A 57,671-nucleotide genomic window follows, 5' to 3' on the forward strand; every position below is an offset into this window, starting at 1 on the left:
GAATTCAGGACTAAAATTTCTTCTTTTCATTGGTGCACCCGTGTTGTTCTGAGGTGCGCATATCACCTCTGTTCAGGTGGCCAAATTCAGTGTGCCACTACAACCACTACATTCTTAGCCTAAGTGATGATCTGAACATAAAAATCTTACAGCTTCCTCCTGAAGAAAAAGAGCGTCTAATGCGGCTCTATGACCAAATCAAAAAGGGAGCTAGTGGGGTTGGTGAAGTAGCATCAGAAAATAGCCTAGCAAGCGAACGCAAAAGGGCCGTTTAAAAAACTATAAATTTCTTGTTTATTTTTAGTAAAACAATTGTTAATGAGAGAATTTTTAAACGGCTTTCAAACTTACCCAAATTACAATCAATTCAGTCCAAAATATAGTGCAAAAAAATCATTTTTCGCTCATTTTTTTGCGACGAGTCCAGAAATGCTTGCCACCCAACAGGAAATCGTCAATAACAAAAGCCCCGCGAGCAATAACAGCACCGGGCGAGAATAGGCGGACATGGTATGGGAAACGCAGCCTCAGAGAAGAGATTGCGCGCATCATGCCACCACAGCGTAAAAAGTCAATCGGCCGCGTCTGGCCGCCGCATTTTTTGCGCCACCGTAGGTAAGCCAGCTTGATCGTGCGCAAAAAAACGCGCCACATTGGGCGCGTAGAACGTGCTTGCGGCCGCTTAGCCGATATGGGTCAGGCCCTTCATATAGGGCTGTAGTACCGCCGGTATGGCAATGCGCCCGTCGGCAAGCTGATGGTTTTCTAGCACCGCCACCAGCGCACGGCCCACCGCCAGACCGGAACCGTTCAGCGTATGTACCAGCAGTGGTTTTTTGTCCGCCCGGCTGCGGTAACGCGTCTGCATCCGCCGCGCCTGGAAATTGCCGATGTTGGAGCATGAAGAAATTTCGCGATAGGTATTTTGCGCCGGCAGCCATACTTCCAAATCGTAGGTTTTACAGGAGGCAAAACCCATATCACCGGTACACAGCAGTACTTTGCGGTACGGCAGTTGCAGCAATTGCAGCACCTTTTCGGCATGGCCGGTCATCTCTTCCAGCGCCTGCATCGACTGTGCCGGTTTCACCACCTGCACCATTTCCACTTTGTCGAACTGGTGCATGCGAATAAGCCCGCGGGTATCGCGCCCGTGAGAGCCGGTCTCGGATCGGAAACACGGGGTGGAGGCGGTCATCTTCAGCGGCAGCGCGTCTTCCTTGATGATTTCATCGCGCATCAGGTTGGTCAGCGGCACTTCCGCGGTCGGGATCAGCGCATAAGCGCTGGTGTCCGCTTCTTCGCTCAGGGGCTGAGTATGGAACAGATCTTCGGCAAATTTTGGTAACTGTCCGGTGCCGTACAGCGAAGCATGGTTAACCAGGTAAGGCAGATAATGTTCCACATAGCCGTGCTGTTCGGTATGCAGATCTAGCATGAACTGGGTCAGCGCGCGGTGCAGGCGGGCTATCTGGCCACGCATCACCACAAAGCGCGCACCAGTCAGCTTGACCGCCACGGCAAAATCGAGCCCGCCCGCGATTTCACCGAGTTCCACATGGTCGCGGATGGGAAAATCGTATTGCCGCGGTTCGCCCCAGCGCGACACTTCCCGATTGTCCTTTTCGTCTCGCCCGTCGGGCACGTCGTCATCGTCGGGAATATTGGGCAGCGAGAGCGCGTAGTCGCGTATCTCGCTCTGCAGGGCGTCCAGCTCGGTTTTGGCGGCGCTTAAGCGCTCACCTAACTGGTTGACTTCCTGGCGCAGTGGCTCAATGTCTTCCCCGCGGGATTTCGCGGCACCGATCGCTTTGGAGCGGGCATTGCGTTCAGCCTGCAGATTCTCGGTTTCCACCTGGAGCACTTTGCGGCGCTCCTCCTGCTGGCGCAACGTCGCCACATCCAGTTTAAATTTTCTGCGAGCCAATTTTTCGGCGACTGCGTCGAGCTCGTTACGCAGTAGATTGGGATCGAGCATGCTAATCCTGTGCTTATGATTATCTGATGTACGTTTACGGCCCCGCGGCGCCCCCGGGCGAGTGCCGCGTCATGAATTTAGCACTGCTAACCTTACCGCAACGGCCTGGTTATCGGTAGCGTTTTGTCGGGCTATTTTGATCCAGTGCGTCAAGCCAGGCAAGCTTTTCGCTGATTTTACCCTCCAGGCCGCGCGAGCTGGGATGATAGTAGCGGGTGTGCGCCATTTCCGGCGGGAAATAGTTCTCACCGGCGGGGTAGGCGTTGGGTTCATCATGGGCATAGCGGCGGTACTCGGCCCCCAATCCCATGTCTTTCATCAGCCTGGTCGGGGCGTTACGCAAATGCGCCGGCACATCATAATCCGCCTTTTCGCGCGCATCGCGCATCGCCGCTTTAAAGGCGGTGTACACCGCATTACTTTTCGGCGCGCAGGCCAGATAGACAATCGCCTGGGCGATGGCCCGCTCGCTTTCAGCGGGCCCCACGCGGGTAAAACAATCCCAGGCGGCGATGGCCACCTGCATGGCGCGCGGATCGGCGTTGCCCACATCTTCCGACGCGATAGCCAGCAATCAACGCGCGACGTACAGCGGATCGCCGCCGGCGGTAATAATCCGCGCATACCAGTACAGCGCCCCATCGGGCGACGATCCGCGCACCGATTTATGCAGCGCCGAAATCAAGTCGTAATAACGATCGCCCTTATTATCAAAGCGCGCGGTGCGCTCGCCGGCGATTTCGTTTAGCAGCGCGGGGGTCAGTACCCGTTGTCCTTCGGCATCGGTCTCGGCCATGTCCGCCATCATTTCCAGACTGTTGAGCGCCCGCCGCGCGTCGCCGTTCACCCACGCCGCCAGAAGCTGACGGGTTTCCGACTGCAACACGATATTTTGCCTGCCGTAGCCGCGCTGGCTGTCCTGCATCGCCTGGTCGAGCACCAGGCCGATATCCTCTGCCGTCAACTCTTTCAGCAAGTAGACCCTGGCGCGGGAAAGCAACGCCGAATTCAATTCAAAGGAGGGATTCTCGGTCGTGGCACCGATAAAAGGTGACGGTGCCTTCTTCAATATGCGGCAAAAAGGCGTCCTGCTGGCCTTTGTTAAAGCGGTGGACTTCATCGACAAACAGAATGGTGCGCCACCCAGCATCGCGATTTAGGCGCGCCCGTTCGATGGCCTCGCGGATTTCCTTGATGCCGGACGTGTCCCCGCCGATAGGCGCTCCACGTCCGCCTGACCGTGGCGGGCAATCAGTTCCGCCAGGGTAGTCTTGCCGGTCCCCGGCGGTCCCCACAAAATCATTGAATGGAGCTGGCCGTTTTTGATTGCCCGCGGCAGCGGTTTATCCGCCGCCAGCAGGTGGCTTTGACCGATATACTCCTCAAGCGTTGACGGACGCATACGCGCCGCCAGCGGTTGGAATACGTTCTGGGAAAAGTCTAGGGACAGGTTACCCATAGTTACCTCACTGGCGCTGGTCGTCCAGCGTCACGCCCTTCGGTAGTGTAAAGTGGAATTTGGCGTCGTCCACCGGGCCGTTCTTCTGGCTTTTCAGCTGATAAACGCTGCGCTGGCCATCTTGCTCCACGGCGGTAAATCCGGTAATGGTGCCATTAGCAGCGACGTTAATCGTAAACTGCTTCAGGTTGCCGTTATTCGCTTTCGGTACCAGCGAAAAACTGTCGCCCTGTTGCTTCACATTATACTGACCCCAGTCGGCGGCGCGGTTGCGGGTGATTAACATGAACGGCGTGTTGCCGGTTGCGTTTTTTAGCCAGTTGGCGGTCGCCTGTTCAACAAATGGATTGTAAAACCACAGGGTTTTGCCATCGGACACCAGCACGCTTTCATCCGGCGCGGTCATATGCCAGTTGAACAGATTCGGCCGTTTTATCCACAATTCGCCCTCGCCCTCCTGCACCGCGCCGCCTTCGGCGCCGGTCACCCGCTGGGTGAAGCTGGCATGGAAACTGTTGACCTGATTCAAACGGCTTTGCAGCACGTTGGCATCGGCGGCAAACGCTGGGGCCGCCAGCACGGCGGCAAACAGATAAGCGGTCATCAACCGTTTTTTCATTCTTGGCATTCCTTGAGAAAGTGAGCCCGCGCGCTCCCGTCCGAGGCGCGGCAATAGAATTAACTTTATCGGAAGATGAGCGGGACGCCATAGGAATATCCTCTGAAACGTCCCGGTTTACGCATCTTTGTACGGTTGCGCCCGGCGAGAGGCGCTTACTCCTGTGACGGCGGGGACAGCACCTCGCGGTTGCCGTTGTGGCCTGGCGGACTGACAATGCCCTGCAATTTTATTTGCTCGACGATCCTAGCGGCGCGCTTGTAACCGATGCGGAACTGGCGTTGCACGCCGGAGATCGACGCGCGGCGCTTGTCGATGACGAACGCCACCGCCTGATCGAACAGCGGATCCAGCTCCTCGTCGCCGTCTAGGCCGGCAGCGCCGCCCTCACTTTCATCACCGGCGCTGGTGATGCTGTCGATATATTGCGGCCGGCCCGTGGGCTTTCCAGTCGCTGACCACCGCATGCACCTCTTCATCGTGCACAAACGCGCCATGAACGCGCACCGGCAGCGAGGAATTGGGCGCCAGATAGAGCATATCCCTCATACCGAGCAGCAATTCGGCGCCGGTCTGATCGAGAATAGTACGGGAATCGATTTTGCTAGAAACGGTAAAGGCGATTCGCGTCGGGATGTTGGCCTTGATAAGACCGGTGATAACGTCCACCGACGGCCGCTGCGTCGCCAGCACCAGATGAATACCGGCGGCGCGCGCTTTTTGCGGCAGGCGGGCAATCAGCTCTTCCACCTTCTTGCCAACCGCCATCATCAGGTCGGCAAATTCGTCCACTATCACCACGATATAGGGCAGTTTTTCCAGCACCGGCGGCGCCTCCGCCATGCCGTCGCCGGGTTTCCAGAACGGGTCCGGCACCGGCCGTCCCATGCCTTCCGCCTGCTCGATACGTTTGTTATAGCCCGCGAGATTGCGCACGCCGAGCGCCGACATCAGCTTATAGCGCCGCTCCATTTCGCCCACGCACCAGCGCAGCGCGTTGGCGGCGTCCTTCATGTCGGTGACCACTTCGGTCAGCAGATGGGGAATGCCTTCATATACCGACAATTCCAGCATTTTCGGGTCAATCATGATAAAGCGCACCTCTTTCGGCGTCGCCTTAATACAGGATACTGAGGATCATGGCATTGACCCACACAGATTTCCCGGAGCCGGTCGTTCCCGCCACCAGCAAATGCGGCATTTTGCCCAGATTGGCAATCACCGGCTGGCCGCCGATATTCTTGCCGAGCACCAGCGCCAAAGGCGAGCTGGTTTCACGGAATTTATCGCAATCGAGCACTTCGCGCAGATGAACCGTCTGGCGCCGCTTATTGGGCAACTCCAAACCGACGTATGGATTACCGGGAATCACTTCCACCACCCGCATCGCCATCGCCGATAGCGAGCCCGCCAGATCGCGGGACAGATTGAAAATTCGCGCCGCTTTCACGCCGGGCGCCAGATCCAGCTTGAAGCGGGCAATGACCGGCCCCGGCGAAATGCCGACAACTTCCGCCTTGACGCGATAGTCTGCCAGCAGGGCTTTCACTAGACGCGCCGTTTGCTCCAGGGCGAACATGCCCACCGGCTCCTCTTCCCGCGGCGGCGGGGTCAGGAGATCCATGGTCGGCAACGGCGTGGACGGTTTTTGCAGCGGCTGTTCCTGACGCACCAGGAACGGATGGATCAGACTGTCCATTGCCGGCGTCTGCGGCGCGCGCGGCGGCGCCATAACCCTGCGACACGCCGTCGTCGTCAAGCGCCATCACTGTCGTGCCAGCGGTCGTCCTCGCTTGCGTAGGCGGCGGAGGGCGGATCGCCCGCGGGGCGCGCGCGGGGGCAAACTGCGCTTTCTGCGCCGCAAAATCAGCGTCCCGACGGCTGCCCATGCCTGCCACGGGCGCGCTACCCGCCCCGGGGCGGGCGTCGATATCGGGCGGCGGCGACAGCGGCGAGAGGCGCCGCCGTGGGAATACCCGCCATGCGCCGCCGGAGTGTCACCAGGGTAGCGCTGCAGCTGCTGACGGGCAAAATCCTCCGCCAGACGCTGCTGCTCATCCCACGCCGCTTCCTCTTCCGGTGACGCGAACGCCGGTCTGAGCGTGGTTTCAACCGGGGACGCATCAGTGTCCCGCGCCGTCAGCGGACGCTCGTCAAAGCTGTCAGCCGGCGCCAGCGTATCAGCCTGCAGACCCTCCTGAGGGGAGCGCTGCTGCGAGGGGATCTTGATCCCGTACGAGGAGGCCAGTTCCCGCCGCGTCGGGATACGCACCGGTTTCGGGCGCGGCAGTTCCGGTCCGATACCTTGTTTTACCGGCGGGTTGTAGTCATTGCCGCTGGCGGAAAACGCCGGCATGAAGGTCAGCGGCGTGCCCCCTTGCCCCGCGGGGGCGGCGCCTGCCGCCAGCGCGCCGCTGTTTTGCTGCGCGACGGTGAAGTCGTAGGGGGTATGCGGGGCGGCGGGATCCCGTTGCCAGTCACCCAAGCGCGGCCCCTCCTCCACTGCCAGGGCTTGCGGACTGGCCGGCGCAACGGGTAATTCAAACCGGTAATGGGGCACCTCGCCGGCCTGCGCCGGCGAGGGGGAAGCGGACGACGCAGGCTCGACCCAGGCGCCTTCGGGCGGATAATTCACGCCCGCGCCGGCGGCAAGTGGATCGCCGGCAACGCCCTGACCCGGCACGGTAACAGAGAGAACGCCAGCGCTCAGGGGGACCGCCGCGCCCGAAGGCGCGCCGGCCGGCGCCGGATTTTGCGCATGACTGTCAGGCCACTCGCCCGCTGGGTAAGTGGTTGCTCCCTGACCGGCGAGCGGGCTCGCCTCAGGCCCTTGGCCGGCCTGCGCCAGCTCGCTGTGGCGTGCGGCAACCGCTGCGGCCGAGGGCCGCAGCAGCGGATCAGGATTTGCTTCCTGCGTCAGTATGCGACTCAGCAGCGGACCGTCGTCCCCCTCCCCCTCCCCGGCGCGCCAGGCGATATCGCCCGCCGTCTCGTGATCCGCCCGGCGGTAACCCTCATCCGCTTCGTCGTCGCGCCGGCTGCGGTTGGAGACAAACGTCGCACAACCAAGCACTACCGCGCCGATTTTCTCCGCGATAGTCAACCACGACCAGCCGGTAAAGAGCGTCAGTCCCGACGCCCAGACGCACAGCAGCGCCAGGGTGGCGCTAATGCCGTTGAACCACGGCAAAATGGCATTGCTCAGCAGACTGCCGATAACCCCGCCGGAAGCGAAATAGTACAGATCGTCAACATTCAGCGCGGCCAGGCCGCAGGAAGTGAGCAGCAGCGCCAGACTCCCGATAAGCCGCAGCGAGAGACCAAACAAATCCACATACTCGCGCCTGTCGCGCTGGGCAAAGGCGCTCCAGCAAAAGAACAGCATGATGGGCGGCAGCGCATACGCCAGCACGCCGAAGGTGAAAAACAGGGTATCGGCAAACCATGCCCCTACCCCGCCGCCCAGATTATGAATAGGGCCATGCCAGGCGGTCTGTGACCAGCTTGGATCGGAGGGGCTGAAGCTGACCAGCGTCACCATCAAATAAAACGCAAAAATACCCACTACAACTAGCACAGCCTCCAGTAGCCGGCGGCCGCTGCTGAGTTTTTTGAGGGCGATATCTTTATCTTCTGTATATTCCTGGCTCAAGAAAGGCTCTCCAGGTTCCTGTTAACCGATATAATAACAGCGCCGAGATACAGTCCGGTGCTGGGACTGTATAAATTCACAGAAGTATAACCAAAACAAACCGTATTTGCACCTGGAATGCTCCTTAACGCGTCTTTATAATCAGACGATTACTCTGTTTCACTTCTTCCATGACGACATAGGTCCGAGTGTCGTTCACGCCGGGCAGACGCAGCAGCGTCTCGCCGAGCAGTTTACGATAGGCGGACATATCTGGCACGCGCGTTTTCAACAAATAGTCGAAATCGCCTGAAACCAGATGGCACTCCTGGATTTCCTCCAGCTTTTGCACCGCGGCGTTGAACTGCTCGAACACATCCGGCGCACCGCGGTTGAGGGTAATCTCAACAAACACCAGTAACGACGCATCCAGATAATGCGGGTTCAACAGCGCCGTATAGCCCCGGATGAACCCCTGGCGCTCAAGACGGCGTACGCGTTCAAGACAGGGCGTTGGCGATAGCCCTACCCGCTTTGATAACTCGACATTGGAAACCCGTCCGTCCTTTTGCAGTTCATTCAGGATATTGCGGTCGATACGATCAAGATCTTTCCCCAGGCGCTTTTTATTGTCTACCATCATTAGTGTCTCTCTCAATTCCGTCCCTGTACTTGCCATACCCTCACTAATTTCATTGTGTCAGGGGTTGTCTAAGGACCTGTTATCAGTTTTTTTAAGGTCAACCTTTTGCTGGAACCATTTAGAACCTGTCTGTCAACATATTAAACGGCATCAGGGAGCGCAGGACACACCGCTTAGGTCTGCTCCGCATACGGCTTCGCAAACCCCCACCGGTGCCCGCCACGGGCGCCAGCCACGGGCGCCAGCCACGGGCGCCAGCCACGGCCTGTTTAAATATACCCGCCTAGATGTTTTCGCAAAAGCGCAGCCGATTGTCAAAGTAAAACGATAAAAATCAGAACAACATACCGGCTGTGAGCGACATCCTTTGCCGCGTGGCGGGTTTAGCGGGGTTTTTACCCGATTATGCCCTGCAGGCAACCTTAATATAACCGCGATTAATTGGAAAAATCGTTAACTACTTTTTCATCCTTTTTTAACTCTGGTAATTTTCTTACAATGCCCAGGTTAATGAGGCGACGACAACGAGGAAAACATGTCTACGGTGAAACACAGTAAATTGCTCATATTGGGTTCGGGGCCGGCGGGCTATACCGCCGCGGTCTATGGCGCGCGCGCCAATCTGAACCCGGTTTTGATCACCGGTATGGAGCAAGGCGGACAGCTGACGATTACCACCGAGGTGGAAAACTGGCCGGGCGACCCGGAAGGACTGACCGGCCCGCTGCTGATGGAGCGCATGTACGCCCACGCCACAAAATTCAACACGGAAATCATTTTCGACCACATTACCCAGTTCAATCTGCAAACCCGCCCGTTCCGCCTCGTCGGCGATAGCGGCGAATATACCTGCGATGCGCTTATCATAGCCACCGGCGCCTCGGCGCGCTATCTTGGTCTGCCGTCCGAAGAGGCCTATAAAGGGAAGGGGGTTTCCGCCTGCGCCACCTGCGATGGCTTCTTTTACCGTAACCAGAAAGTGGCGGTGGTCGGCGGCGGTAACACCGCCGTGGAGGAAGCCCTGTACCTGGCCAATATCGCCGAGGAAGTGCATTTAATTCACCGCCGCGACACCTTCCGTTCGGAAAAGATCCTTATCCACCGCCTGATGGATAAGGTTAATAACGGCAATATCGTGCTACATACCAATCGTACCCTGGAAGAGGTGCTGGGCGACGAGATGGGCGTCACCGGCGTACGTCTGAAAGAGGTAGCCGGCAGCGCCCATGAAGATCTGGCGGTCGCCGGGGTATTTATCGCTATCGGTCACAGTCCCAACACCGCGATTTTCGGCGACCAATTGGCGCTGCAAAACGGCTATCTGCGCGTGCAGTCTGGTATCAATGGCAACGCGACCGCTACCTCGATTCCGGGCGTATTCGCGGCCGGCGACGTCATGGACCACAACTACCGCCAGGCGATCACCTCCGCCGGGACCGGCTGTATGGCGGCGCTGGACGCCGAACGTTATCTCGACGGCCTGGCCCAGGCCGGATCCCTTTGAGATAGCGCTATCGCTGCGCGGCAGGGCCGGTGTGTCGCCCCGTTGCCGCCAGGATTGCTCAGGGCAGCCAACAGCCGCCTTTTCTTTGCCCTGCCCCCGTGCATATTTGCGCGCGCGTCCGCTTCATGCCGGCGTGGCGGACGCGCGCTAATTCACCGGCAATGATTTCCACCTCGCCCGCAACAGGGTAAGATGTCGGCGTGCCGGCGCTGCAGAGCATTCCGGTCTCGCTTCCCGGCATGGGATTTCCAACGTTAATCGCCTGCCGTTCCGGCTGGAAACAGACTTTCAATAAATAAGAATCGACAGCAAATCCTGGCACGCTGGCTCCGATCGCAAAGTAAGCGGGTAAACCGCTGGCTGCACCTTTCCCTGCTGCTCGGCCTGATAAGCGCCGTTATCATCGTCGCACAGGCCTGGGCGCTGGCCGGGTTTGCTACAGGCGTTGATCATGGATAACACTCCGCGCGCCACTCTGACCGGTGGCTTTGTCGCCCTGGCGTCGTTATTTACGCTGCGCTCGGCGGTCAACTACGCTCGTGAACGGGTGGGCTTTATCGCCGGTAGTTTGCTGCGCCGCCAAATCTGTGCCCAGGTGCTGGATCGTCTCGCGCGTTTGGGGCCGGCCTGGATCCGCGGCAAGCCCGTCGGAAGCTGGAGCAGCATGCTGCTTGAGCAAATCGAGGATATGCACGATTTCTACGCCCGCTATTTGCCGCAAATGGCGGTACTGGTGCTGGTGCTGGTGCTGGTGCTGGTGCTGGTGCTGGTGCTGGTGCTGGTGCCGCTGATGATCCTTATCGTGGTGTTTCCCATCAATTGGGCCGCGGGGCTGATTCTGTTTTTAACCGCGGAGCTGATTTCGCTGTTCATGGCGCTGGTCAGCATGGGTGCCGCTGACGCCAATCGACGCAATTTTCTGGCGCTGGCGCACCTGTCGGGCTACTTTCTCGACCGGTTACGCGGGCTGGAGACCCTGCGGCTGTTTTTTCGCGCCGAAGCGGAAACGGAAGAGCTCCGCCGCGCGACCGAGTCATTCCGTCAGCGCACCATGGAAGTGTTACGACTGGCGTTTCTTTCCTCTGGCGTATTGGAGTTCTTTGCCTCGATTTCCATTGCCGTGGCGGCAGTGTATTTCGGCTTCTCCTACCTGGGAGAGCTGCATTTCGGCAGCTATGGAACCGGCGTCACGCTTTTGCCGGCTTTCTGGTGCTGATCCTGGCGCCGAAATTCTTTCAGCCGTTGCGCGATCTGGGGACGTTCTACCACACCAAAGCCCAGGCGGTGGGCGCCGCGGTATCGCTGGTCTCCTTTTTGGAACATGACGATGAAGCCCAGGGCGCCGGCAGCGAACTCGCCGGACCGCTGAACTTTTCCCTCCCGGCGGGCCAGCGGGTGGCCATCGTCGCCGCTTGCGGCGTGGGCAAGAGAGCTCCCTGCTTAGCGTACTGATGGGGTTTCTGCCCTATCGCGGTGCGCTGCTGGTCAACGGCCGCGAGCTGTGCGCGTTCGCGCCGAGTCTGTGGCGTGAACGATTAAGATGGGTCAGTCAGAATCCGGCGCTGCCGGCGGTAACGCTGCGCGACAATATCCTGCTGGGCGGTGCTGGCCGCAGACGACGCGCAATTGATGCAGGCGTGAAGGATGCCTATGTGGCAGAGTTCCTCGCTGCGTTGCCCGACGGACTGGATAATGCCGTCGGCGAAGACGCCGGCCTCCTCTCCGTGGGTCAGGCGCAGCGTGTTGCCCTGGCGCGCGCGCTGATCCGCACACCTGACCTTGCTGCTGCTTGACGAGCCCACCGCCAGCCTTGATGTCCACAGCGAGCGGCTGGTGATGCGTGCGCTGGAACGCGCCACGCGCCGTCAGACCACATTACTGGTAACAACATCAGCTACAGGCCATCGCGGATTTCGACGTGGTCTGGGTGATGCACGAGGGCATCATTGCTCAAAAAGGCCCCTATGCCGACCTTGCCGTTAGCGACGGTGATAGCTTCCTGAGCACCGGAGCTGTACCCATGCGCGCATTCCGGCCCTATTGGGGCCCTCGCCCGCCCCCCCGGCGGACAACGACCCCTTGGCGTCTTGGCTCGCTATCCACCCGCTGCGGGCCAGCATCGGCCTGCTGACGCTCTCCGGCTGGTTCCTCGCCGGTGCGGCGACCGCGGTCGCCGCCGGTCTGTACAGCTTTAACTATATGCTGCCCGTCGCCGGCGGGCGCGGCGCGGCAATTACCCGCACCGCCGGGCGCTGGGCGGTGCGGGTAGTCAACCACGATGCCACCTTCCTCGTACTACAGCATCTGTGGCTTTACACTTTCAGCCGTATTCCTCCTCTTTCGCCCGGCGCCACCGCCCGCCTGCGCCGGGGGGAACTGCTCAATCGCCTGGTAGCGGATGTGGACACGCTGGACCATCTTTACCTGCGGGTTATCTCCCCGTTGGCGGGGGCATTGGTCGTCACGCTGACGGTGAGCGCTGGCCTCTGTCTGCTGGACCCGCGAGCGGGTTTGACCCTTGGCGCGATAATGCTGGCCATTCTGGCGCTGTTCCCACCGCTGTTTTACCCGTGCCGGCAAACCGGTGGGCGAGGCGCTGACCACCCTGCGTGCCGGTTACCGTTTGCAACTTACCGCCTGGCTTTCCGGCAATGCCGAACTCACCCTGTACGGCGGCGCCGAACGCTACCGCCGCCGGCTGGAGGCTACCGAACAGCGCCGCCAAAGCGGGCTGGGCGCCCGGCGCTCAAAGCCTGCTGCTGCTGGTGACCGGCCTGACATTGACCTGGGTGCTGTGGCTGGTGGCCGGCGACGGGGACGGCGATGGCCCGTCCGGCCCGCTGGTGGCCCTGTTTGCTTTTGCAATGCTTGCGGCGTTCGAGGCGTTGGGTCCGGTGGCTGACGCGTTTCAACATCTTGGACAGGTCATCGCCTGCTCCGTGCGCCTGAACAGCCTTGTCCAACAGACGCCGGAGGTGATTTTTCCCGCGGCCGGCCCTGCGCCGGCCGCGGGCGTCTCCCTCAGCGTCAACCGGGTACGGCTTCATTATTCCCAACAGGCAGCGGCCGCCCGCCATCGATGACCTGAGCCTGACGGTCGCCGCCGGCGAGCATATCGCTCTCCTCGGCCATACCGGCAGCGACAAATTTACCCTGCTGCAATTGTTGACCCGCGTCTGGGATCCCCAGCAGGGGGAGATCCTGCTTAATGACGTGCCGCTGCGCGAGTGGAGCGAAAGCGCGAAGCGCGCGATGACCACCGTGGTGGAGCAGCGCGTCCATGTTTTCAGGGCCACGCTGCGCGATAATCTCCGCCTGGCGGCGCCGAACGCCGACGATGAGCAGCTAAGGACCATAGTGCGGCAAGTGGGTCTTGACAAACTGCTGACGGGCAAAGGGCTCAATGCCTGGCTCGGCGAGGGGGCGGGCCCTTTCCGGCCGCGAACAGCGCCGCATGGGCATCGCCCGCGCACTGCTGCACGACGCCCCGCTGTGGCTGCTCGACGAGCCCAGCGAGGGGCTGGATGCCGTTACCGAACAGCAAATACGGCACTTGCTCGGCACGCTCGGCTAAGGGCGGACGGTAGTCATTGTTACCCATCGGTTGCGGGGACTGGAACGTTTGGACCGCATTTGTATTCTGGATCGCGGCACCCTCATTGAGCAGGGAAGCCATCAGGCGCTGATGGCGCTGCGCGGACGCTATTATCACTACACCGTCCGGTAGAGGTATACCAGTCAGCGATAAACCCCTGCCGGCCGGTGTTTGCCTGCCGGCCTTGTTCAGATGGATTGGAGTAGTCATCGGCAGCATGCGACTTTACCGGCTTTCACCCGACTCTCTGCATCTCCCACCGCCGCACGCCGCGCTCAGCGAGCCTAACGGCCTGCTGGCCTTCGGCGGTAATTTGTCGCCGCAGCGGCTGCGGCGCGCCTATCAGCTGAGGATTTTCCCCTGGTATTCCCCCGGCGACGCCATTTTGTGGTGGTCGCCGGATCCCCGTGCGGTGCTGTTTCCGCACGCGTTCCATCACAGCCGCAGTTTTAGCCGCTTCTCTCGCCGTTGCCGCTGGCGCGTCACCTTGAATCAGGCGTTCGCCGATGTGGTTGCCGCCCGCGCCGAGCGCGGCACGGAAGGCAGCTGGATCGGTCCGGAAGTCGAAATCGCCTATGGCCATTTGCATCAGCTCGGCCATGCCCATTCGATCGAAGTCTGGGACGACGAGACGCTGGTCGGCGGCATGTATGGCATGGCGCTGGGGGCGGTATTTTTTGGCGAGTCGATGTTTAGCTGCCGGCCGAACGCATCGAAATTGACGCTGGGGCGTTTTTGTCGGTATTTTATGCATCAGGGCGGAAAAATGGTAGACTGCCAAGTATTGAATACGCATACCGCATCGCTTGGCGCGCATAATATTGCGCGCGGCGATTTTCTGGCTATGGTTACGCAATTACTGCCTGAACCGCTGGCGGCCAGCTGGCTGCTGGCAACCGCAAACCCTTTTTAGCGTCCTTCCTGATTCTGAAGGGGGCAGATGATGCGGCTTTCTTCATCATTTCTTTACATAATGAGAATTTTTCGGCATTATCTTGCGGGTTAAAAACTATGGTATTCACACCTAGAGGATTCGATGGCCAAAGAAGACAATATTGAAATGCAAGGCACCGTACTGGACACGCTGCCTAACACCATGTTCCGCGTGGAATTGGAAAACGGGCATGTGGTGACCGCGCATATCTCCGGTAAAATGCGCAAGAACTACATCCGTATCTTGACGGGCGACAAAGTCACCGTTGAGCTGACCCCGTACGATCTGAGCAAAGGCCGCATTGTCTTCCGCAGCCGCTGAGATTATCTGAGCGCGTTGCCCCGGGCGGGTTCCGGCGATGATTTTATCGGCATAATGCGCGATAATTCTCCCTGCCGCGACCCCGGAGAGTATTTCTCCTCGCCATAACGGCTGAAGAAGGCGATGACCCCGGTACCAGCTATTCGGCTGCGCAATCCGGGCTATCGCCCCTCTCATGCCGCTTCGCGTCCTGCCGCATCGGTTCCTACCCCGCTCATCGCGACGCGCGACGCCGTCTCCTGCGCGATCATTTCCTATGTGCTTCTCACCTGCGCCGCTCTGCAAGCGTCTGTGTCCCGCCTGTTTTCCAGCGGCCTGTGCAGCACTCGGCCTTGCCGCCCCGCTTTCGCCTACGCCCGTCAAGACCGCAGCTGGGGCGCAAAAAAAGGGCGATACCTTCGGGTATCGCCCTGCTCAGGCCACACGGCCAGGGGCTAGTGCACCGCCCCTTCGGCCTTGCGTTTCTGCGCGCTAAGAAACTGGTATTTGAGCGTTTGCCTCTCTTTGTCCAGTTCCACCCGCACCGAGCCGCCATCCACCAATGAACCAAACAGCAGCTCGTTGGCCAGTGGTTTTTTCAGATTCTCCTGCATCACGCGGGCCATCGGCCGGGCGCCCATCGCTTTGTCGTAACCTTTGTCGCTGAGCCAATTGCGCGCATCGTCTCTGACCTCCAGCGACACGCCTTTGGCGTCCAACTGCGCCTGCAGTTCGACAATAAACTTGTCGACCACCTGCTGGATAACGTCGGTGGAGAGATGATTGAACCAGATGACGTTATCGAGACGGTTACGAAATTCCGGCGTAAACACCTTCTTGATCTCCGACATGGCGTCCGTGCTGTTATCCTGCTGAATCAGCCCTATCGACTGGCGCTGGGTTTCCTGTACGCCGGCATTGGTCGTCATCACCAGTATCACATTACGGAAATCCGCTTTGCGGCCGTTGTTATTGGTCAGCATACCGTTATCCATGACCTGCAACAGCAGATTAAACACGTCCGGATGGGCTTTCTCGATCTCGTCAAGCAACAGCACGGAATGCGGATGCTTCAGCGCGGCGTCGGTCAGCAACCCGCCCTGATCGTAGCCCACATATCCGGGAGGCGCCCCGATCAGGCGGCTGACGGTATGCCGCTCCATGTATTCCGACATATCAAAACGCAGCAGCTCGATATCCAGCGCTTTGGCCAGTTGCACCGTGACCTCGGTTTTACCGACGCCCGTCGGACCGGCAAACAGAAAAGATCCCACCGGCTTATGTTCCTGACTCAGCCCGGCGCGGCTCATTTTGATAGCCTCGGTCAGTACCTCGATCGCCTTATCCTGACCGAAGACCAGCATCTTCAGACGGTCGCCCAGATTTTTCAGCACATCGCGATCGTTCGCCGACACCGTTTTCTCGGGGATACGGGCGATACGCGCCACCACCGACTCGATATCCGCTACGTTGACGGTCTTTTTACGCTTGCTGACAGGCATCAGCTGGCTGCGGGCGCCCGCTTCATCAATAACATCAATGGCTTTGTCCGGCAGATGGCGATCATTGATGTATTTGACCGCCAGCTCCACCGCCGCCCGTACCGCTTTGGCGGTATAGCGCACATCGTGGTGGGCTTCGTATTTGGTTTTCAGCCCGGTCAGGATTTGCACCGTTTCTTCCACGGTCGGTTCCGTAATGTCTATCTTCTGGAAACGACGCGTCAGGGCGCGGTCCTTCTCAAAGATATTGCTGAATTCCTGATACGTCGTTGAGCCCATCACGCGGATTTTGCCGCTGGAGAGCAATGGCTTAATCAGATTGGCGGCATCCACCTGCCCGCCCGACGCCGCACCAGCGCCGATGATGGTATGGATTTCGTCGATAAACAGAATGCTGTTCTGATCCTGTTCAAGCTGCTTGAGCAACGCCTTGAACCGTTTCTCGAAATCACCGCGGTATTTGGTACCGGCAAGCAATGACCCGATGTCCAGGGAGTAAATGGCGCAGTCAGCGATGACTTCAGGCACTTCGCCGCGCACGATTCGCCAGGCAAGCCCCTCCGCGATGGCGGTTTTACCTACCCCGGATTCCCCCAGCAGCAGCGGGTTGTTTTTCCGGCGACGGCACAGAACCTGAATGGCCCGCTCCAGCTCGCGGTCGCGGCCAATCAGCGGGTCAATGCCGCCAACGCGCGCCAACTGATTAAGGTTGGTGGTGAAGTTTTCCATACGCTCCTCCCCGCCTGACTGCTCTTCGCTGACCGGCGTTTCAGGCCCGGGTGCCTGCGTCTCGTCTTTACGCGTACCGTGGGAGATAAAATTCACCACGTCCAGCCGGTTGACATCATGCTTGCGCAGCAAATAGACCGCCTGAGATTCCTGCTCGCTGAAAATCGCCACCAGCACGTTAGCGCCGGACACTTCGCTGCGTCCGGACGACTGGACGTGGAAGACCGCCCGCTGCAGCACGCGCTGAAAACTGAGCGTGGGTTGCGTTTCACGCTCTTCATCACTTGCGGATAAGGTCGGTGTGGTTTGTTCGATAAAGGCTTCCAGTTCCTGGCGCAGGGCCACCAGATCGACCGTGCACGCCTCCAGCGCTTCGCGCGCCGCAGGGTTGCTGAGCAGGGCAAGCAGCAGATGTTCCACGGTCATAAATTCATGCCGGTGCTCACGCGCTCTGGCGAAAGCCATGTTTAAACTGAGTTCCAGTTCTTGATTGAGCATTGGCACCTCCCCAAATAGATTGCCTTTTTAGGCTTTTTCCAGCGTACAAAGCAACGGATGCTTGTTTTCCCGGGCGTAGCGGTTGACGTGAACCGCCTTGGTTTCCGCGACCTCCGCGGTATAGATTCCGCAGACGGCCTTTCCCTGATAATGGACCCTAAGCATCAGTTGCGTTGCACGTTCAACATCATAAGAAAAGAACTTTTGCAATACGTCAATAACAAATTTCATTGGAGTATAGTCGTCATTAATAAGTATGACTTTATACATAGATGGGGGTCGTACCGCATCTTTCACCTGTTCTTTAGCCAGATGCTGCTCATCCAGCTTGTCGCTTGTCTTACCCATCGTGTTGTTCCAACGCTAAATCATCACCGCTGCGCTAGAGCAGCCCCTTTCTTTCATCTTACCATTGGATAATCAAAATAGCCGCCGGCAGCGTCAGGATTTTGTCCGGGTGTGCCGGCATCCGTCCGGAAAAAACGGGTTAAAGCGTTAACTGCTTCAAAGTTTGATAATGTCGTCAGCCAACTCTATAGCCATCGCTTGATCTCTTATCGCTATCCTCTAGAGTGTAGAGGCATAAGCGGATGCGGGTAATCAGCCGCTTACGACGTCAACTATCCTCATCACATAAAAGCTTCGGTTGCGAGGGATGTAGAAACATGGAGACGGGTAAAGTTAAATGGTTCAATAACGCCAAAGGTTTTGGTTTTATCTGCCCGGAAAACGGCGGCGAGGATATCTTTGCGCACTATTCAACGATCCAGATGGACGGTTACCGGACGCTGAAGGCTGGACAAGTCGTCAGATTCGAGGTTCATCAGGGGCCCAAAGGGAACCATGCAAGCCTAATTGTGCCTGTTGAAACCGAGACTGTTGCCTAAATAACGCGCCTCGCAATTTAAAGGTGTCACCGCATGAAATGCCAGCCTGCCCCTGGCATTTTTTTCTGCCGCTGACACCTGCATACTCTCAAGTTATAACACTTTTCTTTTACGGCGCAAGTTTAATTATGCGATAAATCACCCGTCGCGCCACACACCGGTGGGCGAGGTGTTTTTACACAACGCTGGCCTTTACAGCGCCGGCGCTTTTCGCTAGCGTGTGGCGGTCAATCGCCTCGCTGCGCCATTGGGCCATAAGGAAGTGGTCCGTTCATGTATGCCAGTATATTGCTCATTCCTTGTTCCGCTCATTGTCGGCTATCTGCTGCCGCGCCCGCCCATCAGGTGGCTTCGGGGGGTTAACCGCGCCTTGAGCGCCATGGTGTATGTCATTTTATTCCTGATGGGCATCAGCCTGGCCTTTTTGCCCAACCTCGCCAGCAATCTGCTGCGCATCGGCGTTTATACCGCCGTCAGCGCCCTTTGTATCCTGGCGATGAATGTACTGGCGTTAGGGCTGCTGGAAAAAGCTCTGCCGTGGCGGGGCGCCGTCGCGATCGTACAAGGTTTTTTGCTCAGTCTGCTGGCGCCGGTGCTTATCGCTCTGTTTTCGGTGCACGCCAACGGCTGAGCAGGCTGACGCCCTAGGTCACTCCGGCCGCCGTACTCGCGCGGCCATAATTCCTTACCCCCCCCCGCCGCCGATAAGGTCTACCCTATAACCAGACGGCCGCCCGGCGCGGCGCTGCCGAGACATTCTCTACAGAGGTAGCCATGAAATACACTGTAGCGGCGATGATTGCCCATACACCCTGGAACAGGCCGGCGTAAAGCGGATATGGGGAGTCACAGGCGACTTGCTGAATGGCCTGAGCGATAGCCTTAACCGGATGGGCACCATCGCGTGGCACGGCACGCGCCATGAGGAGGTCGCCGCGTTTGCGGCCCGCGCTGAAGCCCATGTCACCGGCCAGCTCGCGGTATGCGCCTGATCCTGCGGGCCGGGTAACCTGCATCTGATAAACGGGCTGTTCGATTGTCACCGCAACCAGGTGCCGGTTCTGGCTATCGCTGCTCATATCTCCTCCAGTGAAATCGGCAACGGTTATTTCCAGGAAACCCATCCCGAGTCGCTATTTAGCGAATGCAGCCACTACTGTGAACTGGTGTCCAATCCCGAACAACTGCCGCAAGTATTGGCCATTGCTATGCGCAAAGCCATCATCTATCGGGGCGTATCAGTGATTGTCCTGCCCGGCGATGTCGCCCTTAAGCCGGCGGCGGAAGGGGAACGGCCGGACTGATATCACCCTTGCGCGCCGCCGCCGGTGCCGCCCGTAGGCGAGCTGGAGAAACCCGCCGCCCTTGCTTAATGATGCCCGCAACGTGACGCTCCTGTGCGGCAGCGGCTGCGCTGGCGCCCACAACGAGGTTGTCGCGCTGGCCCGCCAGCTGCAAGCGCCGCTGGTGCATGCCCTGCGCGGCAAAGAACATCTGGAATGGGATAACCCCTATGATGTCGGCATGACCAGCCTTATCGGCTTCTCCTCCGGCTATCAGGCGATGATGAACGCCGATACGCTGGTTTTGCTGGGCACTCGTTTTCCGTACGGCGCGTTTTACCCGCAAGAGGCGCGCATCATCCAGATCGATATCGCCCCGGGCAGCCTGGGAGCCCACTGTGCGCTGGATATGGCGCTCGTGGGGGATATCAAATCTACCCTGGCGGTACTGCTGCCGCGGCTGCACGCAAAAACGGACCGCGCATTCCTCGATAAGGCACTGGCACATTACCGCGACACCCGTCGCAACCTGGACGCGCTGGCACAGCCGAGCGGCGATAAAGCGATTCATCCGCAATATGTAGCCCATGAAATTAGCCGTCTGGCGGCACAGGACGCGATTTTTACCTGCGACGTTGGGACACCCACGGTTTGGGCGGCCCGCTATCTGACCATGAACGGCCGGCGTCGGCTGCTCGGTTCGTTTAATCACGGCTCGATGGCCAACGCCATGCTGATGGGGGACTTTTTGTCGCTGGCGCAGATGAAATTGCCGGTGAAAATCATTATCCTCAATAATAGTGTGCTAAGTTTTGTCGCGATGGAAATGAAAGCCGGCGGCTATCTTACCGACGGCACCGATCTGCAAAATCCCGATTTTTGCCGCCATCGCCCGCGCCGCGGGCATCAAAGGTCTGCGGGTGGAAAAATCCGCCGCGGTGCTCGGCAGTATGCAGCCGCAGCCGCGGGATTTTGCCGATGACGCCACGCTGCCGCTTGATAAGGTGGCTACCGCCATTAAACCGGACGATTTCCGTTTCGCCCGCACGCGGTTGCTCAGTCTGGAAAACCCCCATAACGGCAAGGTCGTTCCACAGGATTATCTGCGTCAGGCATGGGAATTGACCCGCGAACGGCAGCTATCGCTGCATATCGACGGCGCGCGGGTCTTTAACGCCGCGGTGGCGCAGGGCATTCCGCTGAGCGAAATCAGCCAATACTGCGATACGCTGACCACTTGCCTTTCCAAAGCAAAGGATTGGGCGCCCCGGTAGGATCCCTCTTGTGCGGTAGCACAGCCTATATCGCCGGCGCCCGCTACACGCTGGCGCATCATGTTACCTGCTTGCAAGAGGATCACGATAATGTTCGCTGGCTGGCGCAGCAGTTAGCGGAATTAGTCGCGGATGTCGTCGCGCCGGGGGCACAAACCAATACGCTGTTTATCCGCCAGTCCGCCAACTTGGCGGCTAAACTGGCGCCCTGGATGCGCGACCACGGTATTATTATCGCCTTGGGCACCCTCACCCGGCTGGTCACGTATCTTAACGTCAGCCGGCAGGATCTGAAACAGGTCGTCGACTGCTGGCGGACGTTTCTCGCCCACCACGACTCGCTAGTCGCCGCCCCGTCTACCAGTGTTTATTTCCAATAACGCCCGCAGCACCGCGTCTGTTTCAGCATCGGGCAGGCCGCGGTAATCGCGCGGCCGATAGTGCATCTGAAACGCCCGCAACGCACGGCGCTGTAGCGCTTGGGGCATATCGGGCGAGACATCATAGCCCATTTGCGCCATGCCGCACAGTATCGGCGGCGCCGCCGTCGGCGCCTGGGGGTCGCGTCCGGCCAGAAAATACTGTACCTGCGCCGCCTGCGGCCAGACGCCTACCCCGGCGGCCGCCAGCTGCTGCCAGGGAAACAGCGGGCCGGGATCCTGTTTACGCCGCCAGGCGATGTCGCTATGTCCCACCACATTGAACGGCGTGATGGCATTGTAGTGGCACACTAAATTTGGCCACCCGAACAGAGGTGATATGCTCACCTCAGAACAACACGGGTGCACCAATGAAAAGAAGAAACTTTAGTCCTGAATTCAAACGCGAATCCGCTCAACTGGTTGTCGACCAAAATTACACCGCCGCACCAGCAGCAAAAGCCATGGACGGCGGCCTTTCTACGATGACGAAATAGGTAAAACAACTGCGTGATGAGCGACAGGGGAAAACGCCAAAAGCCTCTCCCATAACCCCGGAACAAATCGAAATACGTGAGCTCAAGAAGAAGGTACAACGCATTGAAATGGAAAACGAAACATTAAAAAAGGCTACAGCGCTTTTGATGTCAGACTCCCTGAACAGTTCTCGTTAATCAGGAAACTCAGAGCGCATTATCCTGTGGCCACACTCTGCCACGTGTTCAGGGTTCATCGCAGCAGTTACAAATACTGGAAAAGTCGTCCTGATAGGCCAGACGGCAGGCGAACGGTATCGCGCAGTCAGGTTCATGAACTGCACAGTATTAGCCATGGTGCAGTTGGCGCGAGAAGTATCGCCACCATGGCAACCCAGAGAGGCTTCCGGATGGGGCGCTGGCTCGCAGGCAGGCTCATGAAAGAGCTGGGGCTGGTCAGTTGTCAGCAGCCGACGCACAGGTATAAGCGTGGCGGTCAGGAGCATGTTGCGATCCCGAATTATCTTGAGCGCCAGTTCGCTGTAACGGAGCCAAACCAGCTATGGTGCGGCGATGTGACGTATATCTGGACCGGGAAACGCTGGGCATACCTTGCGGTTGTTCTTGAATCTGTTCGCGAAGAAACCGGGGGGCTGGGCTATGTCGTTCTCCCCGGACAGCAGACTGCCCATCAAAGCACTGGAAATGGCATGGGAAACGCGTAGTAAACCAGCCGGAGTGATGTTCCACAGCGATCAGGGTAGCCACTATACGAGCAGGCAGTTCCAACAGTTGCTGTGGCGTTACCGGATCAAACAAAGCATAAGTCGGCGGGGTAACTGTTGGGATAACAGTCCGATGGAGTGCTTCTTCAGAAGTCTGAAAAACGAGTGGATACCGGTAACAAGCTACATAAGCTTCAGCGAAGCAGCTCATAAAATTACCGACTATATCGTGGGATATTACAGCGCACTCAGGCCGCATGAATATAACGGCGGGTTGCCACCAAACGAATCAGAAAATAGATACTGGAAAAACGCTAACGCGGTGGCCAGTTTTAGTTGACCACTACAATCTACAGGTCTTCCCAACGTTGGACTATGTCAAAAGCCATAGTACCCGCGGAGACTCGGTAATTTCTCCCGAGCGGTTGAATACTCTGTTCCTGGATCTGCGCTACCCCTTGCGCCTGACGGACGTCAATGCGGCGCGGGGGCGTGCGTTCCCGAAGTGACTGTACAATCAGGCTTTCCACCGCCCGCAGGCGCGCGGCGCCCCTTGCCTGTACGGCATCTTCCGCCTGCCCCGGCCGGTTAGTGATAGAAGAAATGTCCCCCGCGCAGCGTATCCAAGGTGTCGTGTTGTTTCATGGTCTCAGCGATAGGGTGCGCATTTATGACAGCGAACGCGGGTTGCCCTCGGTGTTGGCGACGCGCGCGGAAGCGGCGTTAGGGATAAAAGGCCCGCGAGGCGCGTAGCTCACCGTCGATGCCGGCGCATGGATGCCGCCGGTGTTCTGGCTTGCCGCTGCCAGCGGCTTGACGCTTGCGCAATTGGACGCCGCCGGCGCCATCGCCAGCGACGACGCATCGGTGTGCACCGGTCAGGTGTTTAATGACGAAGGCGGCCTTAAGGGCAACAGCGGCCAATTTTTCTATCTCGGTAATCTGTCCAGCACGTTGGAGAGCACCACCGGCGCAATACAACGCCCTGCTGCGCAAATATCAGCACGGCAGCAAGCCATGCTTAACGCTCAAGCATGGCGCGGGAACACTTTCTTCAGAAAGTGACTTTATACCAGCCGTTACTCGGAAAAGAAAACGATAAATTGTTAATACGCCGGTTTCGCCCAGGGGGTGGAGGCGGAGCCCTATGAATTTAGCGAGGCGCGCAAATATACCGGGTTATATCTGGAGGGAATCAAAGCCAGCTTGCGATATTTACAACGGCGCATCGCGGCCGACAACGCCGAGTTTACGGCCTTTATCCGTCTTTTCCACGCCACGGTGAAAAACACCGCACTAGCCCAAACCGTGGCATCATTTAACGCCGTGTTGCTACGCGCCTACGACTTCATTGATAACATAGCGCGGTTGAACTATACCAATACTGCCATGGTGGGCACCGACGACGGCAATCGCACGGCGGTCTCCTCACAGCTATCGCCGACGACGTTAAAAAAAACGCCGCTATTCTATGCGGCGCAGGATGCTTATGTTAAAGGTTTCGTGGTCATCACGGATTCGCTGCTCAAACTTCTGAGTTGCCGCGATTGTGCCGATACGAAAAATCGAGGGGATTTGGCAAACAACGAATTGTTAAGCAAATTATTCTGCTTTCGTCCTCCGTTAACCGATTTATCAGTCTACAGCACGATGTGTGGGGGCCGGTGCCGAAAATCTGCTCAATTGAACCCGGAAGAGGTGCTTACCCCGCTTCAGGTGCACTACAGGAACGGCTTGATGACCGCGTTAACACAGTACGCCGAAAAACATCAGCTGACATCCACCTAAGAAGGAGGATGTAAGCGATTTTATCACCTGCATGCCGAGCTAAAAAGCGCGCTTATGATGAATAGCGCGGACTGGCTGATGCTTATCATACGCGATTATGCCGCCAGTCAACGCGCGTGCAGAGATATGGCATTTTGTGCCATATTGCCGAGTAAACACCCACCGGTTAACGGCCCTTTTTTTCCCTGGCGTCGGCGTTAGGCGTCATCAGGCAGCGCTAAGCGTCGCGATACGTAAGGTAGCTATTAGCTATTGCCGGTCCGCAAGGGCTGGCACATTGCCTCATTGTAATTGTATGATAAACGCATCATCGTTAGGATGGCTATTATAGCCGCAAGATTTTGACTGACGCCTGGACCAAGGCCCAGGCGTTTATACTCATCTACCTCTGTTTATATGCCGGCATCTTTTTTTCTGCTCTGCTGTCCATCGCTATCCCCGGCAGTATCATCGGTATGCTGCTGCTTTTTGTGTTGCTCTCTTTTCAGTTGGTACCGCCGTTACGGCTGAAACCTGGCTGTTATGTGTTAATCCGCCATATGGCGCTGTTATTCGTTCCTATCGGCGTCGGGGTAATGAACTATTATCAGCAACTGGCCGCTCAGTTGGGGCCTATCGTGGTCTCCTGCGCCGCCAGTACCGTTTTGGTGATGGTCGTGGTGGGACTCAGTTTTCATTATGTGCACTGTGAGCGGTCGATCGCCGGCCAACCACAGGACGCCGGAGACCGATAATGCTGCCCTCGCTTATCTGGTCGCTGCCGCTAACGCTCGGCGTCTTTTTTGCCTCCTGCCGCCTTGCCGGTTGGGGCACACATGCCGCTATTAAATCCGTTGCTGGTTTCCATGGTGGTGATTATTGCGCTGCTGCTGGTAACCAGCATACCCTATGAGCGCTATTTCGCCGGCAGTAAGATACTCAATGATTTACTCCAGCCGGCGGTGGTGGCGCTGGCGTATCCGTTGTATGAACAGCTGCATCAGATTCGCGCACGCTGGAAATCCATCATCAGTATTTGCTTTGCCGGAAGTCTTACCGCCATGGTGAGCGGCGCCGCTATTGCGTTGTGGCTGGGCGTTTCGCCGGAGATGGCCGCTTCGATAATGCCGAAATCGGTAAGACTACCCCCATCGCCATGGCAGTTTCACAATCCATCGGCGGCATTCCCGTGGTGACGGCGGTGTTCGCCATCTTCGTCGGTATTTTGGGCGCGGTGTTCGGCCATAGCCTGTTCAAGCTGCTGCGGATATCCACCCGGGCGGCACGCGGTCGGTCTGGCGATGGGTACCGCGTCTCACGCGCTGGGTACCGCCCGCTGCTCTGAGATGGATTTTCAAGAGGGGGCGTTCAGTTCGCTGGCGCTGGTCATCTGCGACATTATCACTTCCCTTATTGCACTTTTTTTGTTTTCCTTATTGCTTAAATTATTCGGTTAATTGTTAACGATAAGATATCGATCATAGTTAATTACGTTATCCCTGCTTACAATGATTGCCTGCCCAATGTACAGAGACCCCTTATGATTGCTCGTTTTGCACCGGCACTGGCCGCGCCTGGCCCTGCGTTACGCGCTGCCCTGGCGCCGCTGCTCAATCATCACGCCTTCGCCGGCTGACTGAGCGCTCCACAAGTTAAGGAACTCATGCAGGCCTGCGGCCTGGACGAAGACGCGTTATGCTTCACGCCACCGCCGATCACCGCCGCTAATGCCGTCACACCGCTTTCCCATTTTAACGTGGGCGCTATCGCGCGCGGCATCAGCGACAATTTCTATTTCGGCGCCAATATGGAATTCCTCGCCGCGCCGCTGCAGCAAACGGTGCATGCGGAACAAAGCGCGCCTGGCGGCAGTACCAGGATTTTCGCACTAACATCGACCGCCACATTTATCTGCGCAATATCCAGGATACCAACGAAACGCTGTTTTATCGCTTACTCGCGGCTCATTTGGCTGAGATGTTGCCAATTATCTATACTCCGACCGTCGGCGACGCCTGCGAGCGGTTTTCCGACATTTATCGCCGCGCGCTCGGCGTATTTATTTTCTATAATAACCGCGATAAAATTGAGGATATGCTGCAAAATGTTACTAAGCAGAATGTCAAAGTGATTGTGGTTACCGACGGCGAGCGCATTTTGGGCCTGGGCGATCAGGGGACTGGCGGCATGGGCATTCCCATCGGTAAACTGTCGCTGTATACCGCCTGCGGCGGCATCAGCCCCGCCTACACTCTGCCGGTGGTGCTGGATGGCGGCACGAATAACCAGCAATTGCTTACGACCCGCTGTATATGGGCTGGCGCCATCCTCGCATCACCGGCGAGCAGTACGATGAGTTTGTCGATGCGTTTATTCAGGCGGTGAAACGCCGTTGGCCGAACGTCCGGCTGCAATTTGAAGATTTCGCCCAGAAAAACGCGACCCCTCTGCTTAACCGCTATCGCAGTGAACTGTGCTGCTTTAATGATGATATTCAAGGCAGCGTCGCCGTGACGCTGGGCTGTCTGCTGGCCGACAAACTGGTGAACCTACTGGATTTCCAAAGTCATCTGGTGCAACCCAGCGATAGCATCAGCGATTGGCAGTTGGCCAGTAACACCATTTCGCTGCAGGATGTGGTGCGCAACGCCAGACCGCCGGTGTTGATCAGCGTCTCCGGCCAGCCGGGGCTGTTTACTGAAGAGATTATCCGGGATATGCATCAGCACTGTGAGCGGCCCATCGTGATGCCGCTGTCCAATCCTACCTCGCGCGTGGAGGCGACGCCGGAAGATATTTTACGCTGGACCCGATGGCGCGGCCCTGGTGGCGACCGGCAGTCCGTTTGCGCCGGTGCAGCTTGAGGGCAAAACGTACCCGATTCCACAGTGCAATAATGCCTATATTTTCCCCGGTATCGGTCTGGGCGTTTTGGCCTCGGGGGCGCCGGCCAGATAACCGACGCCATGCTGATCGCCGCCAGTCAGGCGCTGGCGGATTGCTCGCCGTTGGCCAACGGCAACGGTGGCGCGCTGCTGCCGGACATTAACGATATTCAGTCGGTGTCGCGGGTGATCGCCTTGGCGGTGGCCAAGGCGGCGCAGGTTCACGGGGTGGCGCTGGTCACGTCTGAGGAAAAGCTGCCTCTGGCCATCAAGCATAACTTCTGGTAGCCGCAGTACCGCGATTATCGCCGCACCTCTTTTTAAACCCTCCATCAACCGGCCGGGAAAACCCGGCCGGTTCAGGGGCAAATTTGCGGCATTAGCCTGACTTGCCCCTTGCACACCTTGCTTCAGCCCGACAGGTAAAGTAGCCTTGGAGCCATGACATTTTCGCGGGAAACCGGCAAAGGCTATAGTATGTTGAAACGCCTGATCTTTACCATGTTAATTATTGCAGGCGTTCTCGTACTGACGGCGACGGGCCTTGACCGCTGGATCAGCTGGAAAACCGCGCCATTCATCTATGATGATCTGGCGGCCCTGCCGCACCGTCAGGTAGGGGTGGCGCTGGGCACCGCCAAATATTACCGTACCGGCGTCATCAATCAGTATTACCTTTATCGCATTCAGGGCGCGCTTAACGCTTATAACAGCGGTAAGGTGAATTACCTCCTGCTGAGCGGCGATAACGCGCTGCAAAGCTATAATGAACCGGTAACCATGCGTCGTGACCTGATTGCGCAGGGCATGCCCGACGGCGATATCGTGCTGGACTTTGCCGGCTTTCGGACGTTGGATTCCATCATCCGTACCCGCAAAGTCTTTGACACCAACGATTTCACCATCATTACCCAGCGTTTCCACTGTGAACGCGCGCTGTTTATCGCCTTAAACATGGGCATACAGGCTCAATGCTATGCGGTGCCTTCGCCGAAAAACATGCTGTCCGTCCGGTTACGGGAAATTGGCGCTCGCCTGGGGGCGCTGTCGGATCTGTATCTTATGAAACGGGAGCCGCGTTTTCTCGGCCCGCTGATACCTATACCCGCGCACCACGAGGTTTCACAGAGGACGCAAGGCTACCCTGCCGTCTCGCCGGAACAACTGCTGGAAATCCAGCAAAAATAGCCGCATCAAGATTAAACCGGCGCCGCCGGGTTTCGCCCAATCCCATGACACAGATGCGCCGGGGGCAAACCGGCCGTAACAGAAAAACAGGTCTGACGCGAGCCAGAGAGAGCGGCCTTGCCGCAACAAGGCAGTTGGGGGTTTGGCTGCCACCGCCAGAACCGGCTGCTCTGAAGCTAAGTCCCGATTATGGCAAAGACTGGGGCATCGGCGGCAAACTATTGCTGCACCGTAAGGCTATTGCAAGGGGTAGCGAGGGGGGAGCAAAGCAGCGGGAGATGAACGCAGGCGCATTACCGCGTAGCCCCGTAGCCGCAGCGGCGCCTGGCACCGGCCCGCCCGCCCGCCCGCCCGCCCGCCCGCCCGCCCGCCCGCCCGCGACGCGGATTATTTTTTCTTAGCGTATTTCAGCAAATCAAGCGCAACCGTAAAGATAATGATGGCGCCTTTGAATAATATATTGCCAATAAGGGTTAACGCCTATATAGGTCAGACCGCAGTTGATGACGGTAAAGATGGTGACCCCGGTAACCACCCCCAGCACCGTGCCGACCCCACCGGCAAACGAAACGCCCCTACGACACAGGCAGTAATGGCATCCAGTTCATACATGAAACCGAGGTTGTCGGTGGCGCTACCGATACGCCCCGCTTCCAGCATACCGCCAAAGGCGTAAAAGACGCCCAACAAAGCATAAATCATAATCAGGTTTAACGGCACATTGACGCCGGAGACTTTTGCCGCCTCCGGGTTGCCGCCAATAGCGAAGATGTTTTTACCAAAACGAGTTTTAGTTTATAATACCCAGACAAAGATAATGGCGATCAACGCGTAAAAGGTAATGTGCGACAGTTTGAAATCGCCGAGTCGAATGAATCCTTGCGCAAAACTTGAGAAGTTCGACTCAAAACCGGCAATCGGCGAGGCGCCTACGAGACATCGTAATAAAGGGAGTTAATCCCATAGACGATAATCATGGTGCCCAAGGTGGTAATAAACGGCGTGACGTTTAGATACGCAATGATTAAACTGTTAACCAGCCCGATTACCGCGCCAATGGCGCAAACAATCAAGATCACCAGCGGAATGGGCAGGCTGTGCATATCGGGGAAGACTTTATTGACGTTATCCATGGATTGCAGTAGCGTCGCCGCCACGACAGGCGCCAGACTCACCTGCCGCCCCCCGACAGGTCAGTACCCTGTGTCACAATTAATCCGGCCACCCCAAGGGCAATAATAATCCGCACTGAGGATTGAGTCAGGATATTGCCCAGGTTCATCAGGCTCAAAAATGTTGGATCCTGAAAAATAATAATAACCAACAGCACCAGCAATACCACATAAATGCCGCCCTCTTTCAGATAAGTGAGCATGCTTTTCTTTTTCAACGCATTTATCGTTAAACCCTTAAAAAATTAAAGATACAGGGAAGCAAGACGCAAAATTTCATTCTGCGAGGTTCCTTTGGTATTGAGAATCCCCGCCATTTGACAGTTGCTCATGACCAGAATGCGATCGGTAATACCGAGAAGCTCCGGCATCTCGGATGAGATGATGATAATGCCTTTACCCCTCTTCGCCAGCTCGGTCATCAGCTGATAAATCTTGAACTCGGCGCCGACGTCGATACCGCGAGTGGGCTCGTCCAGCATCAATATTTCCGGCTGGGTGAGCAGCCAGCGGTTGATGATAACTTTTTGCTGATTGCCCCCCGAAAGCGATCCGATATAAGTGTTATGTCCCGGCGTTTTAACCCGCATCGCGGCGATGACCCACTGAATATCGCTTTTCATACGGGTATTGTTGAGCAGGGCCATCTTGTTCTTATAGCTGCGAATATTGAAAATCAGCGAATTAAAGCCGACATTCAGGAAAACATAAATCCTGGTGGCGCGGCGCTCTTTGGTCACCAGCGCGAAACCGTGGCTGATGACTTCGTTGGCGCTGCTATTTTTAATGTTTTTGCCGTGCAGACGGATAGTCCCGGCGGATTTTTCACGGATACCGAATAAGGTTTCCACGATATCGGTACGCCGCGCGCCGACCAGGCCGGCGATCCCGAGGATTTCGCCCTGATGCGAATCAAATGAGATGTCGCGAATAGCGGGCTGGCGCAACGAGGTGAAGTTACGGACTTCCAGCATTAGCTCTCCCGGCTCGCTAATACGATCGGAAAAGCGCTGACTCAGCAAACGGCCCACCATCATAGCAATAATCTGGTCCATACTCAGCCCCTCAACCGGCTGAGTGGCAATCCATTGCCCATCACGCAAAATAGTGATTTCGTCGCACAGCTAAAATATTTCTCCCATTTTATGGGAGAGGTAAACGATGCCGCAGCCGCGCGCCTTCAGTTTACGTATGATACTAAAGAGATGGTCGACTTCTTTTTCGGTGAGCGACGAAGTCGGTTCGTTCATGATGACAATTTTGTCATTATAGGAAAACGCCTTGGCTATCTCGATCATTTGCATCTGGGACACAGAGAGAGTGGCGACTTTATCCCGCAGATCGATATCGATATCCAGTTCGTCAAAAATCGTCTTGGTGTCCTGATACATTTTTTTATGGTCGACAAACATCCATTTTCGGGGGTAACGGCCGAGCCACATATTATCCATCACGGTACGCTGCAGCACCAGGTTAAGCTCCTGATGCACTATGGAAACCCCTTGTTCCAGCGCTTCTTTGGAATTCTTGAAGTTAACTTCCTGTCCCTGAAAAATGATGCTTTCTGCATCTTTACTGTAAATACCGAAAAGGCATTTTAATAACATGGATTTGCCCGCACCGTTCTCTACCATCAAGGCGTGAATGGAATGGGGACGGACATTGAGATTAACGTTATCCAACGCTTTCACGCCAGGAAATGATTTACTGATATTTTTCATTTCCAGCAGTTATTCGCCCTGCTGTTCGGTCGTAATGTCGGCCATAGTTACACCAGCTCAGAAATAGACAGGTTTCATTCTCCCGCCGGGGTCGGCGGTGGTATTAAATTTTATTTTTTGAATTGCGCTAAGTTGTCTTTATCGATGCCAACATAAGGAATACGGACGACTTTATTCTCAATCTTCCATTGTGTGCCATCTGCGGCGTTTTTGCCTTCCGCCAGATTTTTGGCCAGATCAAACGTGGCTTTGGCCTGATTGTCGACGTCGCTAAGCACGGTACCGGCCATCGCGCCCGATTTAACCAGTACCAGGGCTTCCGGCAACCCGTCCACCCCAAATACCGGGATGCTGGTTTTATTATAGGCTTTGAGGGCTTCTACCGCGCCCATAGCCATGGCGTCATTATTGGCGATCACCACTTTAATCTTGTTGGCGTTAGGCCCGGAAAGCCACGCGTCTACTTTGTCTTTCGCCTGGGGGTGTCCCACATGGCGGTATCAAGCTGCAACTGCTGGGTCTTTAATTTTTCCTGATCGTTTGGCGTCTTGATAACGTAGCTGGTGCGCGCCTCGGCATCCGGATGCCCCGGTTCCCCTTTCAGCATGACATATTGAATCACGCCATCTTTATTTAAATCCCAGTCAGGATGGGCTTTCCAATGTTTTGCAATCAGCTCGCCTTGAATAATGTCGAATTCTTTGGAATCGGTACCAACATAATAGGCTTTGTCGTAGCTATCCAGATCTTTGCGGCTCGGCTCTTTGTTGTAGAACACGACAGGAATGTTGTTGCCGCGGGCTTTCTGAATCACGACAGGCGCAGCCGCAGGATTAACCAGGTTAATCGCCAGCGCTTTGACCCCTTTGGCGATAAGGAGGTCAATTTGGTCATTTTGTTTAGACTGATCGTTCTGGGAGTCATTCATTAGCAGCGTCACGCCGGAACTGTCTTTAGCATTTTTTTCCAGGGCTTTGCGTACCACCGACATGAAATTGTCGTCATATTTATAAATCATGACGCCGATACGCACGTTCGCGGCCTGCGCAGCCATGGAAAACATCAGGCCGGATAGCCCCCCGCCAGACGGCATCACGGACCGTTGCAGTTGCGCCATTCGAGAATGTTTCGAACGACGCATTTATCCATGTCTGACGGGAGAACGGCTACAGCATGTCGGGAGGGATGCTAATATAATGTGAATGTTCTCACACTTTAAAATCGGTTACATTTCATCTTGTGGCGAAGCAGCGATCGCCGTCACAGTTTGGCGCGGCGCGACAGAATGGCGACGGACCAGCGTCGGCATATAAAGATGGTTCTGGCTAGGATCAAGTTGACCGGCCGTCCCTTTTAACGCTAATTCTGTCGCTGCTACCGCCATCATCCAGACAGGATAGCGCACCGTCGTCAGATGCGGACTGGTGTAGCGCGACATGGGAAGATCGTCAAAACCGATAACGGAAAAATGCGCTGGCACGGTGATACCGTTTTCTTTCAGGGTTGCCAACCCCCCGACCGCCATGCTGTCGTTATAGACAAACACGGCGCTCAACTGCTGATTGCGACCGAGCAGCTCCACCATCGCCTGTTCACCGCCGTGCAGATAAGGGTCCGCCCTCACCTGCCAGCTTTGCTGTGGCGTAATACCCGCCTCATTCATGGCCAGCAGGTACCCCTGGTGCCGCTGGTATTGGTCCTCAATATCATGGTTGGAGCCGATATAGCCGATATTGCGGTGCCCTTGCTTGAGCAGCATCCGCGTAGCCATCAGCGCGCCAGCCACGTTGTCCAGGGCAACGCAGCGGTGTTCGTATCTGGCCACGATACGGTTGATCAGCACCATACCCGGTTCGCTTTGCATAAAACCGATGAGTTCCTCATCGCTGAGCATTTTGGCATGTACTACCAGGGCGCTACAACGCTGGCGTATCAGTACCTCAATGGCGTGACGTTCTTTATCCGCCTGATGATAGCTGTTGCTAATCAGGACATTCTTCCGATGCCGCTGCGCCACGTCATCCACAGCTTTTACCAACGCGCCAAAGAAGGGGTCGGCGACGTCCATGACGACCACCCCGATGGTATCGCTGCTCTGGTTAGCCAGCGCCTGCGCATTAGCGTTAGGACGATAACCCAATTGGGATACCGCTGAGAGTACGCGCTCCCTCGCCTGCTTACTGGCAGACGCGCTGTCGTTCAACACCCGAGAAACGGTTGCCACTGACACACCCGCCAGGCGGGCTACATCACGAATCGTTGTCATACAATCAGCTCTTCCCTCATGTTTCTCACTCCTTGTGATAATAATTACGAAACATTTGCGCTTATCCTAACGGGTTTAAATTAAACGCAGCGTGAATCAGGTCACAGAACCGAAAGCGCTTACATCATAAAATCCCGGTGATATGCGGCAGAAAAAAGTAAAAAGGCTATCAAAATAAAACGTTACAGTACGTTGTAACTATATTTATCCCCGCCCTGCACGGCCGGGCGACATCCTGTTTCGTACTGCAGGGAAATCGGTTTATGAAGACCCCGGCTATGGAAACGTAACGTTAGGCAGCCGTGGCCTTATAAAGGCGCAGAACAGGAGAAACATCAATAGTCCAACAGCGCGGCCGTTGCAGTGACGGATGCTGTACAGCGACATCGGCGGCTGTAGTTTTAGAGCCTGGCTTGACGGCTAAGCCCTAGAAAAATCTGATTTTACCGGCTGTGTCTGTTGCGCTGGAGCGCAAAAAGTTATACTCGAAAAATGAAGATTTTCAATGAACATCATGCATATTAAGCCGTAACACAGTATTAAGCATGATGCTCAGTGCCTGGATTGGACCAACAATAATAAAGTGAAATAACCATGCTTATTTACAATGGATGTCATGACTGCAACTCATTGATTTTAATTTTGAAACGGACTAGTTCTGATAAATTTACTTAGTGGTCCGGCCCACGGGTGTAGATAAAAATGAAAATATTCGCTATTTGCATGGTGAAGGATAAAATCGACGTATTGGAAAAAGCGCTGGAAGCGGCTTTACCCTGGGTCGATAAGATTTTTTTGATTAATCATGCCAGCACGGATGGAACGTGGGAACTTATCAATCAGAAATTTCGCCATTGGGATAAAGTGGAAGTTTACGGCCAGATTACAGATGAATTTACCGACGGACTTCGCTCGCGAGCCTACAATAAATTCCGTCAGCAGGCACAGGAAGGCGACTGGTGGTGTCGGTTAGACTCTGATGAACTTTATATTGATAATCCGCGTGAATTTTTAGCCAAGGTCGGCAAGCATTACAATATTGTGCAATGTGCGAGCTTTCAATATTACTTTACCGAGAAGGATGCAGAAGAATACCAGCGTCACCCGGAGCGTTATCGCGACAGGACTCGGGTGAAGTCTTACCGATGAAAGCGGCGTATAACGGCCAAGCGGGAACCCCGCTTGGCAATGAATCTCCGTGCCGGCCAGGCTTATCACGAGCCGAACAGGCCGTCAGTTCGGTTTGCCACCATGGGTGCGTCGCGCAGACCCAGCGTTAGCCGGGCCTTCGCTCTCGCCAACGCTTCGGGCGCGGCCGACACGGGTTCCCCGTCGCCATGCCATAGGCAGTCAACGCCGTCAGCTGTCCAGCTCCAGCCGTGCCAAGGTCCCTCCCCTGTCTTTACGGTTACTCAGGGTAAAGCAGCCATGATGTAATTGCGCAATACGGGTGACGATACTCAGCCCCAGACCAATACCGTTATATCGCTGATCTATTCTGACAAATTGCCGGGTCAATTCCACCGCCCGCGCTCCGTCGATACCAGGCTCTTCATCCATGACCTGCAAAATACATTGGCGCCCCGACGGGGTTTCATCTTGCTGCAGAGTAACCGTAATGGTGCTTCCGTCCGGACAATAACGGTGGGCATTTTCACCAGATTGCGCAGTAACAAACGCAACAACACCGCGTTACCCTGGATCACCGGATCGGCAGCCAGTAATTGCCAATCTAGCCGCTGCCCGCGCAAAGCCGCCATCTCAGCCAGCTCCTCTTGTTGCGCCACCACGACATCATGCACCAACCGCACCACTTGATACTATCCGGATGAAAAGTTATTGCGGATCCGGGCCAGCATCAGCTGTTGTTCAACGGTAAACGCCATATTGTCCACCAGCTCAATGAGCAGCTGACAATCAATCTGGTGCTGCTTCTCATGCAATTCTAGATGCAAACGGATCCCCGCCAGCGGCGTACGTAATTCATGCGCCACGTCGGCGGTAAATTGTCTGTCCTGCTGCAACGTGGTATTCAGGCGCGCCAGCAGCTGATTCAAACTGCGGGTAACGGCAAGCACCTCGTTGATATCACCCGTCTCCGGTAGCGGGTCAACACTTTCCGCACTGCGGGTTTGCAGCACCGACAGCAGCCGGGTAATCCATTTCACCGCCTGAAAGCAAAAAAACAGCGTTACCAGGATCATCAGCAACGAGGGCACGCTCAAAGAGGCAATAGTCTCATCTATTTCGGTATTGACGTGCTTATTGCGCCCCGCTTCTGCGAGCGTTTTGTTGACCAGCAGGTCGATCTGCTCTTTACTTTCATGCCATAATTAAAACACGCTTATCAGCTAGCACACCAGCATGATTGCGCCAAGCACAATAATAAGCCGCCAACGCATGCTGTAAAAGCGGCCAGCGCGTATTCGCAGACCGCTCATGATTTCTCCGCGGTGGTGAGAAGATAACCGAAGTTGCTTAGCGTCTGGATACGGTCACGGCCTATTTTCTGGCGCAGATGATGAATATGCACTTCGAGCGAGTTGGAGGAGGGATCATCATCCCAACTATAAAGATCCTGATGCAGGATTTCACGATGAATGCGATGCCCCGCCCGCAACATCAGCCGGGAGAGGATCGCAAACTCTTTCGGGGTCAGTATGACCGCTTTACCGTCCACGGTGACATCATGGTGAGTCAAATCCAGAGAAATATCATCGACCCACAGCAGGTTATTACTGACGCCATGATGACTGCGAATAATGGCCCGGGCGCGGGCCAATAATTCGCTCAGCGCAAAGGGTTTAATCAGATAATCGTCTGCTCCGAAATCCAGGCCGCGTACCCGCTCGTCAATTGCGTCACGCGCGGTCAGAATTAATACCGGCACGCCGTTGCCCTGTCCGAAGTTTTTCCAGCAGCGTCATCCCATCGCCGTCCGGCAAACCTAAATCAAGAATAATCAGGCTATACGGCGTGGAGGTCAACAACGTCCAGCTTTGACGCAGATTAGCGGCGCATTTACAGGCAAAAGTTTCCTGCTCCAGCGCCTGCTGCTTGCCTTCGCGCAAGAGTTTATCGTCCTCAATGACCAAAATTTTTATTACCCGCAATCCCAGTAACAAAACGCTCATCTATCGGGCGCCACGGAGCGCGGCAGCCCGTTTTATTGACCGGAGAGCGGTCGCCGTACCACAGAGCGAAACGGCCTTAAGGCCCGCGCTGCAGCCGTCAACGGGCGGTCAATGATGGTAATAGACCTCATTTTATCCGCCATGTTCAACCGGACCGGCACTCTCGCGGCGCAGACTGGCGCAAAACGCCTTGTGACATCGTGTGGCGTTAAGGATAGCCCAGTCGGGTGGTGCAGGAACAAGCGGCGAGTGCAAAGGCCAGAGGCGGGTACAGGAACATGCGGTTAATGCAGAGGCAAGCGGCGGGCGCAGAGGGCTAGCGGTGGCTGCAGGTTGCAGCGGCCAGCGGCGCGAGCCGGGGAAAATCACCGCCGGGCACCGGCGGCGTCAAAAACACGGGGGATGGGATCCTAAGAGGCATCCGCCGGCGTCAGACCGCCGGTCAAACGCGTTAAACGTCGCCAGACCGCTTCCAGCGGCCCCTGACGAAAATACCTGAGCCACAGGGCAGATACGGCAATATTGAAAAACCAGACCGCCGGCACAAACGCCATCAGTTATAGCCGGTCGTAGGCCATAAATAATCCCAGCTGATTAAAGAGTAAGGTATAGATGAGGGTTTGCAGCAGGTAATTAGTCAGGGCCATTCTTCTGACATTGCCGAGGAGGCGGATAACCGTCTTGTCGGCCAGCTGCGGCCAGAACCCATACAGCAAGGCGACATAGCCCAGCGCCTGCAGCGGCGCGCTGATTTCCCGCGGCATCTGCAGTAAAAAATCGCACCAGCGATAATCTCAGCCCAGTTGCCACTGGGCCACCACCGCCGGCAGGTTGATTATCAACCCCGCAGGCATCAGCCACAGCGCCACCCGGCGATAATGCGCCGGTTCACGGCGACCCGCCAGCCAACCGTTGCGCATCAGCCTTGCGCCTATCAACATCGCGCCGGCCAATTGCCAGCCGTATCGCGACGCTATCGCCAGCAGGCTACCGTGCAGTAAATTAAACCGCTCCCGCCAGGCTTCCGGGCCGCCCTCGGTTTGCCAATAATGTTCATACACCCGATTAGCAATATCCGGCAGCCAGAAACGGCCGGGAGGCTGGTCGCCGAGCAACAGTTGAAACACCAGCAGAAGTCCTACCTCTAAGGCATAGAGCACAATACCGGTACCGATAAGGCGGCGCTCGCTCGGCGCCTGGCGAACCAGCCCCAGGCCCACCAGGCCGCAATCCAGTAGAATATCGCCATCCCAGAAGAAGATGCCATGAATAGCCAGAGAAGCCGCGAGTGAGTCTAGCGCGTTCCTCGGGGCAACAGCAACACCAGCCCTCCGCCAAACAATAACGCAAATAGCGTCAGAAATTTGACTTGCGCCACCATATCCAGCACGGCCCAGGTCTAAGCTTCGCCGTTGGAAATACTGCCGGTATAAGCAGGATACCCAGAATGGCTATCCCGCGCGCGCAATCCAACATCGCAATGCGCTGCCGCGTGGGTGTTCTCTTCTGTCAGACGGCGCCGGCAGTGCCGTAAATAACGGTTAACAACAGATTAACCGTTATGATGCGTGATAGCACGCAAAAATTCCTGGCGGGCATTTCGGCTGGATTTAAACAGTCCACCCAGCGAGGTGGTGGTCGTGGTGCTGGTGGCATCGCGGATCCCACGCGCCTTGACGCAATAATGCACCGCGTCGATAGAGACCGCCACGTTAGTGGTGCCGAGCAGCGTCTGCAGCGCCAGCAGGATCTGCTGCGTCAACCGTTCTTGTACCTGCGGCCGCTGGACAAAAAACTGCACGATGCGATTGATTTTCGACAAGCCGATAACGCAATGTTTGGGGACATAGGACACGGTCGCCTTGCCGTCGATAATAACGAAATGGTGTTCACAGGTGCTGGTCAACGTAATATCGCGCACCGTGACCATCTCATCCACCGTCATCTTGTTCTCGATGACGGTGATTTTGGGGAAATTGGCGTAATCCAGACCGGCGAAAATCTCTTCCACGTACATCTTGGCGATACGATGCGGCGTTTCCGCCAGACTGTCATCGGTCAAATCGAGATCAAGCAACGTCATAATTTCCGTCATATGCTCAGCGATAAGACGTTTGCGCACTTCGTTATCCAGTACCTCGCCCCGCATCGGAGTTTCCAGACCACGGGCCAGTAAAGCGTCGCGTACCTGCGAGGCCTCTTTTGTCAGCGTTACCATATTTATTATTCTCCAGCAGGCGATTCGCTCCCGCGGGGTTAGCCGCAGAATGGGCAACACTCTAGTGGAGTGCGCGGGGATAATCCAGTGAATGTGTTTCATGATAGCTGAATCGCGCGCACATATCTTGCTATGGCTGACTCCAGGCCAGCCAACAGGCCGGCCACCGCCAGCGCCAGCAGAGAGGCCAGCAGCGCCGGTTCAAGTTGCCCGATCCACCAGGAGGAGAGCGCCGAGAGCATGGGACACGCCAGTTGCCCCAAGGCATAGCCGCAGGTCAGCAGACCCGCCATGTAGCGCAGATGATCGGGCGCCTGTCGGCGGCTACATTCCCAGCGTTAACTGTACAACGCTGAGAAAACCGCCGCCGGTCAGCAGCGCACCGACAATCAGGCTGCCGATACCGGGCAAACTTATCATCAGCAAGACCCCTACCCCCTCCTCCCACAGCGTCAGCGCCAGACGACAACCGGCGGATAACCGGTGACGGGTGAGGATGCCGAGCACGATACCGCCGACGATGGCGGCGCCGAATACCGGCCATACCCACTGGCCGAAAGCGCTGGCAGGAAAGTGCTGCGCCGCCATTTGCGACAGGAAAGTCGCGGGCAGAATATAGCCAAAGCCCGCCAGGGAATAGCTCCATACCAGCTTTTTCAATGGCAGGCGTAGCGCCGGTAAACTGGCGGTCTGGGCAGGGTGCACCAGCGTGCCGCTGCGCGGCAGATTGCGGCTGATAAAGACGATAAGCACCGCGGCGACGGCGCCGTAAACCAGCCAGGCGGTGGGCGCGTCAACCCGACAATAATGCAGCAACATCACCAGCATGCCGCTGACGAAAATGCCGGTGCCGGGACTGGCAAAGACCGCGGCGCTCAATGCCGGACGGCGTAGCCGCAACAGTTGATCGTTGGTCCAGGCCGCCACCAATACCATCGCCGAGCCGCTGGACCAGCCGATGAAAAACCGCAGCGCGGCATGGCTTCAGGGCTGATGCAGCAGCGCTGACAACAAGGTCAGCGCCACCGCGCCCCAAACCCCGAGCCACAGCCGTTTTTCCAGACCGCGGCGAGCGCGCATCGCGTCATAGGCCCCCAGTAAATAACCCAAATAATTGAATACCGCCACCAGCGCCGCGCTGGTCAGGGTGAGCTGTCCGTCCGCTATCATTAGCGGCACCGGCGGCGTAAAAGCAAAACGCCCTATCCCCATGGCCAGCAGCAATGCCAGAAACCCGCTTAATGCCACCTTTATGGCCATATTAACTCCACGACGACGCATTGTAGTTGCTAAAAGAATGCCCTATCGCTAGAATCATGAAAAATGAACAATTAAGACCAAGTTGATGACAAAATGAGAATGTATAAATCTGACCCAACTTAAAATGTTTTGCTGTGTGGCTGAAACCGGCTCTCTGGCCCGTGCCGCCGAGCAGCTTCATCGGGTGCCGTCCAACCTGACCACCCGGCTGCGTCAGTTAGAGCACGAACTGGGCGCCGGTCTGTTTATCCGCGAAAAACAACGGATGCGGCTGTCGCGCATGGGACATAATTTCCTGTGCTATGCTATCCGTGTTCTGGCGCTGAGCGAGGAGGCCCTCGCGATGAACCGGGCGGGCGTTTCCCGCTGGGGTCGATGGAAAGCACCGCCGCCGCCCGTCTGCCGCGGTCTGCTGGGCGCCTACCATCAACATTTTTCTCAGGTGCCCTCATCGCTTATCACCGGCACCTCCAGCGAGATCATCAACGGCGCTCGCGCCGGTACGCTGGCGGCAGCGTCTGGTAGACGGGGCGGTGGAGTATAACAATATTCACGGCTGCGTCAGCTTCCGCGAAACGCTGGGGTTAATCTCAAGCCCGGATCAGGCGGCTATCACATCAGCCAAAGATATTGCCGGCCAGGCGGTATTTGCCTTTCGCCACAGCTGTTCGTACCGGCAAAAATTAGAACGCTGGGTTTACGCCGATGGCGTCAACCCCGGTACGATAATGAAAATTTAATCCTATCATGCCATGCAGGCCTGCGTAGCCAGCGGTGCCGCCGCTGGTGTGCTGCTGTCCTTGTCGGTGCTGGCGGCAGTTGCCCTGCCGTGAGCGGGTCAAGGTGCATCCGCTGCCGCGTCATATTGCCAACGCCGCGACCTGTCGCAAATGGGCGGCGCGATGCGCTTCGAGCTCAACGCCGAAGCCTTGAAACAGCTTATCATCGATACTCACGATGCCACCACCGACGAGGATGCCGTTGCGCCGTCGCCGTCTTTTTCCCGAGGCGCCGCCGGTCCCCGGATGCGGCACGGACATTGATGAGGGGGCGTGCGTCGCCGACGCGCCCGCCTTTCACTCTGCTTTAGGAGCTTCACCATGCAAATGATTAAAACCCGCGCCGCCGTTGCGTGGGGACCGAACCAGCCGTTGTCGGTGACCGAGGTGGACCTGATGCCGCCGCAAAAAGGCGAAGTGCTGGTCCGCATCGTCGCCAGCGGCGTTTGCCACCCCGATGCCTACACCTTGTCAGGCAAAGTCCGGAGGGGGTGTTTCCGGCTATTCTGGGTCATGAAGGCGGTGGCGTAGTTGAGGCGCTGAGCGAAGGGGTCACCAGCGTGGCGGTGGGCGATCACGTCATCCCGTTGTATACTCGGAGTGCGGCGAGTGCAAATTTTGCCGCTTCGGCAAACCCAATTTATGTCAGCCTATCCGCGCCACCCAGGGTAAGGGGCTGATGCCGGACGGCAAACCCATTTCCCATTACATGGGAACCTCGACCTTATGCGGAATATACCGTGATACCGGAAATTTCGCTGGCGAAAATCAATAAGGCCGCGCCGTTGGAAGAAGTCTGCCTGCTGGGCTACGGCGTGACCACCGGCATGGGCGCGGTTATGAATAGCGCCAAAGTCCAGCACGGGAATTCGGTCGCGATCTTTGGCCTTGGCGGCAGCGGCCTGTCGGCGATCATCGGCGCCCAGATGGCCGGTGCAGGCAAAATCATCGGCATTGATCTCAACACCAGTAAATTCGAGCTGACCCGCAAGCTTGGCGCCACCGACCTGATCAATCCGCGGGATTACGACCATCCCATTCAGGAGGTGATTGTCGAGCTGACCGACGGCGGCGTCGATTTTTCCTTTGAATGCATCGGCAACGTCAATGTCATGCGTTCGGCGCTGGAATGTTGCCATAGAGGCTGGGGCGAATCGGTCATTATCGGGGTCGCCGCCGCCGGCGAAAAAATCGCCACCCGACCGTTCCAGCTAGTCACCGGCCGCGTGTGGCGCGGTTCCGCCTTCGGCGGCGTAAAAGGCCGCTCGCAGTTGCCCGGTATCGTTAAACGTTATTTGAATGGCTAATTTCAACTCAACGATCTCATTATCCACACAATGGGACCTGAGGCGATAAATGAGCCGTTCAGCCTGATGCATGAAGGCAAATCGATCCGTTCCGTTATCCTTTTTGGCCAGTGATAAAAGGAGACAGCGATGACCGTCAACGTTGAGCGCATTGCGGCCCACCGCCTGTACGGCGGCTGGCAGTACCGCTACCGGCATCAGTCCCAGGCGACCCGGCGTGCCGATGACCTATAGCGTCTATGTGCCGCCGGAAGCTGCGGATAAACGGCCGCCGCAGGTGATCTTTTGGTTGTCGGGCCTGACCTGCACCGATAAAAACTTTAGCACCAAGTCGGGCGTGCAGCGCCTGGCCGCCGAGCTTAATTTGCTGTTGGTGATGCCCGATACCAGCCCGCGCGGCGAGGCGGTGGCCGACGATGAGGCCTACTATGAGGCTTACGATCTGGGCCAGGGGGCGAGCTTTTATCTCAACGCCACGGTCGCGCCCTAGTTATCCCATTATCGGATGTTCGATTACCTCAGCGACGAACTGCCGGCGCTTATCCGCCAACAGTTCAGCACGGGGGATCGCCAGCCCATCATGGGCCATTCGATGGGCGGCCACGGCGCGCTATTAATGGCGCTGCGTCATCCGGGTCATTCTGGTACTCGGCGTCGGCTTTTGCGCCGATCGTCAATCCCAGCGAGGTGCCCTAGGGCCCGTAAAGCCTTCGGCGAGTATCTGGGTCAGGACGAGAAAGCGTGGCGGCAATGGGACAGCTGCCGGCTACTTGCCGACGGCGGCGCGCAGCCGCTGCCGGTGTTAATAAATCAAGGCGATGCCGATCCGCTCATGCCGAAATAGCTGCAGCCGGAAACATGGGCCACGCTGGCGCGCCAGCATTAATGGCCGCTGACGCTGCGTATCCAGCCGGGCTATGACCACAGCTATTTCTTCATCGCCAGCTTTATTGATGATCACCTGCGCTTCCACGCCGGTTATCTGCACGCCTGATCCCCCGCGGTAACACCCCTCTTGTCCGGGGGAATGACGTTCCCTCGGATGCTAAAACCCGACGACTACTGTCCCCGGCAGGCGCAGAAAGAGGGGGTCGCCCGGATACATAGGCCTGACGGTCCTCCTGCCATCGCCCTATTCATTGACCCTGACCCAACACACGTCTACCGCCATTGACCGCCGTGCACGTCCGGCGAGCATCTTCCTCCTGCATCGTGCGCCGGTGTGCGACGGCAAGCGGGACGTCCACGCCCTGGCGTGTCGATCAAAAATCGATATTGGCCCCCAACAAGTAGCGTTTGCCGTCCAGCACCCGACCGTAAGTGACATAATCGACACGTTTATCCAGCAGATTATAAACCCCGGCCTGCAATTGTAGCTGTTTCGACAGCCGCCAGCTGGCGCCCAGATCGATAAAGGTGTAGGACGGCCGCCCTTCGCTCATACTGGTGCGTCCGAGGTAAGCCGAACTCTGGCCGCGATGATTGACCCGAAGCTAGCTGGCGATATCGGGTGTCATTTGCCAGTTAAGCGTGGCGTTGATTATATGTTTTGGCATTTCGTTTAGTGGCTTGCCGCTGAATTCGCCGCTCCGCTGTTCCGTCTCGGCGAAGGTGTAGCCGGAGACCAACGACCACGCCAGCGAGAGAGTCAAGTTCACGGTGGCCTCAATGCCGCGGACCCGGGCTTTATCCACGTTGACCCGGTTGCTGATAAATTTGTAGGCGACATCGCCGATTTTACAGACGCCGTCATTGGTCCCGCTCGGATCGGTGCAGTTGCGCACCTCGGTAATTTTATCGCGGTAGTCGGTATTAAACAGCGTCACTCCGGTGCTCAAAAAGCGGTGGTTATCCCGCAGCAAGGCGATTTCCTGATTGAGACTTTTTTCCAGCTTGAGATCGGGGTTACCGATAATAATGGCCGGCGCCCCGCCGCCGGTGACTTGGCCCCAGTCCGCCGCACCCTGACGCAAATCCGGCGGGCGATACCCGCCGGAAATGCCGCCCTTCAGCGTCCAGGTTTCGGTTAAATGCCAGACGCCATATAGCCATTGGTGTCCAATGGCTGCCGTAATTTTCGTCGCGATCCATCCGCAAGCCGGTGGTCAGAGCAAAGTCCTGGGTCACCAGCCATTCATCCTCGGCGAATAGCGCCCAGCTCCAGCGGTTTAGCTCGCTAAGAGGACGGGCGGAGGACAGTTGGTTTCCCTTATCGTTCAGCGTCTCGTAACGGTATTGGCCGCCGCCGCTGAAAGTATGATAGCCGAGATGAAGCGTGTTCTGAATGTTCATCAGGGTGTTAGCCATCTTCATATCTCGCGATGGGTTGCGGGTTTCTTCGCGCTGCAGATAGCTGGTGGTCATGCCGTTGTCATAATTGCCGTGATGCCTCAGTGCATAGTTATTACGTGTGTAACGTACATCGCTGGGGTCATTGCCGGCGGCCACCTATTTCCCAGGAGAACTGTTTCTGTCCTGGACAAAATGCCCTAAGTCCAAATTGATGCTATTGGCTTCATCCGGTGTCAGGGTGAAAGCGACGCTGCCGTTCTTCATTTTCTGGGCATTGTACCCCTCAAGAATGCGATCCTCGCCGCGGTGCGAGAGCAGGCCATTAAGCTTGACGCCCAACAGGCCGTCGATCAGGGGGCCCGCCGTATAGAGGCTGAATTGGTAAATATCCCCCGACGAGCAGCGATCTTCCTGCCAGATGGCCTCGCTGTGCACGGAAGCGCGCCAGGATTTACCGACCTGACGGGTGATAATGTTGATGACCCCGCTCATGACGTCGGAGCGGTACAGGGAGGACATCGACTGCGTACGACCTCAATCCGCTTAATCGCCGCCAACGGCGGCAACCAGCCCTGGTCGATGCCGGGACCATCGCTATTGGGGCACGCCGGCAGCGGGTATTGACGCGTTTGTTGTCTACTAGGATCAGGGTGTATTTGGCGGCTATACCGCGGATGCTGATGTCGCTGCCGCTGCCGGTGATCGCGACGCCCGGCACATTTTTTAGCGTGTCGGTAACATCAGTATAGGCTTTGGTTTCCAGGGTTTCCCGCGAGGTGACCGAGATGGATGCGGCGAAATCCTCGATTTTTTGTTGGAAGCCGGCGGCGGTGACGACCACGGTGTCCGTTTCAGTATTTGACGCGGCGGGACCCACCTTCGGGGCTTCCAGGGCAGCCATTAACAAGGACCATGGCGCGGGTAGTGACTCTGTTACGCATGACAAGATTTTCTTATAGTGTTTTCACTTAGCCTTGATTGCGTAAGCCATTGTAAGAAAATACTAATTTATATAAATAAAAATCACTCTCATTCTCATAAGTATTTGGTTTAATGGAAAGCAGTTCAGCACCGTGATCTTTACCCGGCCGGCAGGTGTTGAGAGCCAAGGATATGGCGCGGCAGGCGCCGAATAACCAGTGGCGTGCCGAGCGTTTAGGGCCAAGGTTCTGGCGCATCTGGTACCGGGGTACGCGGCGCGCAGGGAAGAATACGGGGGAGGCAGACGAATGTCGCGCGTAAGCGATGGCGGCGGGCGCCAAGAGACGGCCTTCTCGTGAGTGGAGGCGGAGGGGCCAAATGTTTTTATCGCCGTAGAGAGATAAAGGAATATCACTTTGGACAAGTGACTTGCTTCAGCGCCAGACGCGCGCCTCAATGGCTACCCTGTTGTCCTATCAGAGCCGCGTTTTCATGGCTTCAGTGCCACGCTCTCCTGTCAGGCCCGCGCTTTCCATTAGCGCCGCATTCTCCTCAGAGCCCCCTGTCCTCTTGTCTCGGCGCTGACGGCGGCGGGTACAGATAGGTCCCGGCGGACTGAGTAGACCATCAATCAGCACCTGCGGCAGGCCCTGTGAACAACGCTCAATACGGCCCTTGACGCCATAAACGCTGGCCAGACTGTGGCGGGCGTAATCACACGCTCAGGCGTGCCGTCCGCCAGCAAACGCCCATCGCGCAACATCAGCGCATGTTGGCCGTGGCGCAGCGCAATATTAATATCATGCACCACCATCAACGTGACGATATCGCGTCGCCGGGTTTCGCTGCCGATGAGTGACATCACGTGATATTGATAATTAAGATCCAGCGCACTAAGCGGCTCGTCGAGCAGCAACAGCGCCGGCTGGCGTATCAACGATTGCGCCAGACCCACTAATTGCTTCTGGCCGCCGGAGAAATTGTCCAGATATTGCAGCGCCAAATGGCTATTCCTAAACGAGTCAATAACACCATCACCGCCTCTTCATCGGCCTGATGAGCGCGGCCGCCGGAGGCGCGTTGCGCCACAATGACCGATTCCAGCACCTGTAAATGGACACCGGCGGGCAGGCTCTGCGGCAGATACACCACCTTTCCCGCGCGCCGGGCAAACGGCAATTGCATTAAATCTTCCCCCGCCAGCCAAAGCTCCCCGCGGTGCCGGGTTCAGACCGGCCAACGATCGCAGCAGCCTGGATTTGCCGCAGCCGTTGGGCTCCAGCAGCACGCTGATTTGACCACAAGGCAGACAGGGTACCTCGAGCTGGTCAAATTACCCGACGTTTCGGATAACCGGCGCTAAAGTCGGCGATACGCAGTCCCGCGGTCATAAATTCCCCCGGTGGCGCAAGATGATGCTCAGGAAAAACGGCACCCCGACCAACGAGGTCACAATGCCGACGGGGATAAGCGTGCCCGGAACGATATTTTTGGAGGCCACCGATGCCATCGACAGGACCAGCGCGCTGACGGGTAGATAAAAGCGGTGATCTTCGCCGACAATCAGCCGCGCGATATGGGGGGCCACCAGACCGATGGATCCAATAGGTCTGACGAAGGCGACCGCCAGCGCCGACAGAATACTGATACGCAGCAACGTGCCCAGGCGCAACCGCTTGACGTCGATACCGAAGCTTATCGCCCGGTCCTCGCCTAGCCGCAGGGCGGTGAGCTTCCAGGCGCTGAACATCGACCAGGGCAAGATAAGCGCAAACGCCGCACTTATTATGTTATGGTCAATTTCGGCCAGAAGGCGCGCGCCAGACTGCCCCTGGTCCAAAACACCAGGCCTTGTAGCGTATCTTCGGTGGCGATGAACTGCATCATCGACACCAGAGCGCTGAAGGTAAACACCAGCGCAATCACGAACAACACTACACCGGACGTCGCTACGCGGGTCCAGCGCGTCACGGCATCCAGCAACAGTGCCGCTAGCAGCGCGAAAATAAACGCGTTAATGGCGATAAACCAGGTTTTGGGCAGGCCGGGCACGCCGATTCCCAGGATAATCGCCAGCGCGGCGCCGAACGCCGCTGCCGATGATACGCTCAGCGTGAAAGGGCTGGCGAGGGGGTTATTCAAAATAGTCTGCATTTCCGCGACGGCCAGCCCCAGCGACAAGCCCGCCGCGACCGCCATCAAGGCGTACGGCAGGCGAATATCCCAGACAATCACCCGCGTCCCCGCATCGGCAAGCTGGGGATGGAACAGCGTGTGCAACAATGCCTTCAGCCCCAGCCCCGACGGACCAAGTGTGGAATCCACCAACACGCAGGCGGCAATGGCCGCCATCAACAGCGCCAGCAGCAGGCGCCGGCGAATAGGCGCTGATACTGCCCCGTCGCGGAGGTTCGGGATACGTCAGGCGTCGGTTCGGAGGTTATACACATCGTGGTACCTGAAAGGCTGGCTCGCAAACGACTTTGCCGGTCGAGGCTTGCTTGGGAGTGGCGTCTGGGAAATCACAGACGCACGCCGGCATGGCGGGCACCCGCGCCGACTTGGCGACCGTGAAACGCGCCCGGCGGGTGGGCCGGCAAAAATGAAGCGCTAACCATAGATCAAATGATAAAGCTTATCAATATTATTGAGCCTTTACATAACACGTATTGTCACACGCCTCACCTCAGCTCACCTGCCCCCGGCACCACCGCGAAGTGGTGACAAGAGGATAGTGATGACCCGCGTTATCGGGAAACGTCATGCCTTCATAACGGACTTACCGGCTACCGCGACGCCAGCGGTAGCCCCACCAGATAAGCAGGAACAGCAGAATACCGATATAGGTGGCGATGACGCCATTCCAATCAATCGTCTGCGCCAAAAAGGCCTGATAATTCTAACCCAACGTAATAAGCAGGCACAAGATAAACGCCAGCACTGGCCCCAGCGGGAACCACCCGGCCTTATCAGGCCGGGCAGCAAGATCGCGCCCCTGCTTCACATAGCCGCGGCGGAATTGGTAGTGACTGACCGCGATGCCCAGCCAGGCGATGAACCCGGTCATGCCTGAGGTGTTCAACAGCCATAGATAAACCTTCTGATTAGAGTACAGGGAGGAGAGAAAACACAGCGCCGCCACCAGCCTCGTCATGGCAAGCGCATAGCGCGGGCCGCCTCCTTGCGACAGGCGGGCGAAAATCTTCGGCGCTTTGCCCTCCACCGCCAGGGTATACAGCATACGCGTCGAGGCATACATGTCGGAATTACCCGCTGACAAAACCGCTGTGAGAATGACGCTGTTCATCACCGCCGCAGCCGACAGCAGCCCCGCATTGCGAAAGACCAGCGTAAACGGGCTGACGGCGATATCTTTCACATCATTACGCAGCAAGTCGGGGCTAATATAAGGAATAATCAGGCTGATAATCAGAATCGCCAGCACATAAAACAGCAAAATGCGCCAAAATACCTGCCGCACCGCCCGCGGTATATTTTTGGCCGGATCCGCCGACTCGCCGGCGGCGATACCGATAAGCTCAGTCCCCTGAAAAGAAAAGCCGACAATCATGGCGACGCCTATCATGGCGGCAAAACCGCCGGCGAAAGGCGCGTCGCCCACCGTCCAATTGTACCAGCCCGCATGCTCACCGCCGCGCAGGATGCCGATAATCATCAACACCCCCACCCCGATAAACACCACCACGGTGATAACTTTGATGAGCGAAAACCAGTATTCCGCCTCGCCAAAGTTTTTCACCGAGATAACGTTGAGCAGGAATATGATGCCCAAAAACAGCGTGCTCCAGATCCAGCCCTGGGTGTCCGGGAACCAATAGCTCATCACCAGCTGCGATGCCACTAGACCCACCGCGATGGTGACCCCCCAGTTGTACCAATAATTCCAGCCGAGGGCGAAACCGAAGCCCTCTTCGACATAACGTGAACCGTAAGGTGGAGAACGAGCCGGAAACCGGCATATAGGCCGCCAGTTCGCCGAGGCTGGTCATCAGGAAATACACCATCAGGCCGATTATCATATACGACAGCAGCGTCCATCCCGGCCCAGCCTGTGAGATCGACGCACCGGAGGCAACGAAGAAACCGCTACCAATGAAGCCGCCGATGGCGATCATAGTCAAATGGCGCGCTTTCAATTCGCGGCGCAGGCCGCTCGTCGGCGGGGGAGAAGAAGTTTTGTGACACATGGCGTTTGACGGGTCTCTGCAAAAATCGAGGCAGGATTGTAGCAAATCGCTCCCGTCGCGTACGCTCAAGTAGTCAAATTATAAGATAAATTTATAATTCATTGTCAATTATAAGAGTAACATGAGAAAACTGCCGATTTTAACACCGCAGCGGCTCGTCGTTGCAGCCGTTTATCGTTGCAGACCCCAGCCCCGCCAGACGTTCTTGCGGCGGCTAGGGGCATAACTGTGACGCTTAGCGGGCGTCTTCACCGGCGTGGTGCTGGCAAAAATCGATAAACCTCTGCAGGGCATGGGAGAGGTGCTTTTGCCGGTGATGCACCACATACAGCGTACGGTAAAGCGGCGGCGGCAGCGTCACCAGTGTACCCAACGCCAGCGCCTCCGCTACCACCTGGCGTGACAGATAGCTGATGCCTAATCCGTGACGTACCGCGTGTTTGATGGCTTCGGAATTACCGAGCTCCGTTTCCAAATGAAAGTGCGGCAAGTGCGAGAGCAGCAGGTGGTCAACGATATCGCGGGTGCCAGAGCCGCGCTCACGCAGTATCCAGGGCGCGTCCGTCCGCGCGGGCAACTCCAGGCGGCGCCCCGCCAGCGAATGGTCGGGTGCGGCAAAGATCACCAATTCGTCATTGAGCCAGGCGCGGATCACTAGATCAGGATGATGGCTCGGCCCTTCAATCAGCCCCAGATCGACGCGGAAATCCGCCACGGCGTTGATGATTCCCTGACTGTTACCCACCTGCAGTTACAGCGGGGTACCGGGCACCGCGCGCCGATAGCCCGCAATCAGCTCCGGCAGAATATAATTACCGATGGTACTGCTGGTGAACAGCCGCAAGGCGCCATTCCCCTGCGAGAACAGCGTGCCTATCTCCCTCGCCTGTTCAAGCAGCGCGACGGCGCGCGAAATAGAGCAAGCGCTTATGTTCATTACGCACCAGACGTTTGCCCACGTGGTCAAACAATTTTACTTTTAACTGCTGTTCCAGGTCGGTCAGCGCAGCGCTGACCGCCGACTGCGACAACGATAATACCTGGGAGGCCTGGGTGGTCGAACCGCTTTTCAGCACTTCGGCAAAGACTTCCAGCTGGCGCTGGGTAATGGCCATAGCTTCAGTAATCCAACATTTCAACGAAATAACCAACTATAATCATTTCTTTTTTCCTCTTCATCACTTTAACCGGGAGCCTAGCCAGGATGAGCGAAAACAAGTTTATCGGCGCGCACGTCAGCGCCGCGGGAGGCGTGGACCAGGCGGTTGCGCGCGCCCACGATCTTAAGGCAACAGCGTTTGCACTCTTCACCAAGAACCAGCGGCAATGGAAAGCGGCGGCGCTGACTACCGAAACCATCGATAATTTCCGCGACGCCTGTGAGCGCTACGGTTTTTCTTCCCGCCAGATCCTTCCCCATGACAGCTATCTTATCAATCTTGGCCACCCCACCCACGAGGGCATCGAAAAATCGCGCGCGGCGTTTATCGATGAGATGCAGCGCTGTGAGCAACTGGGCCTGAGCTTACTCAACTTCCATCCCGGCAGCCATTTACAGCAGATTGAGGAGGACGACTGCCTGGCGCGTATCGCCGATTCCATCAATTTGGCGCTGGAGAAAAGCCGGGGCGTCACCGCCGTCATCGAAAACACCGCCGGCCAGGGCAGTAACCTCGGCTTTCGCTTTGAACAGCTTGCGGCAATTATTGATCGGGTCGAGGATAAAAACCGTATCGGCGTCTGCATTGATACCTGCCACGCCTTTGCCGCCGGTTATGACTTACGCACCGAATTGGCCTGCGCCGACACCTTCCAGCAGTTCGCCGATATCGTCGGTTTTTCCTATTTGCGCGGGATGCATCTTAACGACGCCAAAACCGATTGCGGTAGCCGGGTCGATCGGCACCACAGTCTCGCCGAAGGCAAGATAGGTAAAACCGCCTTTGCCTGGATCATGGCCGATAAACGCTTCGACGTCATTCCGATGATTCTGGAAACGATCAATCCAGACATTTGGCCGCAGGAAATCGCTTGGCTGCAGGCGCTGGCCGCCGGCAAGAAAACCGCGGCGACGCCGGCGGCAAGCTGAGCGCCAAACAACATCGCCGGGAGAAAAAAACGGCCAGCAGAGCATGGCCTGCGGGCCGTGACGAGCCGGATTACGGGCGGGAGATCGACCGTTCAGCTATTCTGCCGCTGGCCTGAGCAATCGAATCCAGCAGCGCGCGAGCCGGCTGACTTACCAGCTTACCAGCTTACCAGCTTACCAGCTTACCAGAACATCTTGCCGCTGGCGCGACGCCCAGACAACCCTTGCCGGCGGGCTAACGCCCCCATGCCTTCGTCTTGTGGTTAACCGGGCATTTGCGGCGTTGGGTTTCCCGCCGGCAATGGAGGCCGAGCGCCTCAGGCCAGCGCTTTTACTCTCTGTTCGTCTGGACGCTTCAGCAAACTGTAAAGCACGCCCAGCAACAGGGTACCGGCGGCTATCGCGATGATATAGCCGGACACCGGCGAAATGGTGCCGGGGATAAGCAGCACAAACAGACCGCCATGGGGCGCCATCAGCGTTGTGCCAAACATCATTGACAGGGCGTTGGTGAGCGCGCCCGCCAGCATGCTAAGCGGGATCACGCGCATCGGATCGCGGGCGGCTGTAGCGATGCAAAATATTCTGGACTAATTTGCAGACAATTCTGGACTCCCTTAAACCCTAAAAAATGGCTATTTTGGACAGTCCAGAATTGTGTAGTGGTCAACTAAAACTAGCCACCGCGTTAGCGTTTTTCCAGTATCTATTTTCTGATTCGTTTGGTGGCAACCCACCGTTATATTTATGCGGCCTGAGTGCGCTGTAATATCCCACGATATAGTCGGTAATTTCATGAGCTGCTTCGCTGAAGCTTATGTAGCCCGTTACCGGTATCCACTCGTTTTTCAGACTTCTGAAGAAGCGCTCTATCGGACTGTTATCCCAACAGTTACCACACCGACTCATGCTTTGTTTGATCCGGTAACGTCACAGCAACTGTCGGAACTGCCTGCTCGTTCGTATAGTGGCTACCCTGATCGCTGTGGAACATCACTTCGGCTGGTTTACCACGCGTTTCCCATGCCATTTCCAGTGCTTTGATGGTCAGTCTGCTGTCCGGGGAGAACAACATAGCCCAGCCCACCGTTTTCCTCGCGAACAGATCAAGAACAACCGCAAGGTATGCCCAGCGTTTCCCAGTCCAGATATACGTCACATCGCCCCACCATACCTGGTTTGGCTCCGTTACAGCGAACTGGCGCTCAAGATAATTCGGGATCGCAACATGCTTCTGACCGCCACGCTTATACCTGTGCGCTGTACGTCGCCTGCTGACAACTGACCAGCCCCAGCTCTTTCATGAGCCTGCCTGCGAGCCAGCGCCCCATCCGGAAGCCTTCTCTGGGTTGCCATGGTGGCGATACTTCTCGCGCCAGCTGCACCATGGCTGATACTGTGCAGTTCATGAACCTGACTGCGCAATACCGTTCGCCTGCCGTCTGGCCTGTCAGGACGACTTTTCCAGTATTTGTAACTGCTGCGATGAACCCTGAACACGTGGCAGAGTGTGGCCACAGGATAATGCGCTCTGAGTTTCCCGATTAACGAGAACTGTTCAGGGAGTCTGACATCAAGAGCGCTGTAGCCTTTTTTAATATTTCGTTTTCCATTTCAATGCGTTGTACCTTCTTCTTGAGCTCACGTATTTCGATTTGTTCCGGGGTTATGGGAGAGGCTCTTGGCGCTTTCCCCTGTCGCTCATCACGCAGTTGTTTTACCCATTTTGTCATCGTAGAAAAACCGACGTCCATGGCTTCTGCTGCTGGCGCGGCGGTGTAATTTTGGTCGACAACCAGTTGAGCGGATTCGCGTTTGAATTCAGGACTAAAATTTTTTCTTTTCATTGGTGCACCCGGGTTGTTCTGAGGTGAGCATATCACCTCTGTTCAGGTGGCCAAATTCAGTGTGCCACTACAATATCAGGAATGATCCCTGATGGGTAAGCCATTGCCAATTTCGGATATTTACTTTTATCAAACATCTGTCCCTGCATCAGGGCATAGCCTGCGGGAATATTATCCAACGGCCAGGCGATAGGGGCACCGACAGGCAGGATACTGGCGCTGGTCGCTGCCGCAATACTTGTTGCAATGGCCTTAATTGCCGCCAGTAACTGCACTGACTAGCTTGCTATCGGGCTTCATGCCCACCTCAGCCAGAATATTTTTATGCTCCGCCTGAGTATCAATCATCGCGCCCTGCATGGCATTCAGCCATTTAGCGTGCACTGCCGTCCCCTCAGCACCGGTAGACGGGTCGCCATCATGTAACAGGCCATCGGCAGTGTCGATTGACGAAATAATCTCTTTCATTTAGGGTGTCTCCCCGTCATTATCCATATTTTGAGTCTGTGCTGGTGATTCTGCCACGTCCAACGCAGTGATACTGCCGTAGGCGACGGCTTTTACATTCTTGACAACCGTGCCATCACTCCCGTGGTAATCCCCCGAATTACCTGCTGCCTCAGGCAAGACCTTTTCCAGCGCATCGGCCATCACACCCGCCTGACGATGTTCGGCAAGGACATACGTGTGTAGCCCGTCAGCGTTTCGACTTTTGCAAAGCCATTTTCTATTTTCGCAATATCGCTTTTTATTCGCCGGTCCGAGTTATTTTGCCAGTGCCCCTGCATGGCATAAGCGCTACCGTCATCCTTAAAAACAAACCACTTAATGTTACCGCCACCGCGATTAATAATAAGGCGATGTTCATAATAACTGCCCACCACATCGGCACCGTAAAATTCCGTGCTCATGGCATTGCCTGGATAAGGGTAATAGCAGCATTCACCTGAACGTGTCTCGTTGCCGCTTTGCCCCCGGCCATAAAAATGGAGAATATCCGTGAGATGGCCGCCACCGGATAGCGAGACGCCTTTGCCAAAGGTCGCTCCGCCACTGGCGGTCAGTTTTTCACCCACTTCAAGGTCTTGTACCCAATGCAAGCGCTGGGTATTCCATTCGTCGGTTTTGACGTTGTTGGCGTACAGCGCCACGTTGCCTTTGCCATTGGCAATCAGCCCTGAATCGCTGTCGCCGACATTGACCGAATGGGTGATCTGCAGACTGCCGTTAACCGTGCTACCGGTACGCTTGTTCAGTGCGTTTTGTGCCTATTCAACGGTATTTTTTAACCCCAGATTGGCCACGAACGCCGCCTTATCCGGGATATCCGCGCCGTTGTTTTTCCTGAGCAGGCTGCGTTTTTCATTCTCCTGCCGGGCTTGCGCAATCAGCCCCTTGATGGCCTCGGCCAACTGGTTATATTGCGCCGGGTTGGGCTGCATTCCGGCGGCCGTCAGAATATTTTTCTGCTCGGTCTGGGTATCGATGACCGCCCCCCTGCATGGCGTCCAGCCACTGGGCGTAGACCACGGCCCCTGACATCGCCGGCCGGGGCGCCGTCATGAAACAGCCCGTCCTCGCTGTCAATCGGCGCGATAATATCCTTTATGGGCGCGTTTTCTCCCTGTAGTTAAACACCACTTGGGTGTGCGCGGGTTTCAGGTCCTTAAACAGCCCTTCAATCAGGTTCTGCCCAAAGGTCAGCAGCTTTTCCCCGGCCACCGAGCTACCGGCGCGGAAGCGGTAGACCGGCACCTGTGCGTTATCGATATTGACTATCCACAGCCAGATAATCTCCGGCACCCAGATACGCTCGCCGGCCCGGCCAACGCCGGCGCGGAACGGCGCCGGCTCGTCGAGGCTGACGCGGTAACCCAACGATTTGGCCAAGCTGATAAAGTATTGCCGGCTCAGGCCACCAGTGGCGTTAATCCTGGCCAGTACTTGCTGGCGACGCTGCTGTAGCGTCATGCTGCTGTCGGGGGAAATTCCCAACATCCACTTCCAGTCGACCAGCAGCCCGACTGCCAGAAAAAGCGTGATACCGTCAGCCACTTCGCCGGCGTGGATTTTCAGCTGTGCCAGGCTCTTCCCCTCGGCCTGCAGTTCGACACCGAGTCGCTTACCGGTAAGCGCATAGCTTTTCGGTGGCAGCAGGGCATTGAGCAGCTGCGCGTAATCGCGGCTGTTCATGGCATTTTCTCCACTGTGATGGTGCCTGCGCGTTCCACTGCACGGTCTGCTTGTTCACCACCGGCACCACATTGGCTCTGGGGGCAAGCAACTGGTAGTCCACCACGCCGACCACCTCGGATATCAGCGCCCCCAGCTGGGTTCTGACCGCCACCTCACCGGGGGCCAGGCGGTTAAAATAGTCACTGAGCGCGGTCGTAATCTGTTTGCGCGCGGCCTCCAGCGTCAGATTACTCATGCTAACCTGGACCGTGATACCGGCTTCCACCACCTCGGGGCCAGTACCAGACAGTCTTTCGCGGTGACCGGGCGCATCTCGTCAAGGTAGCGCTGCACCGCCTTAAGCGTCTCCGGCGACGGCAGGTCGTTATGGGTGACTATCACCACATCCACCGTACCGTAGCCCCGGCGCAGCGGGTAGCCATGGGCTTCGGTGACGCCGGGCAGAGACACCGCCCAGCGATGGTAATCGTATTGATTGCCGCCCGCCGGCGGACGGCGTATCACTTCCAGCAGGCGTGCCAGCAGGGCGGCGTCGGATTCGGCCTCGCTGCTGCCGACCATGCGGGTGATAGTGGCGTTGCTGTCAACATTATTGGCTGGGGCCATCAGCAGCGTCCCTGGCGTATTGTCCGCCAGATTGCCCTGGGTACCGTTTTGCGGCGAGCGGACGGGCAAGGTCAGGCTGCCCGTTGCGTCTATCGTGCCCGGCGCGGTGGTCTGGTAGCGCTGACGGCTGCCGGTGGGACGCAATTGCAGTAGGCCGGTAATGTTTGCGCCGGGGTTGCCGGTCAGGCGTACTTCGCCGCCGGCCGGGGTAGCTGCTTTCGACGTCAGGTTGCGCGTGCGGCCGTGCATTACCAGATAGTCATGGTCGGCGGTGTCCAGGAGCATTTGCCGCACTATCCACAGCTGGTGCTGGGTATAGCCCCTGCAGCGCGCTGGCAATGGTGTTCGCGCGTGCCGCGTAATCACCTGTCGGGACCGGTATCGGCGTCCGGCAACTGGTTGCGGATATCGCGCAAGAGCGTGTCGGCAATCTCGGTATGGGTGGGGGTGCTGTGTGCCATGGGGATATTCCGTTTAAATGACCTTTACCGGGTGAGTAAAGGTTTGCAAATTGCCGTTGGCGGCCACGACGTCGATATGCAGCCGCAGGTCACCTTGTGCCGGATGGCTGACTCGGATGTCAATGCGGCGAGCGCGGTTATCGGCCAGCAGTGGTTGCAATGCCTGTCCGGCATATTGCTGCTGGGCCAGTCGCCGGTGGTAGCCAAGTCTTTGGCCCGCGCCAGTTCGTGCACACGTGAACCCCAGCTGCGGGTCAGCCAAATATTGCCCGCGCGGCGTCTCATCAAGCGTAGTAGCCCGCGTTATGCAAGTCAGTGGTGCGAGTGCTGGTGTAATCACCGGTCTGGCTGTCAATCAGTGCGTCCATGGCGTCAGGGTAAAATAAGCGACGGGGCGGTAGGAGTGACGTGGGCGCAGAGGGTAACTGGTACGGTGGTGTGCGTCGCGAGCCGCGACGCTATCTTATCCGTTAACCGGTTTGTTGGACAGCCCAAAAGGTGTCGGAGTGCCTGTGTTCACTTTGCCGGATGTCGTTAATTTCCACCTCGGCGCTGCGCAGGGTGCCGCCCTGGTGCTCAATATCCCCCGCAAAGCGCCCCACCGCACCGCCGTCGTTAATCGTCATACCGCCGTGGCCGCTGATAGGCCCCTCGGCGGTCAGTGCCTGTGAGGTTGACAGCATCGGCGTCTCGAAGCCGGCGCGCTCTTCGGCCTGAACCTAATAGCGTTTGCATTTAACCCGATACTCGTCGCATTCCACCTCGATAATTCTTTTGCGCCGGATAACGATTTTGGCGCCTTCGTCACTGTAGAGTGCCACCTCGCCGTTTGCCAGCCCTTGCAGCCGGTAGATGCTGTGTTCGGTGGCAATCACGATACTATGGCGGGTACGGCCGC

At 57.0% G+C, this 57,671-nt stretch carries 36 protein-coding genes and 27 pseudogenes; 23 read left to right on the top strand and 40 right to left on the bottom strand.

Annotated elements, in window-relative coordinates:
- Positions 1–393: 393 nt before the first annotated feature.
- The 7 genes and pseudogenes from ACTBDU_RS02825 to lrp all read right to left on the bottom strand — a co-directional run bounded on the left by ACTBDU_RS02825 (position 394) and on the right by lrp (position 8,327).
- Positions 394–654: a hypothetical protein gene (locus tag ACTBDU_RS02825; RefSeq protein WP_438805552.1), complete on the bottom strand. Its 261-nt coding sequence runs from the start codon at positions 652–654 to the stop codon at positions 394–396.
- A 28-nt stretch (positions 655–682) separates the two neighbouring features.
- Positions 683–1,978 (bottom strand): serine--tRNA ligase, encoded by a 1,296-nt coding sequence (gene serS, locus ACTBDU_RS02830; RefSeq protein ID WP_438805491.1) that lies wholly within the window; start codon positions 1,976–1,978, stop codon positions 683–685.
- 109 nt (positions 1,979–2,087) lie between these two features.
- A pseudogene (locus ACTBDU_RS02835) lies at positions 2,088–3,437 on the bottom strand (replication-associated recombination protein A).
- A 7-nt stretch (positions 3,438–3,444) separates the two neighbouring features.
- On the bottom strand, positions 3,445–4,056 hold the full coding sequence (gene lolA, locus ACTBDU_RS02840) for an outer membrane lipoprotein chaperone LolA (protein WP_438805492.1): 612 nt from the start codon (positions 4,054–4,056) through the stop codon (positions 3,445–3,447).
- 155 nt (positions 4,057–4,211) lie between these two features.
- Positions 4,212–5,755, bottom strand: a pseudogene (locus tag ACTBDU_RS02845) (DNA translocase FtsK); the annotation flags it as partial.
- Between the two features lie 66 nt (positions 5,756–5,821).
- The gene (locus ACTBDU_RS02850; protein WP_438805493.1) at positions 5,822–7,708 is read right to left on the bottom strand and encodes a DNA translocase FtsK 4TM domain-containing protein; all 1,887 of its coding nucleotides are present in this window, start codon (positions 7,706–7,708) and stop codon (positions 5,822–5,824) included.
- A 124-nt stretch (positions 7,709–7,832) separates the two neighbouring features.
- Entirely contained in the window at positions 7,833–8,327 is a 495-nt protein-coding gene (lrp, locus tag ACTBDU_RS02855) for a leucine-responsive transcriptional regulator Lrp (RefSeq protein ID WP_438805494.1), read from the bottom strand.
- A 538-nt stretch (positions 8,328–8,865) separates the two neighbouring features.
- On the opposite strand from lrp, the gene trxB reads away from it, so the two are divergent.
- The 5 genes and pseudogenes from trxB to infA all read left to right on the top strand — a co-directional run bounded on the left by trxB (position 8,866) and on the right by infA (position 14,684).
- Positions 8,866–9,834, top strand: a complete 969-nt coding sequence (gene trxB / locus ACTBDU_RS02860; protein WP_438805495.1) for a thioredoxin-disulfide reductase — start codon at positions 8,866–8,868, stop codon at positions 9,832–9,834.
- A gap of 291 nt (positions 9,835–10,125) precedes the next feature.
- Positions 10,126–11,824 (top strand): annotated as a pseudogene (locus ACTBDU_RS02865) (ABC transporter ATP-binding protein/permease); the annotation flags it as partial.
- Positions 11,825–11,925: 101 nt separating this feature from the next.
- Positions 11,926–13,561 (top strand): annotated as a pseudogene (gene cydC / locus ACTBDU_RS02870) (heme ABC transporter ATP-binding protein/permease CydC); the annotation flags it as partial.
- A gap of 85 nt (positions 13,562–13,646) precedes the next feature.
- A pseudogene (aat, locus tag ACTBDU_RS02875) lies at positions 13,647–14,373 on the top strand (leucyl/phenylalanyl-tRNA--protein transferase).
- A gap of 92 nt (positions 14,374–14,465) precedes the next feature.
- Complete coding sequence (infA, locus tag ACTBDU_RS02880) at positions 14,466–14,684, top strand: translation initiation factor IF-1 (protein WP_002211347.1); 219 nt, start codon at positions 14,466–14,468, stop codon at positions 14,682–14,684.
- Positions 14,685–15,118: 434 nt separating this feature from the next.
- Here the strand turns inward: infA and clpA are convergent, their stop codons facing one another.
- Positions 15,119–17,392 (bottom strand): ATP-dependent Clp protease ATP-binding subunit ClpA, encoded by a 2,274-nt coding sequence (gene clpA / locus ACTBDU_RS02885; RefSeq protein ID WP_438805496.1) that lies wholly within the window; start codon positions 17,390–17,392, stop codon positions 15,119–15,121.
- Positions 17,393–17,419: 27 nt separating this feature from the next.
- Positions 17,420–17,740 carry an ATP-dependent Clp protease adapter ClpS gene (clpS, locus tag ACTBDU_RS02890; RefSeq protein ID WP_438805497.1) on the bottom strand — a complete coding sequence of 107 codons (321 nt, stop codon included), beginning with the start codon at positions 17,738–17,740 and terminating at the stop codon, positions 17,420–17,422.
- 317 nt (positions 17,741–18,057) lie between these two features.
- Here clpS and cspD point away from each other — a divergent pair, with 317 nt between their 5' ends.
- The 4 genes and pseudogenes from cspD (at position 18,058) to ACTBDU_RS02910 (ending at position 21,216) form a co-directional block, all read left to right on the top strand.
- Positions 18,058–18,279, top strand: a complete 222-nt coding sequence (cspD, locus tag ACTBDU_RS02895; RefSeq protein ID WP_438805498.1) for a cold shock-like protein CspD — start codon at positions 18,058–18,060, stop codon at positions 18,277–18,279.
- A gap of 370 nt (positions 18,280–18,649) precedes the next feature.
- Positions 18,650–18,910 carry a hypothetical protein gene (locus ACTBDU_RS02900; RefSeq protein WP_438805499.1) on the top strand — a complete coding sequence of 87 codons (261 nt, stop codon included), beginning with the start codon at positions 18,650–18,652 and terminating at the stop codon, positions 18,908–18,910.
- 143 nt (positions 18,911–19,053) lie between these two features.
- Positions 19,054–20,836: pseudogene (locus ACTBDU_RS02905) on the top strand (thiamine pyrophosphate-binding protein).
- Entirely contained in the window at positions 20,821–21,216 is a 396-nt protein-coding gene (locus ACTBDU_RS02910; RefSeq protein WP_438805500.1) for a hypothetical protein, read from the top strand. The pseudogene ACTBDU_RS02905 and the gene ACTBDU_RS02910 overlap by 16 nt, the downstream one beginning before the upstream one ends.
- Here ACTBDU_RS02910 and ACTBDU_RS02915 read toward each other — a convergent pair.
- Positions 21,178–21,567, bottom strand: coding sequence for a hypothetical protein (locus tag ACTBDU_RS02915; protein WP_438805501.1), 390 nt, complete (start codon positions 21,565–21,567; stop codon positions 21,178–21,180). The genes ACTBDU_RS02910 and ACTBDU_RS02915 overlap by 39 nt on opposite strands.
- 59 nt (positions 21,568–21,626) lie before the next feature.
- On the opposite strand from ACTBDU_RS02915, the pseudogene ACTBDU_RS02920 reads away from it, so the two are divergent.
- The 7 genes and pseudogenes from ACTBDU_RS02920 to ACTBDU_RS02950 all read left to right on the top strand — a co-directional run bounded on the left by ACTBDU_RS02920 (position 21,627) and on the right by ACTBDU_RS02950 (position 25,680).
- Positions 21,627–22,796, top strand: a pseudogene (locus ACTBDU_RS02920) (IS3 family transposase).
- Positions 22,797–22,824: 28 nt separating this feature from the next.
- Positions 22,825–22,965 carry a hypothetical protein gene (locus tag ACTBDU_RS02925; RefSeq protein ID WP_438805502.1) on the top strand — a complete coding sequence of 47 codons (141 nt, stop codon included), beginning with the start codon at positions 22,825–22,827 and terminating at the stop codon, positions 22,963–22,965.
- A gap of 82 nt (positions 22,966–23,047) precedes the next feature.
- Positions 23,048–23,209 carry a hypothetical protein gene (locus tag ACTBDU_RS02930; RefSeq protein WP_438805503.1) on the top strand — a complete coding sequence of 54 codons (162 nt, stop codon included), beginning with the start codon at positions 23,048–23,050 and terminating at the stop codon, positions 23,207–23,209.
- A gap of 24 nt (positions 23,210–23,233) precedes the next feature.
- Positions 23,234–23,521, top strand: a complete 288-nt coding sequence (locus ACTBDU_RS02935; RefSeq protein ID WP_438805504.1) for a hypothetical protein — start codon at positions 23,234–23,236, stop codon at positions 23,519–23,521.
- Positions 23,522–23,587: 66 nt separating this feature from the next.
- The gene (locus ACTBDU_RS02940) at positions 23,588–24,244 is read left to right on the top strand and encodes a hypothetical protein (RefSeq protein ID WP_438805505.1); all 657 of its coding nucleotides are present in this window, start codon (positions 23,588–23,590) and stop codon (positions 24,242–24,244) included.
- Between the two features lie 338 nt (positions 24,245–24,582).
- Positions 24,583–24,978 (top strand): CidA/LrgA family protein, encoded by a 396-nt coding sequence (locus ACTBDU_RS02945; RefSeq protein WP_438805545.1) that lies wholly within the window; start codon positions 24,583–24,585, stop codon positions 24,976–24,978.
- Positions 24,978–25,680, top strand: a pseudogene (locus tag ACTBDU_RS02950) (CidB/LrgB family autolysis modulator). Before ACTBDU_RS02945 ends, ACTBDU_RS02950 begins: the two are co-directional and overlap by 1 nt.
- Positions 25,681–25,916: 236 nt before the next feature.
- Here ACTBDU_RS02950 and ACTBDU_RS02955 read toward each other — a convergent pair.
- The gene (locus tag ACTBDU_RS02955) at positions 25,917–26,078 is read right to left on the bottom strand and encodes a hypothetical protein (RefSeq protein WP_438805506.1); all 162 of its coding nucleotides are present in this window, start codon (positions 26,076–26,078) and stop codon (positions 25,917–25,919) included.
- Between ACTBDU_RS02955 and ACTBDU_RS02960 the strand changes: the two are divergent.
- Both ACTBDU_RS02960 and sanA read left to right on the top strand, forming a co-directional pair.
- Positions 26,078–27,396 (top strand): annotated as a pseudogene (locus ACTBDU_RS02960) (NAD-dependent malic enzyme); the annotation flags it as partial. The gene ACTBDU_RS02955 and the pseudogene ACTBDU_RS02960 overlap by 1 nt on opposite strands.
- Before the next feature lie 189 nt (positions 27,397–27,585).
- On the top strand, positions 27,586–28,296 hold the full coding sequence (sanA, locus tag ACTBDU_RS02965; protein ID WP_438805507.1) for an outer membrane permeability protein SanA: 711 nt from the start codon (positions 27,586–27,588) through the stop codon (positions 28,294–28,296).
- 387 nt (positions 28,297–28,683) lie between these two features.
- On the opposite strand, the pseudogene mglC reads toward sanA, so the two are convergent.
- The 4 genes and pseudogenes from mglC to galS all read right to left on the bottom strand — a co-directional run bounded on the left by mglC (position 28,684) and on the right by galS (position 33,455).
- Positions 28,684–29,695, bottom strand: a pseudogene (mglC, locus tag ACTBDU_RS02970) (galactose/methyl galactoside ABC transporter permease MglC).
- Positions 29,696–29,713: 18 nt separating this feature from the next.
- Positions 29,714–31,189: pseudogene (gene mglA / locus ACTBDU_RS02975) on the bottom strand (galactose/methyl galactoside ABC transporter ATP-binding protein MglA).
- A 110-nt stretch (positions 31,190–31,299) separates the two neighbouring features.
- A pseudogene (mglB, locus tag ACTBDU_RS02980) lies at positions 31,300–32,282 on the bottom strand (galactose/glucose ABC transporter substrate-binding protein MglB).
- Positions 32,283–32,414: 132 nt separating this feature from the next.
- Positions 32,415–33,455: an HTH-type transcriptional regulator GalS gene (gene galS / locus ACTBDU_RS02985; RefSeq protein WP_438805508.1), complete on the bottom strand. Its 1,041-nt coding sequence runs from the start codon at positions 33,453–33,455 to the stop codon at positions 32,415–32,417.
- Between the two features lie 702 nt (positions 33,456–34,157).
- On the opposite strand from galS, the gene ACTBDU_RS02990 reads away from it, so the two are divergent.
- A complete protein-coding gene (locus ACTBDU_RS02990; RefSeq protein ID WP_438805509.1) occupies positions 34,158–34,604 on the top strand; it encodes a glycosyltransferase family 2 protein in 447 nt (148 codons plus the stop codon).
- Between the two features lie 210 nt (positions 34,605–34,814).
- Here the strand turns inward: ACTBDU_RS02990 and pmrB are convergent.
- The 5 genes and pseudogenes from pmrB to ACTBDU_RS03015 form a co-directional block, all read right to left on the bottom strand.
- A pseudogene (gene pmrB / locus ACTBDU_RS02995) lies at positions 34,815–35,806 on the bottom strand (two-component system sensor histidine kinase PmrB).
- Between the two features lie 86 nt (positions 35,807–35,892).
- Positions 35,893–36,559 (bottom strand): annotated as a pseudogene (gene pmrA, locus ACTBDU_RS03000) (two-component system response regulator PmrA).
- Between the two features lie 440 nt (positions 36,560–36,999).
- Positions 37,000–38,065 (bottom strand): annotated as a pseudogene (gene yeiB / locus ACTBDU_RS03005) (DUF418 domain-containing protein YeiB).
- A 76-nt stretch (positions 38,066–38,141) separates the two neighbouring features.
- The gene (gene folE / locus ACTBDU_RS03010) at positions 38,142–38,807 is read right to left on the bottom strand and encodes a GTP cyclohydrolase I FolE (RefSeq protein ID WP_438805546.1); all 666 of its coding nucleotides are present in this window, start codon (positions 38,805–38,807) and stop codon (positions 38,142–38,144) included.
- A gap of 98 nt (positions 38,808–38,905) precedes the next feature.
- A pseudogene (locus ACTBDU_RS03015) lies at positions 38,906–40,067 on the bottom strand (YbfB/YjiJ family MFS transporter).
- A 103-nt stretch (positions 40,068–40,170) separates the two neighbouring features.
- On the opposite strand from ACTBDU_RS03015, the pseudogene ACTBDU_RS03020 reads away from it, so the two are divergent.
- The 3 pseudogenes from ACTBDU_RS03020 (at position 40,171) to ACTBDU_RS03030 (ending at position 42,997) form a co-directional block, all read left to right on the top strand.
- Positions 40,171–41,110, top strand: a pseudogene (locus ACTBDU_RS03020) (LysR family transcriptional regulator).
- Between the two features lie 57 nt (positions 41,111–41,167).
- Positions 41,168–42,267, top strand: a pseudogene (locus ACTBDU_RS03025) (S-(hydroxymethyl)glutathione dehydrogenase/class III alcohol dehydrogenase).
- A 109-nt stretch (positions 42,268–42,376) separates the two neighbouring features.
- Positions 42,377–42,997: pseudogene (locus ACTBDU_RS03030) on the top strand (alpha/beta hydrolase-fold protein).
- Here the strand turns inward: ACTBDU_RS03030 and ACTBDU_RS03035 are convergent.
- The 7 genes and pseudogenes from ACTBDU_RS03035 to ACTBDU_RS03065 form a co-directional block, all read right to left on the bottom strand.
- Positions 42,956–43,141, bottom strand: a complete 186-nt coding sequence (locus ACTBDU_RS03035) for a hypothetical protein (protein WP_438805510.1) — start codon at positions 43,139–43,141, stop codon at positions 42,956–42,958. The pseudogene ACTBDU_RS03030 and the gene ACTBDU_RS03035 overlap by 42 nt on opposite strands.
- Positions 43,142–43,415: 274 nt before the next feature.
- Positions 43,416–45,346: pseudogene (locus ACTBDU_RS03040) on the bottom strand (ligand-gated channel protein).
- Between the two features lie 67 nt (positions 45,347–45,413).
- Positions 45,414–45,623 carry a hypothetical protein gene (locus tag ACTBDU_RS03045; protein WP_438805511.1) on the bottom strand — a complete coding sequence of 70 codons (210 nt, stop codon included), beginning with the start codon at positions 45,621–45,623 and terminating at the stop codon, positions 45,414–45,416.
- Between the two features lie 351 nt (positions 45,624–45,974).
- Positions 45,975–46,757: pseudogene (locus ACTBDU_RS03050) on the bottom strand (ABC transporter ATP-binding protein); the annotation flags it as partial.
- A pseudogene (locus ACTBDU_RS03055) lies at positions 46,754–47,816 on the bottom strand (FecCD family ABC transporter permease). The pseudogenes ACTBDU_RS03050 and ACTBDU_RS03055, both read right to left, overlap by 4 nt.
- 329 nt (positions 47,817–48,145) lie before the next feature.
- A pseudogene (locus ACTBDU_RS03060) lies at positions 48,146–49,574 on the bottom strand (amino acid permease).
- Between the two features lie 235 nt (positions 49,575–49,809).
- Positions 49,810–50,689 (bottom strand): annotated as a pseudogene (locus ACTBDU_RS03065) (LysR family transcriptional regulator).
- A gap of 89 nt (positions 50,690–50,778) precedes the next feature.
- Between ACTBDU_RS03065 and nfo the strand changes: the two are divergent.
- Positions 50,779–51,663, top strand: a complete 885-nt coding sequence (gene nfo, locus ACTBDU_RS03070; protein ID WP_438805512.1) for a deoxyribonuclease IV — start codon at positions 50,779–50,781, stop codon at positions 51,661–51,663.
- Positions 51,664–51,980: 317 nt separating this feature from the next.
- Here nfo and ACTBDU_RS03075 read toward each other — a convergent pair.
- The 13 genes and pseudogenes from ACTBDU_RS03075 to ACTBDU_RS03135 all read right to left on the bottom strand — a co-directional run.
- A pseudogene (locus tag ACTBDU_RS03075) lies at positions 51,981–52,238 on the bottom strand (PTS fructose transporter subunit EIIBC); the annotation flags it as partial.
- Between the two features lie 91 nt (positions 52,239–52,329).
- Positions 52,330–53,510: pseudogene (locus ACTBDU_RS03080) on the bottom strand (IS3 family transposase).
- 71 nt (positions 53,511–53,581) lie between these two features.
- A pseudogene (locus ACTBDU_RS03085) lies at positions 53,582–53,722 on the bottom strand (tail fiber protein); the annotation flags it as partial.
- Positions 53,723–53,762: 40 nt separating this feature from the next.
- Positions 53,763–53,978, bottom strand: coding sequence for a hypothetical protein (locus ACTBDU_RS03090; protein WP_438805513.1), 216 nt, complete (start codon positions 53,976–53,978; stop codon positions 53,763–53,765).
- Positions 53,979–54,161 (bottom strand): hypothetical protein, encoded by a 183-nt coding sequence (locus ACTBDU_RS03095; RefSeq protein WP_438805514.1) that lies wholly within the window; start codon positions 54,159–54,161, stop codon positions 53,979–53,981. It abuts the gene before it with no gap.
- A complete protein-coding gene (locus ACTBDU_RS03100) occupies positions 54,161–54,661 on the bottom strand; it encodes a hypothetical protein (protein ID WP_438805515.1) in 501 nt (166 codons plus the stop codon). The genes ACTBDU_RS03095 and ACTBDU_RS03100 overlap by 1 nt, the downstream gene beginning before the upstream one ends.
- A 117-nt stretch (positions 54,662–54,778) precedes the next feature.
- Positions 54,779–54,952, bottom strand: coding sequence for a hypothetical protein (locus ACTBDU_RS03105; protein ID WP_438805516.1), 174 nt, complete (start codon positions 54,950–54,952; stop codon positions 54,779–54,781).
- A 163-nt stretch (positions 54,953–55,115) separates the two neighbouring features.
- A complete protein-coding gene (locus ACTBDU_RS03110; RefSeq protein ID WP_438805517.1) occupies positions 55,116–55,703 on the bottom strand; it encodes a YmfQ family protein in 588 nt (195 codons plus the stop codon).
- Positions 55,633–55,941 (bottom strand): hypothetical protein, encoded by a 309-nt coding sequence (locus ACTBDU_RS03115; protein ID WP_438805518.1) that lies wholly within the window; start codon positions 55,939–55,941, stop codon positions 55,633–55,635. Before ACTBDU_RS03115 ends, ACTBDU_RS03110 begins: the two co-directional genes overlap by 71 nt.
- Positions 55,938–56,597: a baseplate J/gp47 family protein gene (locus tag ACTBDU_RS03120; RefSeq protein ID WP_438805519.1), complete on the bottom strand. Its 660-nt coding sequence runs from the start codon at positions 56,595–56,597 to the stop codon at positions 55,938–55,940. The genes ACTBDU_RS03115 and ACTBDU_RS03120 overlap by 4 nt, the downstream gene beginning before the upstream one ends.
- 189 nt (positions 56,598–56,786) lie before the next feature.
- On the bottom strand, positions 56,787–56,933 hold the full coding sequence (locus ACTBDU_RS03125; protein ID WP_438805520.1) for a hypothetical protein: 147 nt from the start codon (positions 56,931–56,933) through the stop codon (positions 56,787–56,789).
- Between the two features lie 310 nt (positions 56,934–57,243).
- Positions 57,244–57,456 (bottom strand): hypothetical protein, encoded by a 213-nt coding sequence (locus ACTBDU_RS03130; RefSeq protein WP_438805521.1) that lies wholly within the window; start codon positions 57,454–57,456, stop codon positions 57,244–57,246.
- 36 nt (positions 57,457–57,492) lie between these two features.
- On the bottom strand, positions 57,493–57,648 hold the full coding sequence (locus ACTBDU_RS03135; protein WP_438805522.1) for a hypothetical protein: 156 nt from the start codon (positions 57,646–57,648) through the stop codon (positions 57,493–57,495).
- Positions 57,649–57,671 lie beyond the last annotated feature (23 nt).

It is taken from the genome of Sodalis sp. (in: enterobacteria) (assembly GCF_051710625.1).
Taxonomy (GTDB): domain Bacteria; phylum Pseudomonadota; class Gammaproteobacteria; order Enterobacterales; family Enterobacteriaceae; genus JBPESN01.

Coding starts and splice junctions, on each gene's coding strand:
- ACTBDU_RS03045 (WP_438805511.1), bottom strand. CDS start 45,623: ATGCGCCAGAACCTTGGCCCTAAACGCTCGGCACGCCACTGGTTATTC.
- cspD (WP_438805498.1), top strand. CDS start 18,058: ATGGAGACGGGTAAAGTTAAATGGTTCAATAACGCCAAAGGTTTTGGT.
- ACTBDU_RS03095 (WP_438805514.1), bottom strand. CDS start 54,161: ATGGCCGATGCGCTGGAAAAGGTCTTGCCTGAGGCAGCAGGTAATTCG.
- ACTBDU_RS02990 (WP_438805509.1), top strand. CDS start 34,158: ATGAAAATATTCGCTATTTGCATGGTGAAGGATAAAATCGACGTATTG.
- ACTBDU_RS03115 (WP_438805518.1), bottom strand. CDS start 55,941: ATGAGTAATCTGACGCTGGAGGCCGCGCGCAAACAGATTACGACCGCG.
- clpS (WP_438805497.1), bottom strand. CDS start 17,740: ATGGGTAAGACAAGCGACAAGCTGGATGAGCAGCATCTGGCTAAAGAA.
- galS (WP_438805508.1), bottom strand. CDS start 33,455: ATGACAACGATTCGTGATGTAGCCCGCCTGGCGGGTGTGTCAGTGGCA.
- infA (WP_002211347.1), top strand. CDS start 14,466: ATGGCCAAAGAAGACAATATTGAAATGCAAGGCACCGTACTGGACACG.
- ACTBDU_RS03110 (WP_438805517.1), bottom strand. CDS start 55,703: ATGAACAGCCGCGATTACGCGCAGCTGCTCAATGCCCTGCTGCCACCG.
- sanA (WP_438805507.1), top strand. CDS start 27,586: ATGTTGAAACGCCTGATCTTTACCATGTTAATTATTGCAGGCGTTCTC.
- ACTBDU_RS02935 (WP_438805504.1), top strand. CDS start 23,234: ATGCCGCCGGTGTTCTGGCTTGCCGCTGCCAGCGGCTTGACGCTTGCG.
- clpA (WP_438805496.1), bottom strand. CDS start 17,392: ATGCTCAATCAAGAACTGGAACTCAGTTTAAACATGGCTTTCGCCAGA.
- serS (WP_438805491.1), bottom strand. CDS start 1,978: ATGCTCGATCCCAATCTACTGCGTAACGAGCTCGACGCAGTCGCCGAA.
- ACTBDU_RS03090 (WP_438805513.1), bottom strand. CDS start 53,978: ATGAAAGAGATTATTTCGTCAATCGACACTGCCGATGGCCTGTTACAT.
- ACTBDU_RS03105 (WP_438805516.1), bottom strand. CDS start 54,952: ATGCAGCCCAACCCGGCGCAATATAACCAGTTGGCCGAGGCCATCAAG.
- folE (WP_438805546.1), bottom strand. CDS start 38,807: ATGGTAACGCTGACAAAAGAGGCCTCGCAGGTACGCGACGCTTTACTG.
- ACTBDU_RS03120 (WP_438805519.1), bottom strand. CDS start 56,597: ATGCTCCTGGACACCGCCGACCATGACTATCTGGTAATGCACGGCCGC.
- lolA (WP_438805492.1), bottom strand. CDS start 4,056: ATGAAAAAACGGTTGATGACCGCTTATCTGTTTGCCGCCGTGCTGGCG.
- trxB (WP_438805495.1), top strand. CDS start 8,866: ATGTCTACGGTGAAACACAGTAAATTGCTCATATTGGGTTCGGGGCCG.
- lrp (WP_438805494.1), bottom strand. CDS start 8,327: ATGGTAGACAATAAAAAGCGCCTGGGGAAAGATCTTGATCGTATCGAC.
- ACTBDU_RS02825 (WP_438805552.1), bottom strand. CDS start 654: ATGTGGCGCGTTTTTTTGCGCACGATCAAGCTGGCTTACCTACGGTGG.
- nfo (WP_438805512.1), top strand. CDS start 50,779: ATGAGCGAAAACAAGTTTATCGGCGCGCACGTCAGCGCCGCGGGAGGC.
- ACTBDU_RS03130 (WP_438805521.1), bottom strand. CDS start 57,456: ATGCTGTCAACCTCACAGGCACTGACCGCCGAGGGGCCTATCAGCGGC.